Source organism: Alcanivorax hongdengensis A-11-3 (genome assembly GCF_000300995.1).
GTDB lineage: Bacteria > Pseudomonadota > Gammaproteobacteria > Pseudomonadales > Alcanivoracaceae > Alcanivorax > Alcanivorax hongdengensis.
In genome coordinates, this window is sequence record NZ_AMRJ01000017.1 from 1 (window position 1) to 56,040 (window position 56,040).

Here is a 56,040-nt window from a genome sequence, read left to right on the forward strand (position 1 = left end):
AGCGGGAAACGAGATTCGAACTCGCGACCCCGACCTTGGCAAGGTCGTGCTCTACCAACTGAGCTATTCCCGCTTGACTGATTGTCAGCTTGCGCCAACGAATTAGTGGCGTCCCCTAGGGGAGTCGAACCCCTGTTACCGCCGTGAAAGGGCGGTGTCCTGGGCCACTAGACGAAGGGGACCCATGCGATGACGTCTCCGTCAAAGCGGCGCGTAGGATAGGAATCTGACCCCCGGCCGTCAAGCAGAAATTCATAAAAAACCGTCATTGACCTGAAAAAGACACACTGCTCTGATAACCGTCGGGCCGAAAGCCACACACACAACAGGCTCTTACAAAAAAGGGAGAGAGAAATGACCATGAAGCTGTACGGTGCCGCGCTGTCACCGTTTGTCCGCAAAACCCGGGTGGTGCTGGCCCTCAAGGGGCTGGAATATGAATCCGTGCATGTGGACCCCAACAACCCGCCACCGGACTATGAAAAAATCAGCCCCATGAAGCGCATCCCGGCCCTGGAGGTGGATGGCCAGTATCTGGCAGATTCCGCCGCCATCTGCGCCTACCTGGAAAGAATCCAGCCACAACCGGCGCTCTACCCCAGCGACCCCATGGCTTACGCCCGCACCCTCTGGTTCGAGCGCTACATTGACTACGACATTGCCGCCAACTGCACCTTTGGTGTGTTCCGCAACCGCATCATCATGCCGCTGATCGGCAAGACCTGCGACGAGGACAAGGTTCAGCATTACCTGGCCGAAAAGATTCCGCCGCTACTGGCCTATCTGGATCGGGAACTGGAAGGGCGTGAATATCTGGTCGGTGACAGCCTGACCATCGCCGATATCGCCATGGGTAGTCAGATGGTCAACTTCCGCCATGGCGGTGAGTGCGTCGATCCGCAACGCTACCCCAACCTGGCGGCCCACACAGAGCGCATGCATGCGCTGGCGCCCTTTGCGGCCACCATCGAGAAAGAGTCCGCCTTCATCGAGAAAGTCCGCGGCTGACCGGGAACGGGGCCCTGGCGCCCCGTGACTTACAGTGGCAACCCCAGTCGTTTGGCCTCCAGCCGACGCAGAAACTCCAGCATGATCTGCCGATAGAGGTCTTCCCCCAGCCAGGCGTCTTCCACGCCGGCATCCACATTGGGGTTGTCATTGACTTCCATGACCACGATCTGGTCACCGGTCTGTTTCAAATCCACGCCGTAGAGGCCGTTGCCCATCAGACGAGCCGCCTTGAGGGCCATTTTCAGCACCTTGGGCGGAACCTCATGGACCGGCACCGTGCGACTGTTGCCACTGGTGGTCTTGCCACTGCTCTGGTGGTTGTAGATCTGCCAGTGTCCCTTGCTCATGAAATACTGGCAGGCAAACAGCGGCCGGTTGTTGAGCACGCCGATACGCCAGTCGTAATCGGTGTACATGAAGGCCTGGGCCAGCACCACCGCCGACTGTTTCAGATAGCCGCCCAGAGCGGCTTTCAGTTCCTCCCGGGTTTCCACCTTGCTGATGCCCCGGGAAAAGCTGCCGTCGGGAATCTTCAGCACCATGGGCAGAGCCAGCTCTTCGATAAGGTGGTCTACCTGCTCTTCTTCGTCACTGAACACAAAGGCCGTGGACGGCACCGGCACACCGCTGGACTGCATCAGCTCCGCCAGGTAGATCTTGTTGGTGCAACGTAATATCGAGCCCGGATCGTCAATCACCACCATGCCTTCCTGCTCGGCCTTGCGGGCAAACTGGTAGGTGTAGTGATCCAGCGCCGTGGTCTCGCGAATGAACAGACCATCGTATTCGCCCAGGTGGGTATAGGCTTCACGGCCCACGGTTTCCACCTTGATGCCCAGTTGCCGACCGGCGCGGATAAACTGCTTGAGCGCCTTGCGGTTACTGGGAGGCATGGCCTCCTGCTCGTTGACCAGCATGGCCAGTTCGTAACGGTCCCCGCGGCGGCGACGCGGATTGCGCCATACCCGTGCATTGAACTGCTCCAGTGCCCGGGCGAACTCGTCTTCCTGAGCGCCCTTGAGCTGCTTGAGGCTGAGCGGTTTGAGCGCCACGATCTGCCACTGTTCGCGGCGGCGGAACTCCACTTTCAGGACCGGGCACGGCAACTGATCAAAAATCTGCCGCCCCAGCTCTGCCAGACCTTCCTGCTCGGTATGGCCAAAATACAGGGTCAGGGTGAAACGCGAGGCATCACTGCCCTGCTTCTTCATGGCCTTGTCGAGCACCGTTTCCAGGTGCTCGAAGTGCAGCCCGTACAGTGATTTGCGGCTGAGATCGTTGACCGTGCGCACCGATGGCAGCACACGCTGGCCACGGGCTTCCGCCAGCAGCGAGCAGTAATACCCCGGGCTCAGGTACTTGTAGCTTCGACACAGGTTGATCACCTGCACCTGCTTGTCGGTGCAGACACTCTGGGCCGCCTGCAGATAGTCCCTGGCAGACAGCAAATGGCGGGTCGGGTAGTAGGCGGCCCAGTCAGCCGGGTCGTCCACCAGAATAATCACCTGGCTCATTGAACATCCTGTTACGGGCGTCACGAAGGTACGCCATCAGCGGCGAATGTAGGGCCACATCAGGCTGCCCCGCAAGCGTTATTTGGTGCCCTGCCAGCGCACCCGATAAATGGCGTTGGCGCTGTCATCACTGATCAGCAGGCTGCCATCGGCAGACACCATCACATCCGCCGGGCGCCCCCAGTATTTGCCGCCCAGCAGCGATTCGTGCAACCAGCCGGACACAAAGGGCTGGTAGTCCGTGACCTCACCATCTGGGCTCAGCCGGACACGAGTAACCCGGTAACCCGCCCGCTCGCTGCGGTTCCAGGAGCCGTGCTCGGCAATGAAGATATCGCCCCGGTAGGCTGCCGGAAACTGGTTGCCGGTGTAGAACGTCATACCCAGCGGGGCATGGTGGGCAGGAATCAGCAGCGCCGGCTTGCGGTAATCCGCCGGTGACTTGCCCTTGCCAAATTCCGGGTCCGGCGTGTCACCGCCATGAATGTAGGGGTAACCAAAGTGGTCACCCGCCTTGACCAACCGATTGAGTTCGTCCGCCGGGTGGCTGTCACCCAGCCAGTCACGACCATTGTCGGTAAACCACAGTTCGTTATTGCCGGGCCGCAGGGCAAAACCCACGGAATTGCGCACGCCAAGGGCCAGGGTTCGCAGACTGCCGGTTGATAGATCCAGCGCCTGAATGGAGGCATAGGGCAGCGCCGGGTCACAGATATTGCATGGCGCGCCCACCGGCACGATCAGCTCGCCATTGGGCAGAAAGTCCAGGTACTTCCAGCCGTGATGGGTATCGGTGGGGAAATCCGCGTAACGCACCTGCGGGGCCGGCGGCGCCGCCAGGTGATCGAGGATCGCCGGCCAGGCGAGAATACGGCTGACCGCCGCCACGTAGAGAGTGCCGTTCCGGTAAGCCACTCCAGAAGGCAGGGTTAGCGAATCGGCAATTTGCCAGCGCTGGTCCGCCTTGCCATCGCCATCGCTGTCGCGCAGGGCCCATACCTGGCCAGCCTTGCGAGAGCCGACGAAAACGGTGCCATCCGGCGCCTGGGCCATCTGGCGGGCGTTCTCTACATCCGCGGCATAGACCGACACAGAGAAGCCCTCCGGCACCTGCAAACGAGAAACCGGCGGTGCAGCCTGCGCTACCAGCGGCAGGCAGAGAAGACACTCAGGAAGCCGTTTTGCCCATCGACGAATCCGGCTTGTCGGCAGCCGGGTGCCCCGCTTTTTCCAGTGCATCCTTCACCTCCGGCGGCATATAGGTCTCGTCATGCTTGGCCAGCACTTCATCGGCTTCGAAGCGCTGCCGGCTGATCAGGGTACCGTTGGCCACAATGCCCTGCCCCTCCCGGAAAAGGTCCGGCAGGATACCCTGATAATGCACCACAAAACTGCCCTTACCATCCGTCAGTGTGAACTGCACATCCAGACTTTGCGGGTCGCGCTTGACGCTGCCGGGCACCACCAGCCCGCCCACTCGCATTTTGCTGTTCAGCGGCGCCTCGCCACTGACAATCTGCTGCGGGGTATAGAAGAGGTTGATGTTCTGGCGCAGGGCATAAAAAATCAGCCCCACGGCAATAGCCAGCCCCACCAGGATCACCGCGACAATGGCCAGGCGCTGTTTACGTACCGGATTCATGGGTGTTCTCGGTCTGTTGTTGGCGGCGCGCCTGGCGCGCCAGGGTATCTCGCATCACGGTGGACTGGCGGACCGCCTGTACCATGCTGGCCACAATCACCACCGCACTGATGCCGTAGGCGGTCCACACATAGACACCACGACCGCCCATGGCCAGAAAGTCCGCAAAGGAATCAAACACCATCAGCGCCCTCCTGCTGCAACCAGCTGTTTGACCCAGCCACTGCGCCGCTCACGGCTGAGAATCTCGGTGCGAGCCCGCACCATCACATTGACCGCATAGAGCAGCCAGGTTCCCAGCATACTGATCAGCAGCGGGTACTTCATGGCCGGGTTGATGGTGGACTCCCCCACCAGCTTGAGGGTGGAGCCCTGGTGCAGAGTATTCACCCACTCCACGGAATATTTGACGATCACCACATTGATCACCCCGACCATGGCCAGCAAACCGGCGGCCCGGGCCGCCTGGCGGGGGTCACGGATGGCATTCTGCAGGGCGATGACACCGATATACATGAACAGCAGAATCAGCATGGAGGTCATGCGCGCATCCCACTGCCAGTAAGTCCCCCAGGTGGGTTTGCCCCAGAGCGCCCCGGTGACCAGGGAAATGGCCGTCAACGCCGCCCCGAACGGGGCAATCGCCTTGATCATGATTTCTGCCATCTTCATGCGCCAGACCACCGCCACCATGCCGGCGATGCCCATGGCCACATAGCCCATCAGGGCGCCGCTGGAGGCCGGCACGTGAATGTAGATGATGCGATAGCTGTTGCCCTGCTGGTAATCCGGCGGCGCAAAGGCCAGCCCCCAGACAATGCCAACCACAAAAGTGATCAGGGCAATAGGGGTCAGCCACGGCAATACCGCCGAACTGAACCGGTAGAAGTAGCGCGGCGAGCCCAGCTGGTGATACCCGCGTTTTATGGTTTTCCAGAGCATTTAATTACCCGAGCTGATTTTCAGGCCCGCGGCCACTGCCAGTGGCCCCAGGCTTAACGTCAATGCCAACAGCGCACCCAGTACGGCAAGCACACCGTCCACCGGGCCGCCCTGCACGGCGGTCGTCACCGCACCGGCACCGAAAATCAGCACCGGGATATAAAGCGGCAATACCAGCACCGCCAGCAGGATGCCGCCGCGATTCAGGCCCACGGTCAATGCCGCGCCAATGGCGCCCACCACCGTCAGGCTCGGTGTACCCAGCAGAATGCTGAGCATCAGCGGCTCCAGCGCCAGCGTGGGCAGCTGCATCATGTGCCCCAGCAGCGGCGACACCAGCACCAGCGGCAGACCGGTCATCAGCCAGTGGGCCAGCAACTTGGCGCTGACCGGGATGACCGGCAACACCGGAGCGGTAAGCAACTGATCCAGCACACCGCTTTCCTGGTCACGGCGGAACAGGCCGTCCATGGACAACATGACCGCCAGCAAGGCCGCCACCCAGACCACCCCCGGCGCCACCAGAGCCAACTGTTTGGGCTCCGGGGAGATAGCCAGAGGAAACAGGCTGACGACCATGACAAAAAAGAACAGGGGGTTGATGATTTCTGCAGGGTTGCGCCACAGAAGCAGTAACTCGCGCATCAGCGTGGCCCGGAACGCCCTCATGACACCACCTCGGCCTGACCGCCGGCAAGATGCAGACGACGTACCCGCCCGTCCACCCGATGGTGGGAGGTATAGATCACGAGGGTACCCTGCCCGGCCGCCGACTGGAGGCAGGCATCCAGGCTTTCCACGCCATGCTGGTCAATGGCCGTGTAGGGCTCATCGAGCACCCAGACCCGTTTGCGTGACAGCCACAGGCGGGCCAGCGCAATACGCCGCTTTTGCCCGGCGGACAGGTGCGCCGCCGGCACATCCTCGAAGCCGCGCAGGCCCACCGCCTGCAGCGCTGACATAAGATCCCCGGCCTGCCCGTTGAGCGCACAGGCAAAACGCAGGTTCTCTTCTGCGCTCAGCTCCTCACGGATCCCCGGTTGGTGGCCCAGGTAGAGCAGTTCCTCCTGCAGGCGAGGTATGGCCCACTGGCAACGACCTTCATAAAAGCCATGCAGGCCCACCAGAATGCGCAGCAGGGTGGTCTTGCCCGCCCCATTGGCCCCGGTGATCTGCCAGATTTCGCCGGCGCGGGCCTGCATGGTCAGGCCGCTGAACAGCACCCGGTCGTCACGCTCGCAGGCCAGTGACGCCAGGGTCAGCAATGCGGTATTCGCCGTCTCTGTCACAATCCATCCACCCCGGTTCAAGCAGCCCAGACTATAGCACGGTGGTACGCTATTGTTTTGACGTTACCCTTATGCTGAGTGTGCCACCTTGCAAGCCCGTAAAGGAGAGATGCCATGAGACTTGCCCCGCTTTCCCTGGTGCTGGTGCTGCCCTTGCTTCTAAGCGCCTGTGGCGGTCAGGACCAGGCTCCGCTGGAAACCGTCAAGCAGGTGGACCTGGAGCGCTACACCGGCACCTGGTACGAGATTGCGCGCCTGCCCCAGTGGTTCCAGCGGGGTTGCTATGACTCCACCGCCACCTACAGCCTCAACCCGGATGGCAGCATCAACGTGGTCAATCGTTGCCGCAAGGGCGATGACAACAGCGAGGAGGCCCACGGTACTGCCACCGTGGTGGACGGCAGTGGCAACGCCAAATTGAAGGTACGCTTTGATAACTGGTTCTCGAGGCTGTTCCCCACCATTACCGAGGGCAACTACTGGATCCTGGCACTGGACCAGAATTACCAGAGCGTGGTGATCGGCGAACCGGGCCGTGAGTATCTGTGGATACTGGCCCGCCAGCCGCAACTGTCCGAAGACCGTTACCAGGCCCTGGTCAGCATCGCCCGCGACAAGGACTTCCCGGTGGATCAGCTCAAACGCAACCGCAACCTGCGCCCGTCGCCCTGATCATGGAACATCACGTCTATTTTGCCGTTTTCGGGTTTGATCACGACCCCGCCCAGCTGGATCTGATGCTGGGCCAGAGCGCCGATGACTACTGGCGCGTCGGTGACACCTATAGCGACCTGGTGCCGGAAGCCCGGCGCCGGGAAAATCGCTGGATCCTGTCCAGCCAGCTTGACCGTGATGCCAGCCATCGCGATCACTTCGAAAAGCTGCTGCGCAAACTGCAGACGCTGGCCGGGCATCTGCCACAACTGGAACAGCATCACTATCGTTTCGGGATCGGCGTGTCACAATACTTCTTCATGGATGACCCGGCGTTCTACCTGCCCGCCGAGCTGATAGACGGCTTTCGGGCGCTGGGTTTCGAGATCCGCTTTGATCAGCTGGGACTGGACGAGAGGGCCTGATGGCACGGGAAATCGAACGCAAATTCCTGGTCAACGATAGCACCATCATTGACGGCCTGGACGGCCAGCGTCTGACTCAGGGGTATCTGAGCCACGACAAGCACGCCACGGTACGAGTGCGTATTGCCGGCGACCGGGCTTGGCTGACCCTCAAGGGCAAGACCGAAGGGCACAGTCGTCTGGAATTCGAATACCCGGTGCCAGTCAGCGATGCCCGCCAGATGCTGGAGGCATTGTGTCGCCAGGGAGTCATCGACAAGACCCGCTACCGCCTGCCCCAGGGCGAGCTGTGTTGGGAAATCGATGTCTTTCACGGCGATAACGCGGGGTTGGTGGTGGCCGAAATCGAGCTACCCGATGAAGATACCGACTTTGCCCGGCCGACCTGGCTGGGTGAAGAGGTCAGCCACGATCCCCGTTATTTCAACAGCGCCCTCAGCAGCCATCCTTACCGCCACTGGTAAGCGGGACCCGGCCATGCTCGCAGGTCACGGAACCTTCATTCTCTGGCGTCAGGATGACAACGGCGTGCGCGTACCGATGCGCCGCTACCAGAATCATCAGCAGGCCCGACAGGCCTGCGAATATTATCAGCGTCTGGGACACAAGCAGCATTACTGGGTGGAGCATGACAACGCCGACTCTGATCCGTCAGCTGACGGAGCAGGCCCGCCAGCGTGATGAGCAGGCGCTGGGCTGGCTGCAATCCGGAGCGCCGTCACCACAGGCTGTGCATGATATCCGGGTGATCATCAAACAGCAGCGCGCCAGCTGGCAGCTGTTGCGGCCCTGGCTATGCCGCGATGACCATCGGACCATTGATCGCGCCCTTGGCCAGGGGGCCAAGGCCCTGGCCACAGCCCGCGACCAGCATGTCATGGCACAGACCCTGGACAACCTGGCAAGAAAAACCCTCAAACACCGACGACAGGAGCTCAAGCAGGCCCATCGTCACCTGCTGGCGGATTCACCGCCGCCAGAGCCCCCTGGCGTCGACACCACCCGCCAGGCCCTGCATGACGATCTGCAGCAATGGCAGCGCCTGAACCTGGTCGTCAGTGATCACGAATTACTGGCGACCGGACTGGCCCGCACCTACAAGCAATGTCGTAACCGCACCATCAAGGCCCTGGGCAGCCATCAGGCCGAGCCCTGGCACGACCTGCGAAAGTGGGTCAAATACCTGCTCTACCAGCAGCAGGATCTGTCCGCCGGTGGCATCCCGGCCATCACCGACCACACCAGTCTGGAAAAACTGGGTAACAAACTGGGGAAATTGCACGATCTGGAGGTGCTGCGCCAGTTCCTGCAACACCATCCGGACCGGAAAACGGCCAAACCGGCGCTGCAGGCCATTGCCGAGCGAGAGCAACAGCTGCTGAAAAAGTGCCAGCGCAAAAGTCAGGCACTTTTCCATGCCCCCACCCGCAAATGGATTCGTGCCGTGCTATAATCGGCGGCCCAAACCGTGCCCGGGGACGACCCCGAAGCCGGCACCTGCGACCGGGGACGCCCCCGTCTGGAGTCATTCCATGGCGTGGTTCATCGTCATTCTGGCTGGCCTGTTGGAAACCGGCTGGGCCTTGGGTTTGAAGTCAAGCCAAGGCTTTACCCGCCCCGTGATCACCACTGTCACCCTGATTGCCATGATCGCCAGTGTCTGGCTGCTGGCCCGCGCCATGCAGAGCCTGCCGGTGGGCACGGCCTATGCCGTCTGGACCGGTATCGGCACCACCGGCACGGTGATCGCAGGCATGCTGTGGTTCGGGGATGCCCTGTCACCGGGCCGTCTGCTCTGTGTGGGCCTGATTATCGCCGGTATTGTCGGCCTCAAGATCCTGACCTGAGCCGTGGTTGGGCCAATGTAATGCGGGTATGTTAGGAGCTGTTTCCCTTTTCATTCACCGGTTTTGGAAACGACAACCACCATGCAAACAGAAACATCACCGCCCGGCTTCCATGTTCGCCATGCCACCCACCGGGAAACCCTGCTCAAGTTTCTTGGCCTGATCGTTATTCTGGTGGGCTATTTCGCTTACATGAGCTGGCAGTACAACGCCGCCACCGGTTTCGGTCTGGCAGTGCTGAGCTGGAGCTTTTTCGTGCTGTGCACGCCGGTGGCCGATGGCGGCTTTATTCTGGCATTCCCGATAAGACTGCTGTTTGGTATCAGCATGACGCTGACCCAGGTGGTGATCTGGTTTGTGGCGATTGCCATCAACCTGTGGACCTTGTGGTATCACCCGTCGCTCTACGACCTGACGTTTCTCACCAACCTGCTCAAACAGATTCTCACCCAACCCTACCCCTACTGGAGCATCCTGCTAATCAGTGCCCTTGGCACCTTTCTGTCGATCTATTTCGGTGACGAAATGATGGACGTGACCAGCCACAAACACCGGGAAAAGTTTCATCGTCATGGTTTTCTCTACAAGGTGATTGCCGTGGTGGGCCTGGGCGTACTCACCATGCTGGCCTACTACCACCTGCTGGAAAGCCTGCACATCCGGTTACCTACCTGACCGCCCGGATACCGTTCAGCGTCTTGAAGCAAAGCGCCCGTGCGGTATCCAGAAATTCCTGCACATAGGCGGTCTGCTCGTCTTCTACCCGCACTGCGGCGTAGAGCGTGCGCCAGACGCCCTGCTCACCAAGGCGCACCGTCTGCAGCAATTCGTGCTCGGTGTACTCGGTCAGCGCCCAGTTGGGCAATGCCGCCACCCCACGACCGGCGGCCACCAGCTGGGCGGTCATCGGCGTCAGCTCCGCGGTACGAATAGCGCCGGGCTCCACCCCCGCGGGGTTGAGAAAGGCGGTAAACACATCCAGCCGCTCGCGCTCCACCGGGTAAGTGATCAGGGTCAGCTCACTGAGCGTCTGCGGATCAATCCATTTTTGCGCGGCCAGCGGCGACTGCCGCGCCACCGCCAGCACCAGTTCATAACGGAACAGGGGAACATAGCGCACGGCCTCGTTTTCCACCGGGTCCGAGCTGATCACCATGTCCAGATCGCCGCGTACCAGAGCGGGCAGCGGCGCAAAACTGAACGCCGCGGACAGGTCCAGCTCCACTTCCGGCCAGTGCTCCCGGAAGGCATCCAGGGCCGGCATCAGCCACTGAAAACAGGAATGGCACTCAATGGCGATATGCAGGCGCCCGGTCTGGCCGGCGGCCAGCCGCTTGAGCTCGCGCTCGGTCTGCTGCACCCGTGGCAACACCTCCTCCGCCAGCGCCAGCACTCGTAACCCGGCGGTGGTGAACCGCACCGGCCGGGTCCGCCGCACCAGCAGCTCCACCCCCAGCCGATGCTCCAGATCCTTGAGCTGATGGGACAGGGCCGACTGGGTGACATGCAGACGCTCCGCGGCCTCCACCAGAGAACCCGCTTCTTCGATGGCCTTCAGCGTGGCCAGGTGTCGCAGCTCCAACATGAGACAATCTCATAATTTAAATTAGATATTTGATTTTGCCTCAACTCGCAGTGCTCACACAATAGCACCATGGATGCCTGCCGCTCCCGGGCGAGCAGGCCTGTGCCACAAGCGATAACAAGGATCAGCAATGACACGTCTTCACAATCTGGGGTTTCCCCGCATCGGTGCCCGCCGGGAGCTGAAACAGGCCCTGGAAGCCTACTGGGCCGGTGACCTGCAACAAAGCGAACTGGAACACGTGGGCAGAAGCCTGCGCCAGCGCCACTGGGCCCTGCAGGCCGATGCCGGGCTGGACCTGGTGCCAGTGGGTGATTTCGCCTGGTATGACCAGATTCTGGAATTCTCCTGCCTGCTGGGCGTGGTGCCCCACCGCTTTGCTCAGGACGCTGATCAACCGGTCAGCCTGGATACCCTGTTCCGCATGGCACGGGGCCGCGCGCCCACCGGCACCCCGGCAGCTGCCTGTGAAATGACCAAGTGGTTTGATACCAACTACCACTACATCGTGCCGGAGCTGGCCCCGGACCAGCGCTTCCGCCTTGCCCGCGAGAGCCTGTTCGAGCAGGTGGAAGAAGCCAGGGCACAGGGCCATAACCCCAAGCCGGTGATTCCCGGCCCGCTGACTTACCTGTACCTGAGCAAGGGTGAGCATTTTGACGGCGCCGACGACAGCGCCAAACTTGCCCTGCTGGATACCCTGATCCCGGTATACCGTCAGTTGCTGCAACGCCTGGCCGACCAGGGCGTGGAATGGGTACAGGTTGACGAGCCGATTCTGGTACTCGACCTGCCGGATGCCTGGCAGCGTGCCTACCTGCGGGTATTTGACCAGCTGGCCGGGGCCAGCAACACCAAACTACTGCTGGCCACCTACTTCGGCGGGCTGGGCAACAACCTGTTCACGGCCCTGGAACTGCCGGTGGCCGGTATTCATCTGGACCGGGTGCGCGGCGGCGATGACCTGGGCCAGATCGTTGCGCGCCTGGGTGACAAGGTGCTGTCGCTGGGCGTTATCAATGGCCGCAACATCTGGCGCACCAACCTGGACGCGGTGCTGGAGGCGCTGCTGCCGTTGCGTCACGAACTGGGTGAGCGACTGTGGCTGGCGCCATCGTGCTCTCTGCTGCACAGCCCGGTGGACCTGGACCAGGAGGACAGGCTCGATAACGAGCTGAAAAGCTGGTTGAGTTTTGCCAAACAGAAGCTCGACGAACTGGCGTTGCTGGGCGGCGCCCTGCGCGGCGACAGCCACGCCAATGCCGGCCTGCAGGCCCAGCGTGAAGCGCTGCAGGCCCGCGCCCACTCGCCCCGCATCCATAACCCGGACGTGGCGGCGCGCCTGGCCAAATCCGGTGAGCTATGCCGTGATCGCCAGAGCCCCTTTGCCGAGCGCATCGCCCGACAGCAGCAGGCCCTGAAGCTGCCGGCCTTCCCCACCACCACCATCGGTTCCTTTCCGCAGACCCGGGAAATCCGCAGCGCCCGCCGGGACTGGAAAGCCGGCAAACTGAGCGACGCGGATTACACTCGCCAGATGCAGGAGGAAATCGCCCTTTGCATCCGCTACCAGGAAGAGGTGGAACTGGATGTGCTGGTACACGGTGAGGCCGAACGCAACGACATGGTGGAATACTTTGGTGAACTGCTGGACGGCTTTGCCTTCACCCGCTTCGGCTGGGTACAAAGCTACGGTTCGCGCTGTGTAAAACCGCCGATTATCTTCGGCGATGTGCAGCGGCCCCAGCCCATGACGGTAGAATGGGCCCGTTACGCCCAGTCCCTCACCGACAAACCGGTCAAGGGCATGCTCACCGGCCCGGTAACCATTCTGCAGTGGTCCTTTGTGCGCGACGACCAGGCCCGCGCCGAGACCTGCAAGCAGATTGCCCTGGCCCTGCGTGACGAAGTGCAGGACCTGGAGGGCGCCGGCATCAAGGTTATCCAGATCGACGAACCGGCCCTGCGCGAAGGGCTGCCGCTGCGCAAGAGCGACTGGCAGGCATATCTGGACTGGGCTGTGGACTGCTTCCGCCTGAGCACCGTAGGCGTGCAGGACGACACCCAGATTCACACCCACATGTGCTACTCGGAATTCAACGACATCATCCAAGCCATCGCCGCCCTGGATGCGGATGTCATTACCATCGAGACCTCACGCTCCAACATGGAACTGCTGGATGCCTTCCGCGACTTCCAGTATCCCAACGACATCGGCCCGGGCGTCTATGACATTCACTCGCCCAACGAACCGGCGGTGGACTGGATGGTGCAGTTGATGGAAAAAGCCGCCCGGCGTTTGCCCAGGGAACGCCTGTGGGTGAACCCGGACTGCGGCCTGAAAACCCGGCAATGGGAAGAAACCCGTGGCGCCCTGCTGAACATGGTAAAGGCGGCCAGGCAGTTGCGAAACGCCGGCTGATCGCAGGCAGGATATCGTCACAGGCGGGAAAGAGTGGCGATATCCTCAGCCATGCGGGCCACCCGCTCGTCATTACGCATCATCAGATGTACCCGCCCCTGGCTGTCAAAGCCATAGATCGCCAGACCATGGGACACGCTGTAGTTACCGTCCGCATCCGGCTCGCCGTAGCCGTAGGCGGTACGATAGCGTTTGGTAATGGCATCCAGCTGCTCGTGGCTGCCAGTGAGCCCCATGACCTGGTCGGAAAAATAGGCGGTATATTGTTTCAGTAACGCCGGGGTATCGCGTTTCGGATCCACGCTGACAAACAGCACCTGCACCTGCCGGCGCGTTTTTTCCGGTAGTGCTTTCAGGGCCTGACTCAAGGCCATCAGCGTGGTCGGGCAGTAATCCGGGCAGTGCGTATAGCCGAAAAACAGCAACACGGTCTTGCCGGTCATGGCCTTGGCCGTCACCGGCTGCCCGTCTTCTCCGGTCAGGGAGAAGGCCAGGTCCGGCATGATGCCGGTGATGTTCTTGCCATGAAAGGTGACCGACGCCTGCTGACAGGCGCTGATCAACATCACGCAAGCGATCAACAGCAAGCTTTTCATTGTTCTCGGCAAGAATGTGGGCATATCACTATCCCCGTTGGTTGTCGTAGTGCAGATACAGGCGCAGCACCACCAGTGCCCCCAGCACCGTCATCATGGCCGGGGGAATCCAGGTAAACACACCGCCCAACACCTGGTCGGTGGCCGGATCGATGGGCCAGGCGCGCCCGCACACCGAATAAACATCATAGAGCCCCGGCGGGGAAAACGTGATGTAGGCGCCCAGCAGAATCTGTGGGAACAGCGCCCCCAGCAACATCATGAAGCGCACACCAAAACCCGAGGTGCCGGCCTTCTGCGGATCGCGCGGATCGAGAATCACCAGCCAGAAAATCACCCCGTCCACCAGCATCGATGCATTCATCAGTTCGTAGCGCGGCAGACTCAGCATGGCATCAAAATGCACCGCCGGCCAAAGCCAGAAAAAAATCAGCCCCACGAACAGCACCGTGGCCACCACCGGGTCAAACAGGATACGGCGCAGGGGTCGCCAGGCCATGGCCAGCCCCGGCAGGCGCCAGCGGCCGAAGGCCGCCATGAAGACCGGAATGGGATTGGCCAGGGCAATCAGAAAGGCGCCCAGATGATGCAGCACCAGATGCTGAAGGCGATGCATGAAAAACATGAAGCGTGCGTAGTAATCGAACTGGGTATGCATCACCGCATAGCACAGCAGCACACCGAGGAGAAAAGAAGCGATACGCCAGGGAGAAGGCCCCCGCCCTGCCTGCCACAACCGCCAGGCACCAAGCCCGTAAAGAGCGACAAAAAACAGACACGACAGCACCGTCAACGGGGAAAAAATGTAAGGCGTCAACGCGCCCTGTACGCTCTGCCACATGGGGAAGCCTTCACCAGCGAAGACCTAAAACTGGCGCAGTACCCTTGCTGTCGTCAAGAAGAAGGCGAATCCAGCGTGCGGCGCAGCAATCGGTCCGGGCCCAGCTCCACCGGCGACGGCTCACCGGGCAGTTGCCAGTGGCCGGCGTGACGCTCATCGGGTTTGCTGTCACGTACTGGCATGCTGGTCAGATCCGCCAGTGCATCGCGGAACAGGTCGGTACGGTAGCACTGGGCAGCAAAGGTCTGCTTTTCTTCCAGGTCACACTGACGCCAGCGCTGCATTTGCGCCAGCAGGAAGCCAGCATCGGAGCGCCACGGGAAATTGGCCTGAAAGCCGGCGAACACATGGAAATGGTGGGCCGGATAGGGCTGGCCGGTGAGCCCGCCGGGCAGACGCTGGGTAAACGGTGCACGGATCACTTCCGCGGGCACATCCAGCCAGGCCGGGTGCGCCAGCAGCTCCAGGCATTCCGGCATATGCCGGTCGGCGTGGCAGGCGGCGCGATACAGTGCACGCAGCAAGGCCCGGTGGGTCTGTGGATGCTGGGCCACCCAGTCACGGGTCACCGCCAGCACCTTTTCCGGCGCGTTCTCCCAGATCTGGTAGCCGGACAGAATGCAATGGCCCGCCCCGGTCAGCGCCGCCAGGCTGTTCCAGGGCTCCCCCACACAGAAGCCGTCGATATGGCCAAGGCGCAGGTGATCGACCATTTGCGACGGTGGCAGCACCACCAGCTTGACGTCGTGGTCCGGGTCCAGCCCGGCCACGCTCAGCCAGTGGCGCAGTTGGTAGGCATGGCAGGAAAACGGAAACACCACGGCCAACACCAATGGGGCCTCGCCGCTGCCGGCCCGGGCCGCCACCAGCTTGTTCATGGCCAGGGCCATGTCCGCCGGCGTGGGCCCCTCCGCCAGGGCGCACAGTCCCTGGAACAGCATTGGTGACACGGTGACGCCGTTACCGTTGAGCCCCATGGAAAACGCCGTGGCCAGGGGCTTCTTGATACAGCCCAGCCCCAGGGAGGTGGACAGCAACATGGGCGCCAGCATGGGGGCGGCATCCAGCTGCCCGACCAGCAGACGGTCACGCAGGCTGGCCCAGCTCCATTCCGGTTGCAGCTCCACGTCCAGGCCTTCCTCGGCGAAATAGCCGGCCTCCTGGGCCACCGCCAGTGGCAGACTGTCGGTCAATGGCATGTAGCCGATACGCACGGGGGTTCTGTCACTCATGGGATGCCTCCAGAGACGGGCTCTCGCCACTGGCCGGATCGTCAAATCCCATGCGCTGCTTCAGCGCCTCGGACTCACCGAAGCGACGGTTGTTGTGCCCGTGGCAAGGCGCCGTGTCATCCCGGCCGGCAAGACGCCGGGGCTGTTTGAGTGGAGAGATTCGTCGCATGCGCCCTACCCCTGAGCCTTGAGAATTTCCGCGTAATCGAGCACCGCCCGGGCCACCTGAATCAGTGGCTGGCCGGTGTTCATGGCCTGGCGGCGCAGGGTGCTGTAGGCATCCTGCTCATTGAGCCGGCGGCGCTGCATCAGAAGCCCCTTGGCCCGTTCGATGATTTTCCTTTCCGCCAGGGCTTCACGGGTTTGTTCCAGCTCTTCACGCAATGCCTGATATTCCCGAAAGCGGGCGGTGGCCACCCGCATCACGCCTCGCACCCGGGCCAGATCGGTTTCGCCGGCCACATAGGCACTGACACCGGCCCGCAGGGCCGCCACGATCAGGTCTTCGTCATCCTGACTGCAGAACATCACCATGGGGCGCGGCATGTCACGCTGGATCAGCGCCATGCTCTCCAGGGTATCCCGGTCCGGGGCGTCCATATCGACGATTACCACGTCCGGGTTGCTGGCATGCACCTTTTCAGCCAGGCCGGCGGCACTGGTCAACCGACAGAGGATTTCGTGGCCTTCATCGGTCAGTGCCCGCTCCAGCATGGCGGCACGCGGCGGCTGGTCATCCACCAGCATGATTTTCAGTGCCATAGGGTCTGAGGCATCCATCATGGTATTTGCATTGACCGGTGCAACCGCTGTGCCAGCCGGCAATGCATCCAAGTCATTGTTTTTAAAGATTACGTCATCATAAAAAAGCACCGGACGGCACGTTTGTGTTCCATCCTGGTGCACGCCGCGGCCCGCAATTGGCACCGCGGCTGCCCACGACTCAGAGTTTCAGCTCAGCCCAGGCCCACAGCTTGCGGGTATCGCTGCCATAATCATCGGCCTGGTAATCGGCGTACTTGAGCCCCACCACGTAGTGGCTGCCGATGGGTCGGGCGGCCAGCAGGTCGGTTTCCGTGCCGTAGTCACCGCTGCCCTGGTCGGCCTGGAAGTCATGGTAGACCGCCGCCAGCTTGAAGCCGGCCAGCTTGCCGCTGACGCCTAGATAACGGTCCTGCAGGCCGTCCGCCGGGGTGACCAGGAACTGGTCCGCCCAGCCATTGAAGGCATGCTTGGTGGCCAGCGGGGTCTGGAAGGCCACGCTGCCGCCATCGGAACCGAGCAATTCCTGCCCCGCCTTGACGGTGACACCACTCAGGTCGGCACCCAGTTCGGCCAGGTAATAGTCACTATCACCGGCATCCACGCTCTGGCGCGCCCCCTCCAGGGTCAGCAGCACGGTCAGCGACGACAGTGGCGCCTTGCCGGCATAACGCAGGCCATAGGTATCGTTATCGGCACCGCTGCCATCGTCTTCCAGCAGATAGCCATAGGCGGTCAGGCTACCGCCTGGTGCGCTTTTCCAGCGGGCATTGAGCAACGTGCTGGAGACATTGGCATCAAAGGCATCGGTGATACCGTGGACCTGGGTGATGTAGGCACTGGAAACGGCGATGTCATCGTTCTCGTAATCAGCACGGCTGGCATCAAAGGTCTGTTCATTCTGTCGCCAGCCCACGTTGCCGACAAAGCGGGCGTTGTCGTAGATGATCCGTTGACGGCCATACACCACGCTGACCCCGTCGAATGCCCCGCTCCCCCGATAACGCAGGTAGGATTCGTTCAGTTCCGTGCCAGTCGGGTCGGCAACCACCGGATACCCCGCCTGCTCGGGGGCATAGTTATCCACCTTGCCGACGATGTGCACATCCTCCACATCCGCCACCGCATCAAAGCCGTGGAAGTCTCCGGTCTGCCAGCCCAGCCGGGTACGCAGGGTCAATGCATCCGCATCGGTGGCACTGTCGTTGTCGACACTCTCGCTGCGCAGGCGCATATCAAGAATGGGTTTTCCCTTTTTCAGGGCGGTGATCAGGGCATCGTCATCGGCAACGGCCCCATGGCTGATGCCCAGCCCGGCCAGCATAACCCCCAGCGTTAACGCACAATGTTTCATTTCATACCTCGGCAAGTGAAAAAATAAAAAGTGATCAGGCCTGGCGGCGTACCGGCGTGGTATCCCGTCTGGGAAGCGGCGCCACCTTGCGCTGTTTTTCGTAAAGGAATTGCAGAACCCGCTGACGGCAGCGGTTGTAAGTGGGGTGGTCGGCCAGCGCCAGTCGGTCACGGGGACGCGGCAGTTCCACCGGTAGAATCTCGCCGATGGTGGCGGCCGGGCCGTTGGTCATCATGACGATGCGATCGGACAGCAACACCGCCTCATCCACATCGTGGGTAATCATGATCACCGTGGTACCCAGTTGCCGATGGATATCCATCAGCGAATCCTGCAGGTGAGCCCGGGTCAGAGCGTCCAGGGCACCAAAGGGTTCATCCATGAGCAGCACCTGAGGCTGCATGGCCAGCGCCCGGGCAATACCGACCCGCTGTTTCATGCCACCGGAAATTTCCTCCGGCTTTTTGTGCATGGCATGGGCCATGTGCACCAGCTCCAGGTTGTGCGCCACCCAGTCACGCATTTCCTGTTTGCTTTTGCTTTTTCTGAATACCTGTTTGACCGCCAGCTCCACATTTTCAAAGGCCGTCAGCCACGGCAGCAGTGAATGATTCTGAAACACCACCGCCCGTTCCGGCCCCGGTTCGTTCACTTCATGGCGATCGAGAATCACGCCGCCGTCGGTGGCCTGCAACAGGCCCGCAACGATGTTGAGCACGGTGGATTTGCCGCAACCGGAATGGCCGATCAGCGACACGAATTCCCCCGGCGCAATCTTCAGGTTCACCTCACGCAGTGCCTCGAATGTCCCCTTCGGGGTGTCAAAGGCCATGCCTACGTTGGACAGTTCCAGCAAGGTTTTCATGGTCATCTCCTCAGTCGTTAGCGCTGGGCGGACGTCTTGTCCCATACCAGGGCGCGCTGCAGCATCAGCATCAGGCGATCAAGCAAAAAGCCGATCAGGCCGATCACCACCACCGCCACCATGATCCGGCTCAGGGACTGGGAGCTGCCGTTCTGGAACTCGTCCCAGACGAACTTGCCGAGCCCCGGGTTCTGCGCCAGCATCTCGGCGGCGATCAGCACCATCCAGGCAATCCCCAGGCTCAGACGCAGGCCGGTGAACATCATCGGCAGTGCCGACGGCAACACGATCTTGCGCACATGGGCCAGCGCACTCAGACGCAGCACGCGGGAAACGTTGAGCAGATCCTGACTGACCGACGTCACGCCCACGGCGGTGTTGAGCAGGGTCGGCCACAGGCAGCACAAAGTGACCGTGAACATGGAATTGAGAAACGACTTGGCCACCATCGGATCGCTGCTGGTATAGAGAGCACTGACCACCATGGTCACCAGCGGCAACCAGGCCAGCGGGGACACCGGCTTGAACAACTGGATCAGCGGATTCATCGCCGCGTGCACCGTGCTGCTCAGACCAATCACGATGCCCAGCGGAATGGCGATCACCGACGCCAGTAAGAACCCGCTCATCACGGTAATCAGGCTGGTGCCGATCTGGTCAAAAAAGGTCGGTGCACCGGTATAGTCCCGGTGCACCGGCACCCAGTCCGGATCCTGGGCCAGCCGCATGGCAATGTATTTTTCCTGGCGTTCATGAAAAGCCGCCTCACGCTGACGGGCCTGCTGGTGTTCATCCACCAGATTGCCCATCTGCTCCCATACCGCTGCCGGGCCAGGGAATTTCCCCAGCGAGGTATCGATATGACTGGCGGCCAGTTGCCACATCAGCAGGAACACTGCGATACCCATGACCGGCCACAGCACCTGCCTGAGAATGGCCTGCATCTGACTACGGTTGATCTGCCCCTTGATCAGCGCCTGGTAAGGCGCCATCCATTGCGGTGCGGTTAGCGTTGCCATGATCCTTACTCCTTGACGACAGCGGGGTCGCCGTTACTCATTTGAGACCGATGGGAAACTTGGCCAGGTAGGCGTTGGGCTGATGACCGTCGTAGGTAATGTCATCGATAAAGCCGGTTTGCGGCGGTTTGAAACCGTCTTCGTTGTCGAAATCGGGGAAATCACCGGCGCTCATCTTGCCCTCCGCAATCAGCGCTCTGGCGGCCTTTTCATAGATGTCCGGACGATAGACGCTTTTCGCCACATCCATGTACCAGCTATCCGGCTTGTGCTCGCTGATCTGCCCCCAGCGGCGCATTTGAGTGAGATACCAGATGGCATCGGAGTAGAACGGATAGGTGGCGTGGTAGCGGAAGAACACGTTGAAGTCCGGCACCGGTCGCGTGTCACCCTTCTCATACTCGAAGGTGCCGGTCATGGAGTTGGCGATCACATCGTAATCGGCGCCCACGTAATTGGGTCGCGACAGGATCTTCACCGCTTCCGGGCGGTTGGCGTTGTTGTTTTCGTCCAGCCATTTGGCGGCACGAATCAGCGCCTTGACCACATGGATATGGGTGTTGGGGTACTGGTCGGCCCAGGTCTTGCTGACACCAAAGACTTTTTCCGGGTTGTTTTTCCAGATGCCGTAATCGGTGACCACCGGCACGCCGATGCCCTTGAATACGGCCTGCTGATTCCAGGGCTCACCCACGCAATAGCCATAGATGGTGCCGGCTTCCAGGGTCGCCGGCATCTGCGGCGGCGGCGTTACGGACAACAGCACATCGGCCTGTCGCTGGCCACTGGTGTCGCCCTTGTCCGGTGCGTAATAGCCCGGATTGAGTCCACCGGCGGCCAACCAGTAGCGCAACTCGTAGTTGTGAGTAGAAACCGGGAACACCATGCCCATCTTGAATGGCTTGCCGTCCTTGCGGTATTGCTCCACCACTGGCTTGAGTGCATCGGCCTTGATCGGATGGACCGGTTTACCGTCTTTCATCGGCACATGGGCTTTCATGGCCTGCCAGACGTCGTTGGAAACGGTGATGCCGTTACCGTTCAGGTCCATACTGAAGGCCGTGATGATATGCGCCTTGGTGCCATAGCCAATGGTCGCCCCCAGCGGCTGGCCAGCCAGCATGTGAGCACCATCGAGTTCGCCATCGATCACCCGATCCAGCAGGACTTTCCAGTTGGCCTGGGCTTCCAGGGTGACAAACAGACCCTCGTCTTCGAAATAACCTTTTTCGTAGGCAATCGCCAACGGCGCCATGTCGGTGAGTTTGATAAAACCGAATTTCAGATCCGCTTTTTCCGGCCAGCCCACCGTGCCATCGGCCAGGACCGGCAGGCTCAGGGTACTCATCAGCAGGGCCGCCATCAGCCGGCCCAGTCCTTGTTTGATCGCTCTCATGGGTGCTTCCCTCCACATTGCCCGTTTTATGCGGGCATAAAAAAAGCGCTCAGGGCGCCACACCGTCGTTGGTGTGGAACCTTGAGCGCCTTTGCTCTTGCCATGCACGATCGCCTTTGACCGCGCGGAATGTCTGTACGGGCAGACAAAGGCAAGAGCTGTGCCAGTTAGAGAAAAACTTTTATTTCAGTGAGTTAGCAGAAATCACGCGGACTTGTACGCCCGGTTTGCGGAAAAATACCGGTGCAATGGCACCGCAGTGAGGCACCACAGCGGCCTTTTTTTGCACCGTTGTTGCGCGTCAGGGTGTCACCCGAAACCGCAGCACGCCAATGATCTGCTGGGCACCGGTACGAACCTCCACCCGCCAGTGCCCCAGCGCGGCCGCCGGGATATGGCGCTTGTGCGACCAGGTGCGATAGCCGGATTCCCGGCCACCGTGCAGCTCCAGCGCGATGCGGTCCACCAGTTCCCCCTCGTGATACCAGTAATGGTAGACCTTCTGGCCCAGACCCAGCGGCGCCTTGATGGCGGTGTAGGCATACAACCCCTCGCTGACCTCCTCGGCGGTGAAGGCCTGGCCGCTGACCAGCGGCGTCCTCTGCTGACGGTCCAGAGACAGGGCCACGGCCTCGTCCTGTAACGACAGGGTCAGTGGCGGCACCAGCGGCGATAACCATCGTGGCACCAGAGCAATAATCACCGAGACACCGATCAACAAGGCCCAGCGAATGGCACGCCGTGGCCCGCCCAGCCCCCAGAAGCTGGGCAAGGCAAACAGCGCCGTCAACCAGCCCGCTCCCATCAGGGCGCGGTCCGTGGTCCAGTGAAAAATCAGCGGTAATAACACCAGCAAGGCCACGAACAGGGCCCAGGCATGAAAGCCGAAGTACAGACCCCGATGGCGGGCCAGACGAAAGTAGAGCGGGTCAAGGATGCTGATCAGAGCGCCTGCCACCACCAGCGTGGTGAAAAAGAAATACTCGGCCCCCGCCGCCCACTGCAACAACACGAACGGCAAACTGAAAAAGAAGGCCTCCTGGTGCACCGCCTGCAACAATAGCTTGAGTGCCCCCTGGGAAATATTGTCCATGGCCGTGCCATGAAAGCGCCGTCGCCAGAGATTCTCCGTCAGTAACAGTCCCCAGGTTACCACCAGTACCGCGGTCAACGCCGCCGCCAGCCAGGGCTGACGCTGCACCAGAAAATAACTGCTCAACCCCAGCACGAAACTGACCACCGCCCACAAATGGCGGACGCGGTAGAGCAACTGATTCAGGCGTTCAAGATAGTCGGACAAGAGAATGCTTCCCGGGCTGCGGTGCTGGCTTCGATGCCAGTTTAGCGGATGGGTTCCTGGGAGTGATGGCGGCAATAGTAAATTTATTGAACGCGTTGGGAGCCAGGCTGACCGTCTCGGCAGGGGGAGACAGAAACAAAAAAGGCCCCCGTTTGGGAGCCTTTTTTGTTTCTGTATGGCGCACCGGGGAGGATTCGAACCCCCGACCTACTGGTTCGTAGCCAGTTGCTCTATCCAACTGAGCTACCGGTGCGTGTCTCGTTGCTATGTCGCCCCGAGAGGCTGCGCATTATTCCGAAACCCCTGCGGCGAGTCAAGCGCGGATCGCTTAAAAACTGGGCAATCAGTCTTCGGCGGTTTCCATTTGTTTTTGCAGGTAGTTTTCCAGGCCCACTTTATCGATCAGACCCAGTTGGGTTTCCAGCCAGTCGATGTGCTCTTCCTCGGATTCCAGAATGTTCTTGAGCAGATCGCGGGACACGTAATCCTGCACCGATTCGCAATAAGCAATGCCCTCACGCAGGTCCGGAACGGCCATTTTTTCCAGCTTGAGATCGCAGTTGAGCATTTCCTGGGTGTTTTCACCGATCATCAGCTTGCCCAGATCCTGCAAGTTGGGAATGCCTTCCAGAAACAGGATGCGCTCGGTGAGCCAGTCAGCATGCTTCATCTCGTCGATGGACTCGTGGTATTCCTTCTCGTAGAGCGCCTGAAGGCCCCAGTCCTTGTACATCTTGGCGTGGAGGAAGTACTGGTTGATGGCTACCAGCTCATTGCCCAGAGCCCGATTGAGGTGCTCGATAACCTTGGCATCGCCTTTCATGGGGGATCTCCCTATCTCGTGAACGTGGGGTCAGGGCCCATTGTTCAGCATCGGCGAGTGACAGGCAAGGAGAAAAGAGAAAAAGCGCTTGCATTACAAGCGCTTATAGAAATGAGAACGATTTTTATGCCGGCTGGGGCCAGTACACTACGGCCTCGTTGGCGGAAGAGTTCGAGAATGAGGGCGCCTGGGCTTCGCTACGGGCTTCACGAAGCACCTGACGGGCGTGGCGGGCACATTTCGCGCACTGACTGCCAACCCCAAGTTCCCGACGAAGATCACGCAGGCTGTCGCAGCCGTTATCGACCGCTTCCCGTATATGACCGTCAGTGATGCCCTTACAAATACATACGTACATAGATACGCCTTTCCTCAATCTCTGGAAAGGATGCTAACCCTAACGCGAATCATTATCAACAACTTTTCGATATCAACGCCCTGCCCTTGGTGCCGTCGAGCCGGTCACTGGCGCCTCCCGGGCCAATCATGCCCTCCCCTGTTGACGGCAGCGCTGCGGACAACGGCAACAGGGCTGGCAGTAAAAGGGGCTTCGCGGCTTAGAGAGAAGTCAGCCTGGTCCAACGTCAGACGTCCGACCTTTTATGCCTTCCGTTGATCCGCGATAAACCATAAAAAAACCCCGCCGGAGCGGGGTTTTTCAACACCAGAGCCCCTATCAGGACTTGCTGGCTGCTTTCTTGGCAGGCGCTTTGCGAGTTGCTGCCTTTTTCTTGGCCGGGGACTTGCGAGCGGCAGCCTTCTTCTTGGGGGCCGACTTGCGAGTCGCGGCTTTCTTGGCTGGTGCCTTGCGAGTCGCCGCCTTCTTGGCAGTGGTTGTCTTCTTGCGAGTCGCGGTTTTCTTTTTCGCGGTGGTTTTCTTGGCCGCTTTCTTGGCCTTGGCCGCTGCCTTGCGTGCGGCCGCTTTGGCCTTCTGCTCGGCTTTTTTCTGCTCCGCTTTCGCTTTTCTCGCCAGCTTGCGCTCGTGCTCACGCATCTTGGTCTTCAGATTACGCTCAGCCGTGCGCAGTTTCTTCACTTCACGGGTAACCACTTTTTTACCGGCCTGGATTTCGGCACGGATCAGTTTGCTTTCACCGCGAAGGTCCTGAAGCTTGAGACGAAGCGTATTCATTTTTCCGCGTGCGGTATCAACGGCACGTTTGGCCGCGGCGGTACCGGAGGCTTTTGCCTTGTCACGCTTGGCGGCAATGTCGGTACGGAGCTTGGCCAGCTTGCCATTCTCGGTATCGATTCTGACGCGGTGCTTGTCCAGCTTGCCCTGAGTCTGGGCCACTTTCTTTTCAGCCTGGTCAACGGCTTTCTGTTGCAGTTTTACCTTGGCTTCCGCATTGGTAACAGATTTGGGAAGTGCGGGCGCTTTTACCGCAGCCTTTTTTCTGGCCGGGGTTTTACGCGCCGCGGCTTTTTTTGCCGGCGCTTTCTTTGCTCGAGCCATAATCGATCTCCTAAGCTATAGCGTTGTCATTGTTACTACGACATTTCGGAAAATAGCATAAAAAAAAATCAGTTGGTACATTATTTGACCAGCCCTCTTTTTAAACCGGTAAAAAAAGAAAAAAATCCCGCCTCTCGTTACTTTTTTTCTCATTAAAACGGCGTCTTCGGCATAGCAAACAATGTCGGCACCCGATGGGTGCCATTGGTATCTGAAAACCCCTTAAGGTTTTGCAGTTTTCCTTAAGGAAACGTCCAACGGTGACATGACACCCAAGCGCTCATGCCAAACGGCACAGAAGCGCTGAGTGCGTAGAGTCCCGGCGATAAAACCGGCAGGATAAGAAAGGAGGTATTGCCTGGGCCTGTAGAAAAGCCCTGCCAGGCAAACGGTTTTCCCCTCCGCCTGTTAACAGGCTGCTGAAAAAGCCGCCACGCGAACACGTTTTAGCGGCGCCACAGACAGGCATAAAAAAAGGAGGCTTTCGCCTCCTTTTTGGTGAACCGCATTCGACTTAGCCCTTGAGCGCCGTCAATACACGATCACGGATATCATCGACACTGCCGATACCGGCAATGCGAACATAGCGGGGCGCATTGTCACCCTGCTCGGCCTGCTGCTGATAGAAGTCCACCAGCGGGCGGGTCTGGGACTGATACACTTCCAGACGCTTGCGCACGGTTTCTTCCTTGTCATCGTCGCGCTGAACCAGGGCGTCCCCGGTTTCGTCATCCTTGCCATCTTCCTTGGGCGGGTTGTACTTGACGTGGTACACCCGGCCGGAAGCCGGATGGACGCGGCGACCGCTCAGACGCTCAATGATTTCTTCGTCATCCACATCGATCTCCACCACGAAGTCGATGTTTACACCCTGATCCACCAGCGCCTGGGCCTGGGGAATGGTGCGTGGGAAGCCGTCGAACAGGAAGCCATTGGCACAGTCATCCTGAGCGATGCGCTCCTTGACCAGACCCAGAATAATGTCATCGGACACCAGGCCACCGGCATCCATGACTTTCTTTGCTTCCAGGCCCAGGGGCGTGCCTGCCTTTACCGCAGCGCGCAGCATATCACCGGTGGAAATCTGAGGAATATTGAACTGTTCCTTGATGAACTGCGCCTGGGTGCCCTTGCCCGCACCGGGAGCACCAAGCAGGATGACACGCATAGAACTCTCCATCTAACCATCATCTGGGAGACCACGGGGGTCTCTGAGGGGGGCAACTTTACCTTGCCCCCCCGCGTATAACAAGGGAAAGGGGGTGCGACCTAGGTCGAGGCTGGCCCACCTGGCGGTGCTTTCAGTCAATCATTTGAGTTGCAGCGACACCGGCCCTTCGAGGGGCATGGTCAGGGGCACCGGATCGGCACTGATACCGGCCTGATCCACGCTGGCTCCGGGCGCCGGGGTATAGCGCGCGCCGATCACGAGTGCCGCCCCCTCCTCCGGGAACGGTTGCAACCAGTCGCCCGGCGTCAAGGTCACCGTCGCCGGAAAGTCTCGCACTACGGTGCGGTGGGCAGCCAGCGGCTGGCCCTGGCTACCTGCCCTGCGCAGGTACACAAAAAGGGTACCGCCCGCCGGCAGATCCGTCGCCCTTATGGTGGCCGGCAGAGAGGCAAACCGGTCCTGGCGGGCCAGCTGCTGGCGGCTCTTCTCCAGCCCCATACGCAACAGCTTGCCGGTTTCCCCCTGGTCATGGCGCTTGAGCAGTGATGACCAGGCGTGAATGGCCAACGGGTAACGCCCGGCCCGATCCGCGGCCATGGCCAGCATCATCCAGGCCCCATCATGGTTCGGCTGGGACGCCAACACCTGATCAATCTGCGCCTGGGCGTCCTCGGTCAGTCGCCCCTGGTTCTGTTCGATCAGGGCGCGGGCCAGCAACAGATGGATATCCGCCTTGTCGTCGGCCAGCACCAATGCCTTGCGGGCGGCCTCTTCCGCCAGCTGGGGAGCGCCCAGCTGATCATAGATCATGCCCAGCGCATACCAACCCACCGCGCTGGGATGGCGCGCCAGTTCCGATTGCAGCACCCGGGCCAGCTGGCCGGCGGGCACCTTGGCGGCCACCTGATCCGGTGTCTGGCCGGCAATAATCTGCCGGGCCACGTCTTTATAGGCCTGCTGTTGTTCCAGCCAGGGGCCGGTCTCCCGGTTATAGCCCTGCAGGGCATAACCCAGCGCCGCCAGGCACAAAACCAGTGCCGGAATGGCCAGAGCCAGGCCGGGGCGGCCCGACTGGCGCTGCCCTTCCCGGCGCCACAGGCCCCAGAGAATCACGGTCATTACCAGTAGCAGGACCGCCGCCATTATCCATAACATCATGGCTGATCGTCCCCCTCATCCGTGTCGGCCCGGCCGCTGGCGCGCTTGAGCAAAAGAATAATGACCAGGGCGCCGCCGACAAACAGCAACAAGGGGCCCAGCCAGAGAATCAGGGTGCCGCGATTGACCGGTGGCCGGTAGGTGACGAAGTTGCCGTAACGATCCACAAAGTAGCCGACGATCTCGTCATCACTCTTGCCTTCCAGAATCATGCGGTGAACCCGGGCACGCATATCCTTGGCGATATCCGCATCCGACGCGGAAATACTCTGGTTCTGGCATTTCGGGCAACGCAGTTCCTCGGTCAGCCGATGGAACCGGTCTTCCTGCTGGCTGTTATCAAACTGGTAGACATCAATGGCCGACCAGGCCGGCAGGCTGACCAGACACAGCAGCAACACACGCAACAGTCTCCGCGACGATGTCATTGTGCTTTCCCCCACTGCCCGGCCGGCACCAGCGGCAGAAATTCCTCGTTCCAGACCCGCTCATCCACATTGCCCGCGTGGCGCAGCAGAATCTTGCCCTGCGGATTGATCAGAAACGTCTCCGGCGCGCCATAAACGCCCAGATCCAGCCCCAGCTGGCCGCTGTCATCGGAAATCACCTGCACGAAGGGATTGCCACGGTTGGCCAGATAATCCCGGGCCAGGCCGGCCTCATCCTTGTAGTTGATGCCCACTATCGGCACGCCCCGGGCGGCCAGAGTCAACAGGTAGGGATGCTCGATATGGCAGGTTGGGCACCAGGTGGCCCAGACATTGATCAGCTGCCAGCGCCCGTGCAGGGACTGCTCGGTAAAGGTTTCATCGGTCAACAAGGAGGGCAGCGAAAACGCCGGCACGTCCTTGCCCACCAGGGCCGATGGCAGCTTTTGCGGGTCCTTGCCCAGGCCACTGTAAAGCAGGCCCACCAGGGCCAGAAATGCCAGCAGCGGTAGCGCCACCCACAACGATTTAGCGTTCACTGGCGGGGCTCCTCTTGCTATTGCGATAGCGACGGTCAGACAGGGCCAGGGCACCGCCGAAGGCCATGATCAGCGCCCCCAGCCAGATCCAGCGCACACCGGGTTTCACGTAGACCCGAACCGCCCAGGCGTCATCCGCATGCTTGTCCAGCGGCTCGCCCAGCGCCACATAGAGGTCTCGCATCAGGGCCGGATCAATGGCCGCTTCGGTCATGGTCTGACCACCGGCATGGTAGCGCCGTTTTTCCGGCTGCATGACGGCCACCGCCCGGTCATGGTGATAAGCAGTGAAATGACCGCGTGTGGCATCAAAGTTGGGGCCGGTGTACTGATCCAGCTTATCGAAATGGAAGCGGTACGCCCCGATCGTCACCTCATCGCCCGGGGCCATGCGCACATCGCGCTCCACCTGATAAAAACTGACCAGCGTAATGCCGGTGATCAGCACGGCCAGCCCGCAATGCGCCAGCACCATGCCCCAGTAACTGCGCGCCAGCTTGCCAAGGCCAGCCCACAATCCCAGGTCATAGGCCAGCGCCCGGCGCAGCACATCATCCAGATGGGCCAGCACCAGATAACAGGCCAGCATGATCGCCAGCGTGCCCACCCAGGGGGTGGCCCCGGGTAACCGCGACGCCAACGCACCGGTAACCACCGCCGCCGGGGCAACGATCAGCAACCGTCGCAACAACGGCTTGCCCGGCTGGCGCTTCCAGTTACTGAACACGCCAGGCACCAACAACAATACCAGGGCCACGGACAGGGGCACGAAGAAGGCATTGAAGTAAGGGCTGCGGATCGACACTTTCATGCCGATGGCTTCACCGATCAGCGGGAACAGGGTGCCCATCAGCACCACCGACGCCGCCGTCAGCAGTACCAGATTATTGCCCAGCAGGAAGGCCTCCCGCGACAGCGGCTTGAAACCGCGGCTACTGCGCAGGGCGCCACCACGAAGCGCAAACAAGACCAGCGCGCCACCGGCCACCACGCACAGGAACACCAGGATGAACAGCCCCCGCTTGGGGTCATTGGCAAAGGCATGAATGGACGTCAGCACCCCGGAGCGCACCAGAAATGTGCCCAGCAGACTCAGAGAAAAGGCCACGATGGCCAGGAACACCGTCCAGGCCCGGAACATGTTGCGCTTTTCGGTAACCGCCAGGGAATGAATCAGGGCCGTGCCCGCCAGCCAGGGCATCAGTGAAGCATTCTCCACCGGGTCCCAGAACCACCAGCCGCCCCAGCCCAGTTCGTAGTAGGCCCACCAGGACCCCAGCGCAATGCCCACCGTAAGAAAGCACCAGGCCACCGTGGTCCAGGGACGGGCCCAGCGCGCCCAGGCCGGGTCCATATCGCCGGCCATCAACCCGGCCACCGCAAAGGCGAAAGCCACGGAAAACCCCACATACCCCATGTAAAGCATGGGCGGGTGTACCACCAGCCCCGGGTCCTGCAACAGGGGATTCAGGTCCACCCCATCCAGCGGAAACCAGGGCAAGGCACGATCAAAGGGGTTGGAGGTAAAGAGCATAAAACACAGAAAGCCCACGGCGATCATGCCCATCACCGACAGTACCCTCACCACCATGGCATCGGGCACACTGCGACTGAGAAGCCCGACCAGCGCCGCCCAGCCGGACAGCATCCAGCCCCATAGCAACAGGGAGCCTTCATGGCCGCCCCAGATGGCGGCCAGCCGATAATGCAACGGCAATGCCGAGTTACTGTGATTGGCCACATAGGCCACGGAAAAATCGTTGCTGTAAAAGCAGTAACCCAGAGCCACCATGGCCGTACTCATGGCCAGCCATTGGGTCCAGGCCAGCGGACGCGCATACCATTGCCAGGCAGCAATGCCGCGATGCACACCAACCAGAGGGAAGATGGCCAGGCATGATGCCAGGGCCAGTGCCAACCATAATGAGAGTTGCCCGATTTCCGCTGCCACGGAGACTCCTTAAGCGTTTGGCAAGAACAGGACGTTATTGTGGCCGTCAGTATTGGCGGGGCGCTCCTGCCTGCGCGGCGGTTAGCATCACCAGAAGGTCTGACAATTGCAAGTCACGCAGACATCACGTGATCCGGCGTGCAATGGAATTGAGCGATTCGGTCAGTATTGGTCAACAACACTGTCATTTTAGGACATCCGGCCAATACGACATATTTTGAGACGCTTGGCATTCGTGCGGGCATCACGGGCTTTGCTACCATCTGTCAACCAGATGACAACAAGTCACGTTGTTGCAGGCAAGATGTCATAAATCATCCATATACTCGGTGGGTGCCAAAGAGGCCTGCATGGAGTACAACTTTTGAGCGTTACAACTGTGGAACAGAAATCATCCTACTCTCGCGAGGATTTGCTCGCGTGCGCCCACGGCGAACTGTTTGGCCCCGGTAATGCCCGCCTCCCGCTACCCAACATGCTGATGATGGATCGCATCACGCACATCAGCGACCAGGGGGGTCGTTACGGTAAAGGGGAGATCATTGCCGAGCTGGATATTCGCCCGGACCTGTGGTTTTTCGAATGCCACTTCGAAAGTGACCCGGTGATGCCCGGCTGCCTGGGTCTGGATGCCACCTGGCAATTGCTTGGGTTTTTCCTGGGCTGGCACGGCAATCCCGGCCGCGGTCGCGCCCTGGGTGTCGGCCAGGTGAAATTCTCCGGCCAGATTCTGCCCACCGCCAAGAAGGTCACCTACCGCCTGGATGTGAAGCGCGTGATCACCCGCAAGCTGATTCTGGGCATCGCCGATGCCACCGTCAGCGTGGACGGCAAGGACATTTACAACGCCGACGACCTGCGGGTTGGGCTTTTCACTTCAACCGACGGTTTCTAGGAGTCCATCATGCGTCGCGTCGTTATTACCGGCATGGGAATCGTGTCCTGTCTGGGCAATGACCCCGAGTCTGTTACCCGCTCCCTGCGCGAAGGCCGCTCCGGCATCCGCTTCAAGGAGCAGTATCAGGAACTGGGTATGCGCAGCCAGATTGCCGGCTGGCCGGATATCGCGCTGGATGATCTGATTGATCGCAAACCACGCCGTTTCATGGGGGACGCTGCGGCCTACGCCTACGTGGCCATGCAGCAGGCAATCAACGATGCCGGCCTGGAACCCCATGAAGTGAGCAATGAACGCACCGGCCTGATCGCCGGTTCCGGTGGCCACTCCTCCATGAATCAGGTGGAAGCGGCGGATATCGCCCGCAACCGTGGCGTCAAACGGGTGGGCCCCTATATGGTGCCACGGGTGATGGCCTCCACCGTCTCCGCCTGCCTGGCCACCCCCTTCCAGATTAAAGGCATCAACTATTCCATCGCCTCCGCCTGCGCCACCAGTGCGCACTGTATCGGCAATGCGGTGGAGCAGATCCAGCTGGGCAAGCAGGACGTGGTGTTCGCCGGCGGCGGCGAAGAGGAACACTGGACATTAAGCTGCCTGTTCGATGGCATGGGAGCCCTGTCCAGCAAGTACAACGACACACCGGACAAGGCCTCCCGCGCCTATGATGCCACCCGCGACGGCTTCGTGATTGCCGGCGGTGGCGGCATGCTGGTGATTGAAGAGCTGGAGCATGCCAAGGCCCGCGGCGCAAAAAACTACGCGGAAATCATCGGTTATGGTGCCACCAGTGACGGCCACGACATGGTGGCTCCCAATGGTGAAGGCGCAGCACGCTGTATGCGCCAGGCGCTGGCCAATGTGCAAGGGCCGGTGGACTACATCAATGCCCACGGTACCAGCACACCGGTGGGCGACGTGGCAGAGCTGAAAGCCATCCGCGAGGTGTTCGGCGACACCATTCCGGCGGTGGGCTCCACCAAGAGCCTGTCCGGGCACAGCCTGGGGGCTGCCGGTGTCCATGAAGCCATCTACTCGCTACTGATGATGCAGCACGGCTTTACCGCCATCAGCGCCAACATTGAACAACTGGACGAGAAAGCCGAAGGCATGCCAATCCTGTTATCCGGCAAGGATCAGGGGCCGACCACGGTGCTCAGCAACAGTTTCGGCTTTGGCGGCACCAACGCCAGCCTGGTAATGCGCAAATTCGACAGCTGACCCGGCTGGCGCGCATAAAAAAGCCCCGGCGATCCCGGGGCTTTTTTGTATCCGGCAGTCAGCTGATGGATCAGAAGCTGTAAACCATGCCCACGGAGAAGGCATTGCCGGTTTCATCCACGTCCACGGTGGTATCGTCAAAGTTGGTATCAGACAGGGACACCAGCGCATAGGCCCGGGCCTGCTCGGCCAGCTGGTAATCGGCCCCCAGGGTCAGCACTTTCACGTCCGCGTCCAGGTCGCTGCTGTCCAGCCAGCCAAACTGGCCTTTCAGCGCCACCCGCTCAGAGACCCCCACCCTGCCGCTGACCAGGTAGGACATGCTGTCCGCCTTGTCGGCACCGGCCAGGTTGGGGTCCAGTTCTGCCCGTTCGATGATCGCACCCACTTGCACATCATCACTGAGCTTGAGGCCTGCGGAGGCACGAATCAGGTCCGTATCGACCCCCACCGAGGTCACTGGCGTGGAGGGAATATTGACGGTGGCATAACTGCTCTCATACGCCAGTGCGGCGTAAAGACTGTCCTTCTCGAAGGTCGCTGACAGGCCCCAGGTATCGGCCAGGCCGTCCTTGGTGTCAGTGCCAACGGCGGTTTCCTCACCCGGTGCCAGCTGGGCCCGGAAAGTCAGGCCGCTGTAGTCCAGGCTTTCCCAGTTGAGCGTATTACTGTTGCGGCGTTGGCCCAGAAACAGGGTATCCATGTCGGCCAGGGTATCGTTGAACTGGTCGATACGCCCTTCCGCCTGCTTGACCACGCTGTCATAGCGGCCGGCAAAGAACTTGCCCACATTGGTGCCCAGACCCAGGTAGCTGTTACGGGTGCTGAAGGTCTGGCCACTGTCGCCATCCACATCGTAGCCCGCTTCCAGCTGATACAGGATGGTCAGGTCGGTGTTGCGGACTTTCTCGTCACCACGCAGACCCAGGCGGGAATTGTTGCTTTCCACATACCAGGCGTCATCCAGACTGCCCGGATTGAGCTGCTGGTTCATGTCCGGGTAATCACTGTACTTGTCGAGGCTGAGATTGATTTTCCCGTAAAAGGCAGGGGCCGCCATGACGGAAGCCGGCGCCAGGCAGGCCGCCACGGATACGGCAAGCAGAGTTTTTTTCACGTTCTTATCTCCCTGAATCATTATGGTTATCAGTCGCTAAACAGCAAAATCAACTATATGACCGTTTAGTGACACCAACAAGGGCAGAGAACGTAACAAAAAAAGCCCGCCATAAAGGCGGGCGACTGTCACTTGCGTCGAGGAATTGCCTGGCAGGGGGGGGCATGCCCCGCCTGCCTTATTATTGTCTTAGAACTTGTGTTCTACGCCGATACCGATAGTGCGCTTCTCGGTGTCAGCCACGTCTTTTTCCAGCTGGGACAGGTACAGGTAGGCTTTGCTGGCTTTGGCCAGCTTGTAGTCTGCGCCCAGGCTGTACTGAGTCACTTCCTCGTCGGTGGTGTCAGCTTCTGCCATGCCGTACTGCGCTTTCAGCTTGATACGGTCGATCTTGTAGGCAGCGCTTACCACGTAGGAGGTGTCTTCGCCGTCACCTTCGGACTCTTCAGCCATCTGGTAGATAGCGCCCAGCTCCAGGTCGCCCGGGGTCACGGAAGCGACAACGCGGGTGATGTCCAGGGTACCGAAACCGGTCTGGGCGTCAGCTTTGAGGCTGTCCTGGATGTCGGTGTCGTGGGAGATGGCGCCGTAGAACATACCGGACTGGGCCACCAGAGAGATGGAGGTGGAGTCGGCCAGGCCGTTCTCGTTTTCGCCGTCGTTATCGAAGTCGTTCTGGTCTTCGTTGGGGATGAAAGCGGCGTTCAGGGTAACGATGTCAGCCAGTTTCGGGGTGCTGTACTGGATGATGTTCTTGGCACGGTTCTCGCCAGCCATCACGTTCTTGATATCGCCGTCCAGGTCGTTGAACTGGTCAACCTTGCCCTGGGCAACCTTGGTCGGGGTATCGAACATACCGGCTTTCAGAGTACCGAAACCGCCTTCGAAACCACCGAAGATGTTACGCTGGGTGAAGGTCTGACCCTTGTTGTCGCCGTCATCAACGCTGATTTCAAACTCAGCCTGGTAGATGGCTTTCAGGTCACCGACGTCCAGGTCAAAGTCACCTTTCACGCCCAGACGAGAGGCGTTGCTTTGCAGCTGCCACTGATCGTCGTTGTTCGGGGCGGCGGGAGCCGGGTCGTAGTTTTCGTTTTCCAGGGAGATGTTAACTTTACCGTAGACAGTCGGGCCATCGGCCAGGGCCAGGCCAGGAAAAGCAACGGCAGCCCCCACAGCGATCGCAAGCAAATTCTTTTTCATTCCAACACTCCTTCAATCAGGCATTCGTATGTGCAAAGCAACAGCGTGATTGAGCCCCCAGTCACCAAGAGGTCTCGTTTACTGCTTGGTGGCGAAGTATGGGGAGAGTGAATGACGGAAAAGTTTCTCTTATGTGAACTTTTTATTTCACAGGAACCTGACGGGGGGCAAGCAGGTCACCGAAGGGATTTCTTGGCGGCCTGCCAGGCCGCTTCCAGCGCGCCGGAGTCCATTGTTTTCAATGAGTTGGTGCTCTCTTTCTCCATGATCCGAAAGCGCTTTTCGAATTTGGCGCTGGCCCTGCGCAGGGCTTGCTCCGGGTCGATTTTCAGGTGCCGGGACAGGTTGACCAGGGTGAAAAGCACGTCACCAAACTCGTCTTCGATGGCGTCTTTGTGACCGTTTTGCAACGCCTCATCCAGCTCGGCCAGCTCATGGTCGACCTGTTCTCGCACCGGGGCCGTATCCGGCCAGTCAAAGCCCACCCGGGCGGCTTTCTTCTGCAACTTGGCGGCCCGCTGCAAGGCCGGCAGCCCCGCGGGCACCCCGTCCAGGGCACTGTCATGATCGCGCCCCTTGCGGGCGCGTTCCTGCTGCTTGATCTGCTCCCAGTTGGCTTTCACCGTCTGTTCGTCATCCGCGCTGGCCTCGCCAAACACGTGGGGATGACGCCGCACCATCTTGTCATTGAGGGTCTGCACCACATCCTGAAACGCAAACAAGCCCTGCTCGGCCGCCATTTGCGAGTGAAACACCACCTGCAGCAACAAATCCCCCAGCTCTTCCTTCAGCTCCGGATAATCACGCTGGGCAATCGCCTCGGCCACCTCGAAGGCCTCCTCAATGGTATAGGGGGCGATAGAATCAAAGTCCTGCTTGATATCCCAGGGACAACCGGACTGCGGGTCGCGCAGACGAGCCATGATGGACAAGAGGGTTTCGATGTTGGACATGCTTTCCTCTGTTGGTGGCGGCCATGCTGGTAAGCAAAACGAGGGGGTGAATTGATAATGGATAATTGAGAATTGATAACGTCGCGATCGGCGTAATCAGTTTTTATAGATCAGAAGCCGCGTACATGGCCCAATCGCGGCTTCCTGACTGCAAGAATATCCCGTCCCATACTGCGGAGTTATCAATTATCCATTCTCAATTATCAATTGCCTTTAATCATTTCTTGTACCGCCGCACCTCAAGCACACCCTTGAGCTGGTCCATTTTGGCCAGCACCTTACCCAGGTTGCCGAGGCTGGCGATTTCCAGGGTGAGCAGCATGGTGGCGGTGTTGTCGTCCTGGTGGGACTGGGTATGCACGGCGGTGACGTTGACCTTTTCGTTGGCCAGCACCGCGATCACGTCCTTGAGCAGGCCCTGGCGATCCCAGGCACGCAGGAAAATATCCACCGGATAGGTGATGCGATCCGCTTCGCCCCAGCTTACCTCGATAACCCGACTCGGATCCTCGCCCTGCATGGCCAGCAGTTGCGGGCAATCCGCCCGGTGAACGGTGACACCGCGGCCATGGGTAATGAAGCCCATCACCGGGTCACCGGGCACTGGCTGACAACAACCAGCCATGTGGGTCAGCAGGTTGCCCACCCCCTGGATGGTTATATCGCCGCTGGTGGACGCCTTGGGCTTGGCCGGGACGAAGTCCAGCTCCTGCTGGGGACTGTCCGGTTGCAACGCCTGGGCCTGGTTCATCACATGCCCCGGGCGCAGGTCGCCGGCGCCCAGGGCCGCCAACACATCATCCCCGCTCTTCAGGTTCAGGTGAGGCGCCAGGGCATCCAGATCCACCTTGTCCATGGCCAGGCGCGACATCTCGCGCTCCAGGATGGAGCGGCCCTGGCTGATATGCACATCCCGGTCCTGGCGCTTGAACCACTGATGGATTCGGGCCCGCGCCGAGGAGGTGGCCACATAGCCCAGCGACGGCGTCATCCAGTCACGGCTGGGGCCGCCCTCCTTGGCGGTGAGGATACTGACCTGCTCACCGGTGTTGAGGGTGTAGTTGAGCGGCACGATATGGCCGTTGACCTTGGCGCCCCGGCAGCGGTGCCCCACTTCGGTATGAATGTGGTAGGCAAAGTCCACCGGCGTGGCGCCGGCTTCCAGGTCCACCACATGGCCATCCGGGGTGAATACGTAGACCCGGTCGCTGATCAGGCCGTGGCGCAGTTCATCGACCATGGCATCCGGACTGTCCTCGCCCAGCTCCTCATGCCATTCGAGGACCTGCCGCAGCCAGGTAATGCGCTGCTCGTAATCAGTAACGCCTTCACGGCCTTTCTTGCTGCCTTCCTTGTAGCGCCAGTGGGCGCAGACACCCAGTTCCGCCTCTTCGTGCATGTCGAAGGTACGAATCTGGACTTCCAGCATCTTGCGCTCGGGGCCCACCACGGCGGTGTGCAGGCTGCGATAACCATTTTCCTTGGGGCTGGCGATATAATCGTCGAATTCCTTGGGCACATGTTTCCACAGCGAGTGGACAATCCCCAGGGCGGCGTAGCAATCACGCACTTCCGGCACCAGGATGCGCACCGCGCGCACATCATAGACTTCACCGAATTCCAGATGCTTTTTCTGCATCTTCCGCCAGATACTGTAGATATGCTTGGCGCGTCCATGCACTTCAGCGCCGTGGATACCGTTGCGCTCCAGATAACCACGCACCTGTTCGAGCACACTCTCGATATAGTGCTCCCGATCCAGCCGCTTTTCGTCCAGCAGCCTGGCGATTTTCTTGTAGGCACCGGGCTGCAGGTAACGAAATGACAGGTCTTCCAGCTCCCATTTGAGCTGGCCTACGCCCAGGCGATGGGCCAGGGGGGCATAGATGTCGAAGATTTCCTGGGCCACCTTGCGCTGGCGCTCCGGATCGGATTCCTTCACCGCCCGGATGATCACGGTCCGCTCGGCCAGCTTGACCAGCGCCACACGCACATCGTCGACCATGGCCACCAGCATCTTGCGCATGTTGTCCAGCTGGCCATCCTGCTGACCCAGCACCGCCTTGCGTGTGGGGTTGAGGGCGGTGCTGATGGCCGCCATGCGCAGCACCCCCTCGATCAGGTTGGCCACCGCACCGCCGAATTCCTTCTCCACTTCCAGCAGCGATAACTGGCCCTCGCGCACGGCCCGGTAGAGCACCGCCGCCGGCAGGGCATCCGCATCCGCGCCCAGTTCGGTGAGCACTTCCGCCATTTCCATGCCGATATCCAGGCAGCCCTTGCCATAGGGCCAGACCCGCCCGGCCGCCTCACCGGCCAGCTGGCACTGCTCGGCACGCTCACAGGCGCTGGCCAGCAAGGCCTTGTCCTTGACCGGCTGACGCCCATCCAGCTGCTCCAGCCACTCACGCCAGTGCCCGGCGGCACCGGCAGCGGGCTGGCGACGCACGGTTACCATGGTGTCCCGTCCCTCTGTACGCTCTGATTGTGGCTCACCGGTCTCTCCTTACTGCCTGTTCGCGCTCCTCCGACAACGGAAGCGAGAGCAGGTTGCTAACCCTTGTTCTTTTTTCTGCTGAATACCGCAATCGATTCCACGTGGGTGGTATGCGGGAACATGTCCATCACGCCAGCGGCATCCAGACGGTAGCCCGCCGCCACCAGTTCGCCGGCATCACGGGCCAGTGTCGCCGGGTTGCAGGACACATAAACGATCTTTTCCGCACCAAACCGGGGCATCAGCTTCACCATCTCCAGCGCGCCGGTGCGCGGCGGGTCAATCAGAATACGATCATACTGCTGATTGGCCCAGCGCTGCCCGGCCACATCCTGGCTCAGATCCCAGGCATGAAAATCCAGGTTTTCCAGGCCGTTGCGGCGGGCATTCTCGTAACCGCGCTCCACCATGGCCTGGCTGACTTCCACGCCGGTCACCTGTGCCGCCCGCCGTGCCGCCGGCACCGTGAAGTTGCCCAGCCCGCAGAACAGATCCAGCACCGTGTGTTGCGGGCCGATATCCAGCAAATCCAGTGCCAACGGCACCATCTTGCGATTGATAACACTGTTCACCTGGGTGAAATCCGTGGGGTGGAAAGCCAGCTCCACCTGGGCTTCCGGGTGCCGGTAGTAGAGGCGCTCCTCGCCTTCCCCGGGCCACACCCGGTGCACGGTACTCTCGTTACCCGGCTGCAGGTAGCAGTGCCAGCCCAGCGACTGGCAGAAATCGATCAATGCCTGCTGGTCCGCCTCTGGCAACGGGTCCAGGTGACGGATAATCAGCGCCAGTTGATCATCACCGGCAGCCACCTCAATCTGCGGGATCCGCGTGCGGCTTTCCATGCCGTGGATCAAGGCCCGCAACGCTGTCAGGCGATGGCCCACATCCGGCACCAGCACTTCGCAGGTGGTCAGCTGGGCAATGAAGCTGTTGCGCTTTTCGCGAAAGCCCACCAGGGTTTCGTCCTTGGCTTCCACGTATTTGACCCCCAGTCGTGCCTTGCCCCGGTAGCCGGTTACCGGGCCGGTGAGGGGCGCCAGCCACTGCCTGGGTTGCAGGCCGCCAAAATGCTCCAGCTGCTCACGCAGCACCGCTTCCTTGCGGGCAATCTGGGTCTGCGGGTTCATGTGCTGCAGGCTGCAGCCACCGCACAGGTTGCTGTGGATGCAGGGCGGCTCCACCCGGTCCGCCGATGGGGAGACGATTTCCACCGCCCGGCCCTCATCAAACTTGCGGCGCATATAGGTGAACTTGAACATCACCTCTTCGCCGGGCAGGGCGTTATCGATGAAGGTGGTCTTGCCATCACGGCGCGCGATACCGCGGCCGTCATGGCTGAGGGATTCAATGCTGGCGGGTTCCGGAGTCTCCGGGAGCTGCTTGCGACGTCTTGCCATGGGGGTCTCGATAATCCTGGATGCAGGCAGCCGGGCCGGGGCCCGGATGCCGATTCGGGAGCGGATTGTATCGCCTCAGACGCCCGACGTCAGATTTGTGAACGCTTGAAGGTCGCTAAGCGCCCTGCCAGGCCTCCAGAAAGGCCTGGAAATGGGCATGACCGCCCTCTTTCAGCGTGTCGCGCACCAGCGCCAGCTCCTGCTCGTAGCCGGTGGCGTCCAGCTCGCCACGCATCAGCTGAAAGCGCAGGTAAACCAGCCAGGTATTGAGCACGTCGGTTTCACAATAGTCGCGGATGCCCTTGATATCACCATCCTGAAAGGCATCAAACACCTTGGCCCCGCTCATGCCCATCTTGCCGGGGAAGCCCAGCAGGGTGGCGATCTGGTCCAGCGGTGCATTGGCGCGGGCATTGTAGAGCGCCAGCATGTCCATCAGGTCCGTGTGGCGCTGATGATAACGGCTCAGGTAGTTATTGAAGCGAAAGCTGGTGTCCTCGTTGCCGGTTTCCCAGTAACGGCGGGCCACCACGCCATGCTTGAGCGCCCGGTAATGCAGCACCGGCAGGTCAAAACCGCCGCCATTCCAGCTCACCAGGGTCGGGGTGAAACGTTCGATACCGTCATAGAAACGTTCGATCAGCTCTTTCTCGCTGCTGTCTTCGTCCCCCAGAGACCAGACCTTGAGGCCCTGGGCGGAGCGCAGCACCACGGAAATCGCCACCACCCGGTGCAGGTGCAAACGCAGAAATTCCGTGCCGTTCTCCTGGCGGCGCAGGTTAAACAGGGCACTGGCGGTATCCTTGTCGCTCAGCCCGTCCAGATCATAAAGGCGACGGCCGCCTTCCAGATCGGGAATTGTCTCGATATCAAAGACCAGAACATTCATTGGCTTCTCTCTTCCCTGTCAGGTGTTACGCGCGGAACACGCCGGTGGACAGATAGCGGTCGCCACGGTCACAGATAATGGCCACGATCACGGCATTTTCCAGCTCCCGGGACAGGCGCAGGGCGCCGGCCACGGCGCCGCCGGAGGACACCCCGCAGCTGATGCCCTCTTCCCGGGCCAGCCGGCGCATGGTGTCTTCCGCTTCGGCCTGGGCCATGTCGATGACCCGGTCGACGCGGGTATCGTCGTAGATGCTGGGCAGGTATTCCCTGGGCCAGCGACGAATGCCGGGAATCTGCGAGCCCTCGGTGGGCTGCAACCCGACGATCTGGATATCCGGGTTCTGTTCCTTGAGGTACATGCTGCAACCCATGATGGTGCCGGTGGTCCCCATGGAGCTGACAAAGTGCGTAATACGGCCTGCGGTATCGCGCCAGATTTCCGGGCCGGTGGAGTGATAATGGGCCAGGGGGTTGTCCGGGTTGGCAAACTGATCCAGCACCCGACCCTCACCGCGGGCCTGCATGGCCTGGGCCAGATCCCGAGCCCCTTCCATGCCCTCTTCCTGGCTCACGGAAATCAGCTCGGCGCCATAGGCGGCCATGGCATCGCGACGCTCCTGGCTCTGGTTGGCGGGCATGATCAGGCGCATCCTGTAGCCTTTCATGGCGGCCGCCATGGCCAGCGCAATGCCGGTGTTGCCACTGGTGGCTTCGATCAGAGTATCGCCGGGGCGAATGTCGCCGCGCTTTTCCGCCTGGCTGATCATGTTCAGGGCCGGGCGATCCTTGACCGATCCGGCCGGATTGTTGCCTTCCAGCTTCACCAGAATGGTGTTGGAGGTGTCGCCCGGCAGACGCTGCAGGCGAACCAGCGGGGTATTCCCCACGGTGTTTTCAATGGTGTTGTAGGTCATGACAGGCATTGTACCGTAAAGCCGGCGCCGATAACGCCCGGCGCGCCGCGCCACAGGCTGTCAGAACCGGGGGCAGCCCCGGTTAGCGGAGCATCCCAACCATGGCCCCGACAGCGCAAACGTGGGCATAATGGCCAAAAACAGTAATGAATTTGGGGAACCATGACCAGCACCCGTCTGCGCACCCGGCTGATGATAATGACCGCCCTGCCCGCCGTCCTGGCAGCACTGGTCATTGGCGGCTATGCCACTGTCAGCCGCATCAGTGATGTGCGCGCCATGACCGCCGAGCGTCAGCAACTGATCACCGACAGCTATGCGGCGCGCATCAACAGCCATGACGCCAGTGCCAGCGATGCCCAGTTGCAGGCTTTGCTGCAGGCGCTTCTGGAAGAAACCGATGTCCGTGCTGCCTCCATCAGCGAGACGGCCGGCCACCCGGGGCTGCATGCCGGCCCGCGGCTGCGTCCGGTGAACGGCAACAGCCACCTTAACGACGTGCGACGCCTGACCACCGACACCAGCTGGCAGCTTATTCGTCCACTGGACAATGGCCGTACCCTGACGGTGGAGTTTTCCCGGCAGAGCCAGTACGTGGCGATCCTGGAAACCCTGATTACCCTGATTCTGGTCATGCTCGGCCTGATCCTGGCCGCCATGCTGCCCACCACCCGTTTCGCCGGCCGGCTCACCCAGCCGATCAATGACATGATCGGCGCGGTTAATCGCATCCGCGATGGCAACCTGGACATCCGCATTGAAACCCGCGCCAGCGGCGAACTGGCGGAGCTGGAAGCCGCCCTGAGGCAAATGGTCACGTCCCTGGACAATGCCCAGGCCGAGCTGCAGGAGAACGTGGACCAGGCCACCCAGGATCTGCGTGAAACACTGGAAACCATCGAAATTCAGAACATCGAGCTGGACATGGCCCGCAAGGAGGCCCTCAAGGCCAGTCAGATCAAATCCGAATTCCTGGCCAACATGAGCCACGAAATCCGCACACCGCTGAACGCCATCATCGGCTTCACGCGGTTGCTGGAAAAGTCGCCGCTCAACGCCCGTCAGCAGGACTATCTCAACACCATCCAGAATAGTGGCAATTCCTTGCTGTCGATCATCAATGACGTACTCGACTTCTCCAAGATCGAAGCGGGCAAACTGTCGCTGGAACACATCCCCTTCAACCTGCATGACCTGATCGAGGAAGTGCAGACCCTGCTGGCACCGCTTTCCCAGGACCGGGACCTGCAACAGGCGGCCATCATCTATTCGGATGTACCGGTGGACCTGCTGGGTGACCCGCTTCGCGTTCGCCAGGTGCTGACCAATCTGGTCAGCAACGCCCTCAAGTTCACCGAACGGGGCTCGGTGGTGGTACGGGCCATGGTGGAAGAAGAACGCGGCGCCGAAGCCATCCTCAAGGTCACGGTTACCGACACCGGCAGCGGCCTGAGCAACGAAGCGCAGAAAAACCTGTTCAGCGCCTTCACCCAGGCGGACCAGAGCACACGCCGGGAAACCGGCGGCACCGGCCTGGGCCTGGCCATCAGCAAGCGCCTGGTGGAAAGCATGGGCGGTGAAATCGGCATCGACAGCAGCCAGGGCGAAGGCGCCACTTTCTGGTTCACCCTGCGGGTGGAGCGTGATCCCAAACCGCGCCCGCAACCGGACATTGAGGGCCTGATCGGCCGCCGGGTCATGCTGGTGGAAAGCGATGAATATGCAAGGCTGGGTATCTACCACATGCTCAGCAACTGGCAAATGGCGGTCAAGGAATACACCGGCCTTGAGCCACTGATACAGGCACTTGCCGAACAGGACTCCCCCCCTGACTATCTGGTAATCGGTCTGTCCAACCGGGAAGCCGCCGATGTCGCCATCCGTGAGAAGCTTTCCGCGCTGGCAGAGCATCACATTCCCATGCTGATTCTCTGCAACAACGCGGAATCCACCTGTGCCGCCCTGGGGGTGCAGGAGCACTGCCTGGTGCAAAGCAAACCCGCCACCCGGCGGCGACTGTTCAATGGTCTGCTGACCGTATCCGGTCAGACACAAAGCTCGCCAACGGCTGAACAGGCCGTCCCCCTGTCACGACCGGTGGAAGTGCTGCTGGTGGACGACCACCCCGGCAATCTGCGTCTGGCCCAGGTTTTTCTGGAGGATATCGGTGCCCGGGTAGAGGCCTGTGACAGCGGTGCCGGCGCCCTGGAGGCCTTCAAGCGGCGGACCTTCGATCTGGTGTTCATGGATATTCAGATGCCGGGCATGGATGGCCGGGAAACCACCGCGCGCCTGCGAGAACTGGAACCTGCAGGCCGCCACACCCCGATTATTGCCCTGACCGCCCACGCCCTGGAAAGTGAACGCCGGGAACTGCTAAGCAGCGGTCTGGATGATTATCTGAGCAAACCGATCACCGAAAATCAGCTGCGTCACACGCTGGACAAGTGGGTCTTGCAACACACAGACACCCCGGCACCAGAGGCTCCCGCGCCCAGTGTCGGCGACCGGGTGGTGGACGAGGCCCTGGCCCGCCAGCGCGCCGGCGGCCGCCAGGCACTGGCAGACGAAATGCTGCGCATGCTGCTGGCCAGCCTGGCGGACGATCGCCCGGCCATTTCCACGGCCTTCGACCAGGGCGACCAGGAGCAATTGCTGGAGCGCGTTCACAAGCTTCATGGTGCCACTCGCTACTGCGGCACACCACGACTGGAACAGGCCGCCCGAGCCCTGGAAGAGGCACTGAAAACCGGTGCCGACAGCCCGTCGCAGGCGGCACTGGTTACCGCCCTGTGTGATGAAATCTGTGCCCTGGAGCAATGGCAGGCTGGCAAGGCGCTGCCCGGCGACCACGGTGCGCAGGCGGATGCCTCCTGATTTATCCGGCAGCCGCGGTCAGCGGCTCTGTTCAATCAGTTGGCGCATATGACGCACGGCTTCATCAAGCCCGCTGATCACCGCCCGGGCAATGATGCCGTGACCGATGTTCAGCTCGTTGATGCCGTCGATGGCGGCAATCGCCTGGGTGTTGTGATAGTGCAGGCCATGACCGGCGTTGACCACCAGACCCAGCTGATTGCCCTGCTCCACCGCCTGGCGGATACGGGCCAGCTCACGTGCCTGTTGCTCGGCGTCGGTGGCATCGGCGTAGTGGCCGGTGTGGATCTCAATGGCCGGCGCGCCACAGTCACTGGCGGCCTGAATCTGAGCCGCATCCGCGTCGATGAACAGCGACACTTCAATGCCCGCCTCACCCAGGGTCTTGCAGCAACGGGCAATCCAGTCCTGGTTGCCCATCACATCCAGTCCACCTTCGGTGGTCAGCTCTTCGCGTTTTTCCGGTACCAGGCAGCAATGCGCCGGGCGAATCCGGCAGGCAATGGCAACCATTTCCTCGGTGGCGGCCATTTCCAGATTCATGCGGGTCTGTAGTGTCTGGGCCAGCAATTCCACATCCCGGTCATTGATGTGGCGGCGATCTTCGCGCAGATGCACGGTAATGCCATCGGCACCGGCCTGTTCGGCAACCAGTGCAGCCTGCACCGGCTCCGGATACCGGGTGCCGCGGGCCTGGCGCAAGGTCGCCACGTGGTCAATATTTACACCCAGTAATACACGTCCCATGGTTCTGTCCTGTCAGTTGCGATTTTCACGGAAAAGCTCCCGGCTCTTCAGGGGCCGGGAGCCCAGGTGAGGGGCCAGTAAATGCCGGCACAGTTGCAGCGCCGCCCGACGGGCCGGCGCATTCCACTCACCATGATGCACGGCCAGCAGATCCGCCCCCAGATAACCGTCGGCGGCCGGCAACAGCCCCTGCTCCGGGTCCAGACGGTAGCAGGCCTGCGCCGCCAACGGCTGGCCAAGGGCATCCCGGTCCAGGGCAATACCATAGCCCATTTGCTCCAGCAGCCCGAGCTCGAAGCGCCGCAGGATCACATCCAGCGGCAGTGGCTCGGAGAGGGTTGCCAGGGTGGTTTCGTAGAGAGGCCATAGCGCCGGCTGCGGATCATCCCGGTGCAGAACGCGGGTCAGCACCTCGTTGACATAAAATCCACAGTACAGCGCCTTGCCGGCAAGGCGGGGACGCCCTTCCCGGGGCTCGCTCTGGGTCACCGTATAAAGCTCGCCGCTGCGTCGCAATCCTGCCCACAGGGGCACGAACGGTGCCATCAGGGGGTCACGACGCCCGCCACGCACCACAGCGCCGATGCGGCCGTGGTCGGGAGTAAACAGCTCCACCGTCAGGCTGGTGTTGCGAAAAGGCCGCCGGTGCAGCAGCCAGGCAGGGGTCAGGGAAGCGTCAGCGCGGCTCGTCATAACCCAGCGAGCGCAGGGCGCGGGCGTCGTCGGACCAGCCTTCCTTGATTTTCACCCACAGATTGAGCATCACCTTGCGCTCAATCAGGTGTTCAATGTCTTCCCGGGCCTGGGTGCCGATCTGCTTGATCCGAGCGCCCTTGTCACCGATCAGAATCTTCTTCTGGCCACGCCGTTCCACCAGGATCGCGGCAGAAATTTCCGTCAGTCGCGGGCCATCTTCCCACAGTTCCACTTCCACACTGACCTGGTGGGGCACTTCCTGGCCCAGCTGCCGCACCACTTTCTCGCGGATGATCTCCGCGGCCATGAAACGCAGGCTGCGATCAGTGAGCTGGTCCTCGTCATACCAGAAGTCTCCTTCCGGCAGGCGCTCCACCAGTGCCTGCTCCAGCTCCTCCAGATTCTTCTCGCGCAACGCGGAAACCGGCACCACCGCATCGAAGGGGTAACGCTCGCTGAGCGCCTGGATATGCGGCAATAGCTGGCTTTTGTCGTCCAGATTATCGACTTTGTTGATGATCAGCAGTACCGGCGCCTCTGGCTTTTGCGGCAACAGTGACAGCACATGTTCATCCGCCGGCGTCCACTTGAGGGCATCCACCATCATGCAGATCACATCCACGCCGCTGAGCGCCGAAATGGCCGCCTCGTTCATGGCCCGGTTCAGGGCCCGCTCCTGGCCGGTATGGATACCCGGAGTATCGGCAAACACCATCTGGTAATGATCACGGCTAAGAATGCCGTGGATGCGGTGACGGGTGGTCTGCGGCTTGCGCGAGGTAATGCTCACCTTCTGGCCGATCAGGTGGTTCATCAGGGTGGACTTGCCCACATTGGGTCGCCCGACGATGGCCACCAGCCCGCAACGGGAGGTCTTGGGGGATTCAGTCATACTGTTGCTCCAGCCAGTCCAGTGCCTGCTCGGCGGCACGCTGCTCCGCCTTGCGCCGGCTGGCACCCTGGGCGCTGAATGTCTGTTGTACCTGCTGCATGGCGCAGGAGACCTCGAAGGTTTGCTTGGGCGCCTGGCCCTGAACCGACTCCACCTGATACTCCGGCAATTCAAACTTGCGCGCCTGCAGCCACTCCTGCAAACGCGTCTTGGCATCTTTCTGGGCGGTCTGCGGGGTAATCACCGCCAGGCGGTCACGGAACAGCCGTAATACGGCCTCGCGACAGGGGGCTTCACCGCCATCCAGCAGCATGGCCCCGATCACCGCTTCGAGGGCATCCGCCAGAATTGACTCGCGACGGAAGCCGCCACTCTTGAGCTCACCGCCCCCCAGCACCAGATACTCACCGAGCCCCAGATCACGAGCCACCAGCGCCAGGGTCTGGCCACGCACCAGGGAAGCACGCATACGCGTCAGCTGCCCTTCGGTAGCCTCCGGAAACTGGTTGAACAGCGTGGTGGAAATAATCTGCCCGAGCTGGGCGTCACCCAGAAACTCCAGCCGCTCGTTGTTGAAACGGCGGTTGGCGCTGCGATGGGTCAGCGCCAGCTCCAGCAGGCCGCTGTCGGCAAAGGTATAGCCGATAGCAGCCATCAGTCGATCAAGCGATCCGTTCACTGGCGAATGTCTTTCTTGAACTCGTGTTTGAAGTCCATCACGACACTGACGTTATAGAACAGGGGCTCGCGTACTTCATAATCGGTCGCAATGGTCAGCATACTGCCCTCACGACTGATAACCAGATCATCGGACTTGATTGCATCCACCTGGTTGATGGTAAAGCGCTTGTCAATCGAAGTGCGTATTTCCGACGGCGACATCATCGCCGTACGGCTGTCATTGAGAACAGAATTGATAGCCGTACTGATGGTGCTGTACTCCATGTAAGCCGGCACCATTCTGAAAGCCGCGGTGCCCAAAACTACAACTACCAAAATAACCACCGCCCAGCCAATCAAGGAAAGACCGCGCTGCCGTGAGGGCATTGTCGTCATTTTATTTCGCCTCCACCTGATCAATAGACCCGTTACGGGAAAAATGCGGCAGTGATGTCAGGCCATCCCAGTGCATCCAGATCAGGAAGGCCCGGCCCACCACCAGCTTCTCCGGTACCATACCCCAGAACCGGCTGTCATTACTGTTATCACGATTGTCGCCCATCACAAAGTAATGGCCGTCCGGCACAATCCACTCCCCCTGGGTCCGCGATGGAATCACCTTCTGCCCGGTGTAGGGGTTGATGCGGCCCTGCTGCCAGATCAGGTGCGTGGCGTGGCCCAGCTGCTCCACATACTCGCGGTGCCAGATACCATTGCCTTCCTTCTCGTTGACCAGATCCCGGGCCACCAGCTTGCCATTGATGGTGAGCTGATTGTCACGAACCACCACCCGATCACCGGGCAAACCCACCACCCGCTTGATGAAATTGATACTGCGATCCTTGGGGTACTTGAACACCATGACGTCACCGCGCTTGGGCTCGCCGGTCTCGATGATTTTGGTATTGGTGATCGGCAATCGCAGACCGTAGGAAAACTTGCTGACCAGAATAAAATCATGGACCTGAAGGGTCGGCAACATGGAACCGGAAGGGATAGTGAACGGCTCGACAATAAAAGAGCGGATCACCAGCACCACGAAAAACACCGAAATCAGGGAATTGGAGGTTTCCACCACACTGCCCACCGGCCCTTTTTTTGCCTTGAGCCTGAACAGCTTGTCCGCCACCCAGATCACCAGGGTGACGGCCAGTAGCAGGGTCAACCAGAAACCAATATCAATATCCAAAGGGTATCTCCGTCAATCATCCACCTTGAGTACGGCCAGGAACGCTTCCTGGGGGATTTCCACATTCCCCACCTGCTTCATGCGTTTCTTGCCCTCTTTTTGTTTTTGCAGCAGTTTTTTCTTGCGCGATACGTCGCCACCATAGCACTTGGCGGTCACGTTCTTGCGCAGGGCCTTGACCGTCTGGCGGGCGATAATCTTGCTGCCGATCGCCGCCTGGATGGCCACATCGAACATCTGCCGGGGCACCAGTTCCTTCATCTTTTCGCACAGCGCACGGCCGCGGTAAGCGGACTGGTCCAGATGGCAGATCATTGCCAGAGCATCCACCTTGTCACCATTGATCAGCACATCCACCCGTACCAGCTTGGTGGCTTCGAAGCGTTCGAAGGCATAATCCATGGAGGCAAAGCCCCGACTCACGGACTTGATGCGGTCAAAGAAATCCAGCACCACTTCCGCCATGGGAATGTCGTAGGTCAACGCCACCTGCTTGCCCAGGTACTGCATGTTGATCTGGTTGCCACGACGTTCCACACACAGGGTAATCACATTGCCGACAAACTCCTGGGGTACCAGGATATTGACGCGGGCAATGGGTTCGCGGAATTCCTCGATCTTGTTGCCTTCCGGCAGCTTCGAGGGGTTATCCACGTAAATCACTTCGCCGGAAACCAGCTCCAGCTCGTAGACCACCGTAGGCGCGGTAGTGATCAGGTCCAGGTCGTATTCCCGCTCCAGGCGCTCCTGGATGATCTCCATGTGCAGCATGCCCAGAAAGCCCACCCGGAAACCGAAACCAAGCGCATCGGAGGTCTCCGGCTCATAAAACAGTGAGGCATCGTTGAGGGTCAGTTTGGCCAGGGCATCACGGAAGTCTTCATAATCATCGGCACTGACCGGGAACATGCCGGCATAGACCTGCGGTTTGACCTTCTTGAAGCCCGGCAGCGCCTTGACATCGGGGGTCTTGGCCAGGGTCAGGGTATCACCCACAGGCGCACCGTGAATGTCCTTGATGCTGCCACTCACCCAGCCCACTTCGCCGGCTTCCAGCAGCTTGGTCTCGGTCCGCTTGGGGGTGAAGATACCCAGTTGATCCACCACATGGGTCTGCCCGGTGGATTTCACCAGAATCTTGTCACCCTTCTTCAGCACGCCCTGCTTGACCCGCACCAGCGACACCACCCCCAGGTAGTTGTCGAACCAGGAATCGATGATCAGCGCCTGCAGGTCTGCGTCCCGGTCCCCTTCCGGGGCCGGAATTCTTTCCACCAGCTGCTCGAGCAGCTCATCCACACCGACCCCGGTCTTGGCGGAAACCCGGCAGGCATCCACCGCATCCAGGCCAATGATTTCCTCGATTTCGTCGATCACCACCTCCGGCTCCGCCTGGGGCAGGTCGATCTTGTTGAGAACCGGCAATACCTCCAGATCCTGCTCGATGGCGGTGTAGCAGTTGGCCACAGACTGGGCTTCCACCCCCTGGGCCGCATCCACCACCAGCAGAGCCCCTTCACAGGCCGACAGGGAACGGGAGACCTCGTAGGAGAAGTCCACGTGTCCCGGCGTATCAATGAAATTCAGCTGGTAGGTCTCACCATTGCGGGCCTTGTAGTACAGCGTCACGCTCTGAGCCTTGATGGTGATGCCCCGTTCACGCTCCAGCTCCATGGAATCAAGCACCTGCTGCTTGAGCTCACGGTCACTCAGCCCGCCACAGACCTGAATAAAGCGGTCCGCCAGGGTGGATTTACCGTGGTCGATATGGGCAATGATGGAGAAATTGCGAATATGGGTAATGTCGGTCACAGATAGCCGCCAAAGAAGCAAACGATGGGCCGCGATTCTAGCGGATATCGGGGGTCGGTTGCACGGCACACCTTGCGGTGTGCCGTGACTGCCGGGACTACTTGAGCTTCAGGGCCAGGAAACGGGCATTGCCGTCACGGCTGACCAGCACCGCCACGGTGCCCTTGTCGGGCAAATTGGAGACCACCTTGGCAAACCCGTCCGCATCCTTGAGCGGCTGGTTATTCAGGGATACCAGCACATCGCCCTCCTGAATGCCGATGTCCTGGGCCGGGCCGTCGTCCACCCCGGTCACCACCACACCGTTATCCAGGTTCTGGTTGGCCAATTCCGAGGCACTGGCGGCACGCACGGTCAGGCCCAGGGCCTGACCGCTGGCGGCCTTGTCACCGCCCATCATGGCCAGACGCGGGTCATCCGGCAGCAGACCGATGGTCACATCCAGGGTCTTGTGCTTGCCGTTGCGTACCACTTCCATCTTCACACTGCTGTCCGGTTTGGTGCGACCCACCAGCTTGGGCAGATCCGAGGAGCGCTGAATCTCCTCGCCGTCATAGGCCACGATCACGTCACCGGGCTGAACGCCGGCCTTCTTGGCCGGGGAATCCGGCGACACCTGGGACACCAGCGCCCCCATGGGCTTGTCCAGTCCGAAGGAATCCGCCAGGTCATGATCCACATCCTGGATCAGCACTCCCAGCCAGCCGTGGGACACCTTGCCGTTTTCCTTGAGCTGCTTGACCACATCCATGGCCATATCCATGGGAATGGCAAAGCTCAGCCCCATGTAACCCCCGGAGCGGCTGACAATCTGGGAGTTGATACCGACCACCTGGCCTTTCATGTTGAACAGCGGCCCGCCGCTGTTACCCGGGTTGATGGCCACATCGGTCTGGATAAAAGGCACATAGTTGTCGGTGGGCAGATTACGGCCCTTGGCACTGACAATGCCGGCGGTAACGCTGCTGTCAAAGCCGAACGGCGCGCCGATGGCCAGCACCCATTCTCCCACCTTCAGTTTTTCGGACGAGCCGATATCCACCACCGGCAGGTCATCGGCATCCACCTTCAGCAGGGCCAGGTCACTCTGTTTGTCAGCGCCGACCACCTTGGCTTTCAGCTCGCGACGGTCCTGCAGGCGCACCATGATTTCATCGGCGCCATCCACCACATGGTTATTGGTGAGCACATAACCGTCCTTGGAAATGATGAAGCCGGAGCCCAGCGAGCGCATCTCCCGGTCCTGGGGCTGGGAGGGCTGCCCCTGGTCGCCGAACTGGTCAAAGAAACGGCGGAAGAACTCCGGCAACTGCTGACGCAGTTGTTCCTGCTGCTTCTGCTGCTCGCTGGCATCGATGTGGCTGACGGTACTGATATTGACCACCGCCGGGCCTTCCTTCTCCACCAGCTTGGTGAAATCCGGCAGGCCGGTGACCAGCGGCGGCTGATCGGCGGCTTTCTGTTCATGTGGCTGGCTGCAGGCAGCCAGAAAAACGGAACACACAACCATCAACATGGCCGCGAAATGACGGGGCGTCGCCATGAAATCCTCCTTTGTCAGGGTGCCGAACGGATAGTGACGTTCTGGCAATTGTTATGATGCAACACCGCCAGCACCCGGGGCTGAAAAGAAGAGGAATACGCGGGGCGGCGGGAAAGAAACCGGTTGATGCCAAAACCGGTCAGCAGGCCGGCGATTCCGCCCACCGCTGACGCATCAAACCGGGTAACCGGCACACTGCTGCCCAGCAATGCACCGATAAAGAGTAGTAACAGGGGTAATCCGTAAACCAGCAGCGCACCATGCATGAGCGCCTTTTCCGGCAGGCCCAGGCGCACACCGTCGCCGACCTGGTAAGTATGTCGTGCCGGCACCGGCACACGCAGGCGAGCACGCTGACCGCTCTGTTGTTCGTTGATCAGCCGGTGGCCACAGCCGGCACGGGCCTGGCAGGCCCCGCAGGTGGACGCGCGCAGGGTTTCCACCCAGACTGCCTCGGCCTCCACGGCCACCACCACGCCTTGCTCTTCAATCATGGCTAATGCCGATTGTCATGCACACGGATGTTGCCGATCACGCGCTCCGCGGTTGCCTGGGGAATCTCCCCCACCAGCGTCACCAGATAGGCGCCGCTGGGCGCGGTCAGACGGCGGCTCACCGCCACGGTCGGCCCGACCCGGCTCACCCCTTCCTCGACGCTGCCGTCGGACACGGCTTCCACGAATACGGTAAAGGTGGCCAGACCGTCACTGTAGCCCTGGGCGGCCACCGGCGCACGGTTCTTTTCACTGCGGCGCCAGTCTTCCTGCATGGCCTCGAACCCGCCTGGCAGCCACTGGGCCTCCAGGGCCAGGTGCGCGTCCGGGGTATTACCCGGCACTTCCTGCAGGGCATTTTCATGGCTTGAGGGCGGCGCGGCGAAATCGGACTGGCTCAGCCTGGGCGCCAGCGCCAGGGTGACAAACTCAACCCGCTCCAGCGCCACGCCGCTGCCATCCACGGTTTCGGACTTGAGTAACAGGTGGCTGTCGTCATCCAGCCACAGGCGATAGCCATAGCGGTGGGTGTCCAGCGGTGCCACCCGCAGCACGGTAGCTATCCGGCCGGCGACACGGCTGTCGCCGTCCACCAGCACGTTGTATTGCTCGGGCACATCCCGGGCCAAGCGCTCGCCCAGGTTGAACGGGCCGCCCTGGTCGTGGGCCAGGCGGGTCAGTGAACCATCCGGGTGCAGACAAAGCACCTCGTCGCCGCGACGCAGCACCTCGACCAGACGGCCATCAAGATGGGTAAGACGTTGGTATTCCTTACCGTCGATCACCGCATGGCGGATATCCATGGTGCTCACTTCCGCACCGAACTGGTACAGGAAGCGCCCCTGGTAATCGAGGGATCGGCTGGCATGGGCCATTTGCTGAAGCAAATCGCTGGCGGAAGGCGCCTCGGCCTTGACCGCCAGCGGCAAAAACAGGGTCAGGGATAGGGCCAGCGCTCGCAGCATCCGTTATTCGGCCCCGCGGCGGGCATCCAGGCTCACCAGGCGCGCGAAGGGCATCATCCCCTGGCCGCTGTGGCGGGCGGAAAACTCGCTGTGACGCAGCAACATGGCATTGACCCGTGGCTGATCCACCCGCACGGTGGCCGGCGTGGCCACGGCGGCGTTGCCGTTGAAGCTCTGGGACACCAGCGAGGCTTCACCGAAGGGGCGGCTCAGGCGGTTGTCGGCGCTGGCCATGACCGCGGCCGGCTTGCCTTCAGCCAGGGATCCGTTACCGCTATCCCAGGCCTGCCAGCCGATCACCGTGGCAGCCGCCACGGAAGCGGCCACGGCCACTCGCGCCATGCCACCCACCCAAGCGGGTCGACGGGCCGGCTGGCTCTCTTCGGCCAGGGCCGCAGACAGCCCGGCGTTGAAACCGGCGGGCACGGCCATGCTCGGCTGGCCGCGCATCAGGTCACTGGCCAGCTGCCAGCGCGAAACGGCATCCAGACCGTCCTCGTCCATATCACGCATGACCCGGCGGCTTTCCAGCTCGCTGGTTTCGCCGTCAAGGAACGCGGATAACGCTTCAAAGTCCCTGTTTTTCATAAACACTCACCCTTTATCGCCACGCTGCGAGCCCAGCAAGGGGCGCACCGCACTATCGATTGCCTCACGGGCCCGGAAAATCCGGGACCGTACCGTGCCCACCGGGCACTCCATCACCGCAGCAATATCCTCGTAGCTCAGGCCTTCAAATTCCCGCAAGGTGACGGCTGTCTTCAATTCCTGGGGCAGTGCTTCAATCGCACCATGAATCACTGCCTCCAGTTCCTCTGACAACACCATGGACTCCGGGGTTCCAATTTCATGCAGCATTTCTGCCCCGGAATATTGCTCGGCTTCGGCAGCGTCCAGATCCGAGCCTGGCGGGCGCCGACCGGCGGCCACCAGATGGTTCTTGGCGGTGTTTACGGCGATCCGGTAAAGCCAGGTGTAAAAGGCACTGTCGCCACGGAAACGCGGCAGCGCACGCCAGGCCTTGATAAAGGCTTCCTGGGCCACATCCTGGACTTCATCCTGGTCACGCACATAGCGGCTGATCAGCGCAAAAATCCGCTGCTGATACTTACGAACCAACACCTCGAAAGCTCGCTGATCGCCGTTTTTGGCCTTTTTGACCAACTGTTCGTCTGACACCGATCCCCCGGATCCTTGCGCACTGGGTGCCGTTTCGCAATAACAGCAACGAAACGGCCATGTTTAAACGCGCCATTGTAGCAGCTGTTGCCCACGCGGCTATACTAACGCCCCTCAACGCTGCCATTTTCACATTGATTCAACATTTACGCGCGCCAGAGCCTCTGGACAAAAACCCGGGGGTACGGTTTGATGGCCGACCTTTTACGCCAACCGGACCGGCCCGCCTGGCAGGCCGCGATTCGGCAGAGGCTACCGGCATTATCCGGCGAGCTCCCAGGCCCCGCACCGCGCATAATCGTATTACCCGGTTACTGACCGGGAAGTGATTCAGAGGTTCCCTATGGCCACCTACCGACACGATGTTCTCATCATTGGCTCCGGCGCCGCCGGCCTGACCGTGGCACTGCGCCTGCCGGAGACCACCCGCGTGGCCATGCTCTCCAAGGGCAAGCTGACCAGCGCCAGCACCTACTATGCCCAGGGCGGCGTGGCCGCGGTACTGGACCAGGAAGACTCCCTGGAAAGCCACGTGCAGGATACCCACGTGGCCGGCGGCGGCCTGTGTCACGACGATGCGGTGCGCTACACGGTGGAAAACGGCCCGGATGCCATCCGCTGGCTGATTGATCTGGGGGTGGATTTCACCCGCTTTGACGGCGGTGACGACGGCGCCCTGCCCTACCACCTGACCCGTGAAGGCGGCCACAGCCACCGGCGCATCATTCATGCCGCCGATGCCACCGGCAAGGCTATCTCCACCACCATGATCGAGGCGGTCAAGAAGCGCGACAACGTCACCCTGTTCGAGCATCGGGTGGCCGTGGACCTGATTCTGCAGGAGCATGACGCCGCCAACGGGCAACAGGGTAAAGAGAAACGCTGCTGCGGCGCCTACGTGCACAACATCCAGACCGGCGAAACCGACGTGATCCTGGCCCGCTCGGTGGTACTGGCCACCGGCGGCGCCTCCAAGGTCTACCTGTACACCTCCAATCCGGACGTGGCCACCGGCGACGGTATCGCCATGGCCTGGCGGGCGGGTTGCCGGGTGGCCAACATGGAATTCATGCAGTTCCACCCCACCTGCCTCTACCACCCCAAGGCCAAGAGCTTTCTGATCACCGAAGCCATCCGCGGCGAGGGCGGGCGCCTGCTGCTACCCAATGGCGAGCGCTTCATGCAGCGCTTTGACGAGCGCGGCGAACTGGCGCCGCGGGATGTGGTGGCCCGGGCCATCGACCACGAGATGAAGCGGCTGGGGGCGGACTGCCTGTACCTGGACATCAGCCACAAGCCGGCGGATTTCATCATCGAGCACTTCCCCACGGTCTACGCCAAGTGCCTGCAACTGGGCCTGGATATCACCCGTGACCCGATTCCCGTGGTGCCCGCCGCCCACTACACCTGTGGCGGCGTGATGATCAATCAGCAGGGCCAGACCGATGTGCCCGGCCTCTACGCCATCGGCGAGACCAGCTTCACCGGCCTGCATGGCGCCAACCGCATGGCCAGCAACTCGCTGCTGGAATGCTTTGTCTACGGCAAGGCCGCGGCGGACCATATCAGCACCCAGCTGGATACCCTGCCCCAGCCCCGCGACACCTGCGAATGGGATGACTCCCAGGTGACTGACTCCGACGAGGACGTGGTCATCAGCCACAACTGGGACG

58 protein-coding genes and 3 tRNA genes (1 of these 61 only partly in view) are annotated in these 56,040 nt (G+C 60.9%); 13 read left to right on the forward strand and 48 right to left on the reverse strand.

Annotated features, from left to right (window positions below; translation table 11 throughout):
- Both A11A3_RS11060 and A11A3_RS11065 read right to left on the reverse strand, forming a co-directional pair.
- A tRNA-Gly gene (locus tag A11A3_RS11060) sits at positions 1-73 on the reverse strand.
- Positions 74-106: 33 nt separating this feature from the next.
- A tRNA-Glu gene (locus A11A3_RS11065) sits at positions 107-182 on the reverse strand.
- 172 nt (positions 183-354) lie between these two features.
- Here A11A3_RS11065 and A11A3_RS11070 point away from each other — a divergent pair.
- Entirely contained in the window at positions 355-1,008 is a 654-nt protein-coding gene (locus tag A11A3_RS11070) for a glutathione S-transferase family protein (RefSeq protein ID WP_008929386.1), read from the forward strand.
- Positions 1,009-1,037: 29 nt separating this feature from the next.
- Here A11A3_RS11070 and A11A3_RS11075 read toward each other — a convergent pair whose 3' ends face one another.
- The 7 genes from A11A3_RS11075 to ccmA form a co-directional block, all read right to left on the reverse strand.
- Positions 1,038-2,525, reverse strand: a complete 1,488-nt coding sequence (locus A11A3_RS11075; RefSeq protein ID WP_008929387.1) for a RimK family ATP-grasp domain-containing protein — start codon at positions 2,523-2,525, stop codon at positions 1,038-1,040.
- A gap of 78 nt (positions 2,526-2,603) precedes the next feature.
- Complete coding sequence (locus tag A11A3_RS11080; RefSeq protein WP_442316531.1) at positions 2,604-3,635, reverse strand: PQQ-dependent sugar dehydrogenase; 1,032 nt, start codon at positions 3,633-3,635, stop codon at positions 2,604-2,606.
- 58 nt (positions 3,636-3,693) lie between these two features.
- Positions 3,694-4,167: a cytochrome c maturation protein CcmE gene (gene ccmE / locus A11A3_RS11085; RefSeq protein WP_008929389.1), complete on the reverse strand. Its 474-nt coding sequence runs from the start codon at positions 4,165-4,167 to the stop codon at positions 3,694-3,696.
- Positions 4,151-4,351: a heme exporter protein CcmD gene (gene ccmD / locus A11A3_RS11090; protein ID WP_008929390.1), complete on the reverse strand. Its 201-nt coding sequence runs from the start codon at positions 4,349-4,351 to the stop codon at positions 4,151-4,153. The genes ccmE and ccmD overlap by 17 nt, the downstream gene beginning before the upstream one ends.
- Positions 4,351-5,109, reverse strand: coding sequence for a heme ABC transporter permease (locus A11A3_RS11095; protein WP_008929391.1), 759 nt, complete (start codon positions 5,107-5,109; stop codon positions 4,351-4,353). The genes ccmD and A11A3_RS11095 overlap by 1 nt, the downstream gene beginning before the upstream one ends.
- Positions 5,110-5,778 (reverse strand): heme exporter protein CcmB, encoded by a 669-nt coding sequence (ccmB, locus tag A11A3_RS11100; RefSeq protein WP_008929392.1) that lies wholly within the window; start codon positions 5,776-5,778, stop codon positions 5,110-5,112.
- Positions 5,775-6,398: a cytochrome c biogenesis heme-transporting ATPase CcmA gene (gene ccmA / locus A11A3_RS11105; RefSeq protein WP_202802683.1), complete on the reverse strand. Its 624-nt coding sequence runs from the start codon at positions 6,396-6,398 to the stop codon at positions 5,775-5,777. Before ccmA ends, ccmB begins: the two co-directional genes overlap by 4 nt.
- A gap of 114 nt (positions 6,399-6,512) precedes the next feature.
- On the opposite strand from ccmA, the gene A11A3_RS11110 reads away from it, so the two are divergent.
- The 7 genes from A11A3_RS11110 to A11A3_RS11135 all read left to right on the forward strand — a co-directional run bounded on the left by A11A3_RS11110 (position 6,513) and on the right by A11A3_RS11135 (position 9,999).
- Positions 6,513-7,070 (forward strand): lipocalin family protein, encoded by a 558-nt coding sequence (locus A11A3_RS11110; protein WP_008929394.1) that lies wholly within the window; start codon positions 6,513-6,515, stop codon positions 7,068-7,070.
- A gap of 2 nt (positions 7,071-7,072) precedes the next feature.
- Complete coding sequence (locus A11A3_RS11115; RefSeq protein ID WP_008929395.1) at positions 7,073-7,477, forward strand: DUF4279 domain-containing protein; 405 nt, start codon at positions 7,073-7,075, stop codon at positions 7,475-7,477.
- Entirely contained in the window at positions 7,477-7,941 is a 465-nt protein-coding gene (locus A11A3_RS11120; protein ID WP_008929396.1) for a CYTH domain-containing protein, read from the forward strand. Before A11A3_RS11115 ends, A11A3_RS11120 begins: the two co-directional genes overlap by 1 nt.
- Positions 7,942-7,954: 13 nt before the next feature.
- The gene (locus tag A11A3_RS17745; protein ID WP_157375612.1) at positions 7,955-8,158 is read left to right on the forward strand and encodes a hypothetical protein; all 204 of its coding nucleotides are present in this window, start codon (positions 7,955-7,957) and stop codon (positions 8,156-8,158) included.
- The gene (locus A11A3_RS17895; protein WP_008929397.1) at positions 8,106-8,930 is read left to right on the forward strand and encodes a CHAD domain-containing protein; all 825 of its coding nucleotides are present in this window, start codon (positions 8,106-8,108) and stop codon (positions 8,928-8,930) included. Before A11A3_RS17745 ends, A11A3_RS17895 begins: the two co-directional genes overlap by 53 nt.
- Before the next feature lie 79 nt (positions 8,931-9,009).
- Entirely contained in the window at positions 9,010-9,324 is a 315-nt protein-coding gene (locus tag A11A3_RS11130) for a DMT family transporter (protein WP_008929398.1), read from the forward strand.
- Between the two features lie 81 nt (positions 9,325-9,405).
- Positions 9,406-9,999 (forward strand): hypothetical protein, encoded by a 594-nt coding sequence (locus tag A11A3_RS11135; RefSeq protein WP_008929399.1) that lies wholly within the window; start codon positions 9,406-9,408, stop codon positions 9,997-9,999.
- Here A11A3_RS11135 and A11A3_RS11140 read toward each other — a convergent pair.
- Positions 9,992-10,909: a LysR family transcriptional regulator gene (locus A11A3_RS11140; protein WP_008929400.1), complete on the reverse strand. Its 918-nt coding sequence runs from the start codon at positions 10,907-10,909 to the stop codon at positions 9,992-9,994. The genes A11A3_RS11135 and A11A3_RS11140 overlap by 8 nt on opposite strands.
- A gap of 130 nt (positions 10,910-11,039) precedes the next feature.
- On the opposite strand from A11A3_RS11140, the gene metE reads away from it, so the two are divergent.
- A complete protein-coding gene (metE, locus tag A11A3_RS11145; protein ID WP_008929401.1) occupies positions 11,040-13,331 on the forward strand; it encodes a 5-methyltetrahydropteroyltriglutamate--homocysteine S-methyltransferase in 2,292 nt (763 codons plus the stop codon).
- Positions 13,332-13,348: 17 nt separating this feature from the next.
- On the opposite strand, the gene A11A3_RS11150 is transcribed toward metE, so the two are convergent.
- The 19 genes from A11A3_RS11150 to A11A3_RS11230 all read right to left on the reverse strand — a co-directional run bounded on the left by A11A3_RS11150 (position 13,349) and on the right by A11A3_RS11230 (position 30,222).
- On the reverse strand, positions 13,349-13,951 hold the full coding sequence (locus tag A11A3_RS11150; RefSeq protein WP_040297078.1) for an SCO family protein: 603 nt from the start codon (positions 13,949-13,951) through the stop codon (positions 13,349-13,351).
- Positions 13,952-13,955: 4 nt separating this feature from the next.
- Positions 13,956-14,768: a cytochrome c oxidase assembly protein gene (locus tag A11A3_RS11155; protein ID WP_040297079.1), complete on the reverse strand. Its 813-nt coding sequence runs from the start codon at positions 14,766-14,768 to the stop codon at positions 13,956-13,958.
- A gap of 53 nt (positions 14,769-14,821) precedes the next feature.
- Positions 14,822-16,000 (reverse strand): CmpA/NrtA family ABC transporter substrate-binding protein, encoded by a 1,179-nt coding sequence (locus A11A3_RS11160; protein ID WP_008929404.1) that lies wholly within the window; start codon positions 15,998-16,000, stop codon positions 14,822-14,824.
- Positions 15,993-16,169: a hypothetical protein gene (locus tag A11A3_RS17750; protein WP_157375614.1), complete on the reverse strand. Its 177-nt coding sequence runs from the start codon at positions 16,167-16,169 to the stop codon at positions 15,993-15,995. The genes A11A3_RS11160 and A11A3_RS17750 overlap by 8 nt, the downstream gene beginning before the upstream one ends.
- A gap of 5 nt (positions 16,170-16,174) precedes the next feature.
- A complete protein-coding gene (locus tag A11A3_RS11165; RefSeq protein WP_237738858.1) occupies positions 16,175-16,762 on the reverse strand; it encodes an ANTAR domain-containing response regulator in 588 nt (195 codons plus the stop codon).
- Between the two features lie 181 nt (positions 16,763-16,943).
- The gene (locus A11A3_RS11170; RefSeq protein WP_040297080.1) at positions 16,944-18,116 is read right to left on the reverse strand and encodes an alginate export family protein; all 1,173 of its coding nucleotides are present in this window, start codon (positions 18,114-18,116) and stop codon (positions 16,944-16,946) included.
- Positions 18,117-18,150: 34 nt separating this feature from the next.
- Positions 18,151-18,981 carry an ABC transporter ATP-binding protein gene (locus tag A11A3_RS11175; RefSeq protein WP_008929407.1) on the reverse strand — a complete coding sequence of 277 codons (831 nt, stop codon included), beginning with the start codon at positions 18,979-18,981 and terminating at the stop codon, positions 18,151-18,153.
- Positions 18,982-18,998: 17 nt separating this feature from the next.
- The gene (locus A11A3_RS11180; protein ID WP_008929408.1) at positions 18,999-20,000 is read right to left on the reverse strand and encodes an ABC transporter permease; all 1,002 of its coding nucleotides are present in this window, start codon (positions 19,998-20,000) and stop codon (positions 18,999-19,001) included.
- A 37-nt stretch (positions 20,001-20,037) separates the two neighbouring features.
- Positions 20,038-21,348 (reverse strand): CmpA/NrtA family ABC transporter substrate-binding protein, encoded by a 1,311-nt coding sequence (locus A11A3_RS11185; protein ID WP_237738860.1) that lies wholly within the window; start codon positions 21,346-21,348, stop codon positions 20,038-20,040.
- Between the two features lie 349 nt (positions 21,349-21,697).
- Complete coding sequence (locus A11A3_RS11190) at positions 21,698-22,696, reverse strand: DUF5924 family protein (protein WP_008929410.1); 999 nt, start codon at positions 22,694-22,696, stop codon at positions 21,698-21,700.
- Positions 22,697-22,872: 176 nt separating this feature from the next.
- Positions 22,873-22,949: transfer RNA gene (locus A11A3_RS11195), tRNA-Arg, on the reverse strand.
- 90 nt (positions 22,950-23,039) lie between these two features.
- A complete protein-coding gene (gene bfr, locus A11A3_RS11200) occupies positions 23,040-23,519 on the reverse strand; it encodes a bacterioferritin (RefSeq protein ID WP_008929411.1) in 480 nt (159 codons plus the stop codon).
- Between the two features lie 124 nt (positions 23,520-23,643).
- Entirely contained in the window at positions 23,644-23,877 is a 234-nt protein-coding gene (locus A11A3_RS17465; protein ID WP_008929412.1) for a bacterioferritin-associated ferredoxin, read from the reverse strand.
- Between the two features lie 318 nt (positions 23,878-24,195).
- Positions 24,196-24,975, reverse strand: coding sequence for a hypothetical protein (locus tag A11A3_RS11205; protein ID WP_008929413.1), 780 nt, complete (start codon positions 24,973-24,975; stop codon positions 24,196-24,198).
- 514 nt (positions 24,976-25,489) lie between these two features.
- Positions 25,490-26,143, reverse strand: coding sequence for an adenylate kinase (gene adk, locus A11A3_RS11210; protein WP_008929414.1), 654 nt, complete (start codon positions 26,141-26,143; stop codon positions 25,490-25,492).
- Between the two features lie 141 nt (positions 26,144-26,284).
- Positions 26,285-27,304: a TPR domain-containing protein gene (locus A11A3_RS11215; RefSeq protein WP_040297081.1), complete on the reverse strand. Its 1,020-nt coding sequence runs from the start codon at positions 27,302-27,304 to the stop codon at positions 26,285-26,287.
- Positions 27,301-27,732 carry a cytochrome c-type biogenesis protein gene (locus tag A11A3_RS11220; protein ID WP_040297083.1) on the reverse strand — a complete coding sequence of 144 codons (432 nt, stop codon included), beginning with the start codon at positions 27,730-27,732 and terminating at the stop codon, positions 27,301-27,303. Before A11A3_RS11220 ends, A11A3_RS11215 begins: the two co-directional genes overlap by 4 nt.
- Positions 27,729-28,271 (reverse strand): DsbE family thiol:disulfide interchange protein, encoded by a 543-nt coding sequence (locus A11A3_RS11225; RefSeq protein ID WP_008929417.1) that lies wholly within the window; start codon positions 28,269-28,271, stop codon positions 27,729-27,731. Before A11A3_RS11225 ends, A11A3_RS11220 begins: the two co-directional genes overlap by 4 nt.
- Positions 28,261-30,222 (reverse strand): heme lyase CcmF/NrfE family subunit, encoded by a 1,962-nt coding sequence (locus A11A3_RS11230; RefSeq protein ID WP_008929418.1) that lies wholly within the window; start codon positions 30,220-30,222, stop codon positions 28,261-28,263. The genes A11A3_RS11225 and A11A3_RS11230 overlap by 11 nt, the downstream gene beginning before the upstream one ends.
- Before the next feature lie 364 nt (positions 30,223-30,586).
- Between A11A3_RS11230 and fabA the strand changes: the two genes are divergently transcribed.
- The gene (fabA, locus tag A11A3_RS11235; RefSeq protein WP_370695895.1) at positions 30,587-31,117 is read left to right on the forward strand and encodes a 3-hydroxyacyl-[acyl-carrier-protein] dehydratase FabA; all 531 of its coding nucleotides are present in this window, start codon (positions 30,587-30,589) and stop codon (positions 31,115-31,117) included.
- 9 nt (positions 31,118-31,126) lie between these two features.
- Positions 31,127-32,341, forward strand: a complete 1,215-nt coding sequence (gene fabB / locus A11A3_RS11240; RefSeq protein ID WP_008929420.1) for a beta-ketoacyl-ACP synthase I — start codon at positions 31,127-31,129, stop codon at positions 32,339-32,341.
- 70 nt (positions 32,342-32,411) lie between these two features.
- Here fabB and A11A3_RS11245 read toward each other — a convergent pair whose 3' ends face one another.
- From A11A3_RS11245 to cysM, 7 genes are all read right to left on the reverse strand, one after another.
- On the reverse strand, positions 32,412-33,458 hold the full coding sequence (locus A11A3_RS11245) for a porin (protein ID WP_193353576.1): 1,047 nt from the start codon (positions 33,456-33,458) through the stop codon (positions 32,412-32,414).
- A gap of 189 nt (positions 33,459-33,647) precedes the next feature.
- Positions 33,648-34,661 (reverse strand): porin, encoded by a 1,014-nt coding sequence (locus A11A3_RS11250; RefSeq protein ID WP_008929422.1) that lies wholly within the window; start codon positions 34,659-34,661, stop codon positions 33,648-33,650.
- Between the two features lie 176 nt (positions 34,662-34,837).
- The gene (gene mazG / locus A11A3_RS11255) at positions 34,838-35,614 is read right to left on the reverse strand and encodes a nucleoside triphosphate pyrophosphohydrolase (protein WP_008929423.1); all 777 of its coding nucleotides are present in this window, start codon (positions 35,612-35,614) and stop codon (positions 34,838-34,840) included.
- Positions 35,615-35,831: 217 nt separating this feature from the next.
- Positions 35,832-38,072 (reverse strand): GTP diphosphokinase, encoded by a 2,241-nt coding sequence (relA, locus tag A11A3_RS11260; protein WP_008929424.1) that lies wholly within the window; start codon positions 38,070-38,072, stop codon positions 35,832-35,834.
- A gap of 95 nt (positions 38,073-38,167) precedes the next feature.
- A complete protein-coding gene (gene rlmD, locus A11A3_RS11265) occupies positions 38,168-39,508 on the reverse strand; it encodes a 23S rRNA (uracil(1939)-C(5))-methyltransferase RlmD (RefSeq protein ID WP_008929425.1) in 1,341 nt (446 codons plus the stop codon).
- A gap of 115 nt (positions 39,509-39,623) precedes the next feature.
- The gene (locus tag A11A3_RS11270) at positions 39,624-40,397 is read right to left on the reverse strand and encodes a 3'-5' exonuclease (RefSeq protein WP_008929426.1); all 774 of its coding nucleotides are present in this window, start codon (positions 40,395-40,397) and stop codon (positions 39,624-39,626) included.
- A gap of 25 nt (positions 40,398-40,422) precedes the next feature.
- A complete protein-coding gene (cysM, locus tag A11A3_RS11275) occupies positions 40,423-41,313 on the reverse strand; it encodes a cysteine synthase CysM (RefSeq protein WP_008929427.1) in 891 nt (296 codons plus the stop codon).
- A gap of 162 nt (positions 41,314-41,475) precedes the next feature.
- Here cysM and A11A3_RS11280 point away from each other — a divergent pair, with 162 nt between their 5' ends.
- Positions 41,476-44,190 carry a response regulator gene (locus A11A3_RS11280; protein WP_008929428.1) on the forward strand — a complete coding sequence of 905 codons (2,715 nt, stop codon included), beginning with the start codon at positions 41,476-41,478 and terminating at the stop codon, positions 44,188-44,190.
- 18 nt (positions 44,191-44,208) lie between these two features.
- On the opposite strand, the gene pdxJ is transcribed toward A11A3_RS11280, so the two are convergent.
- The 12 genes from pdxJ to rpoE all read right to left on the reverse strand — a co-directional run bounded on the left by pdxJ (position 44,209) and on the right by rpoE (position 54,367).
- Positions 44,209-44,937 (reverse strand): pyridoxine 5'-phosphate synthase, encoded by a 729-nt coding sequence (gene pdxJ / locus A11A3_RS11285; RefSeq protein ID WP_008929429.1) that lies wholly within the window; start codon positions 44,935-44,937, stop codon positions 44,209-44,211.
- Between the two features lie 12 nt (positions 44,938-44,949).
- Positions 44,950-45,630 carry a DNA repair protein RecO gene (gene recO / locus A11A3_RS11290; RefSeq protein ID WP_008929430.1) on the reverse strand — a complete coding sequence of 227 codons (681 nt, stop codon included), beginning with the start codon at positions 45,628-45,630 and terminating at the stop codon, positions 44,950-44,952.
- Entirely contained in the window at positions 45,614-46,525 is a 912-nt protein-coding gene (gene era, locus A11A3_RS11295) for a GTPase Era (RefSeq protein ID WP_008929431.1), read from the reverse strand. Before era ends, recO begins: the two co-directional genes overlap by 17 nt.
- The gene (rnc, locus tag A11A3_RS11300) at positions 46,518-47,204 is read right to left on the reverse strand and encodes a ribonuclease III (protein ID WP_040297084.1); all 687 of its coding nucleotides are present in this window, start codon (positions 47,202-47,204) and stop codon (positions 46,518-46,520) included. Before rnc ends, era begins: the two co-directional genes overlap by 8 nt.
- On the reverse strand, positions 47,201-47,581 hold the full coding sequence (locus A11A3_RS11305) for a DUF4845 domain-containing protein (RefSeq protein WP_040297086.1): 381 nt from the start codon (positions 47,579-47,581) through the stop codon (positions 47,201-47,203). The genes rnc and A11A3_RS11305 overlap by 4 nt, the downstream gene beginning before the upstream one ends.
- 1 nt (position 47,582) lies before the next feature.
- Positions 47,583-48,374 carry a signal peptidase I gene (gene lepB / locus A11A3_RS11310; protein WP_008929434.1) on the reverse strand — a complete coding sequence of 264 codons (792 nt, stop codon included), beginning with the start codon at positions 48,372-48,374 and terminating at the stop codon, positions 47,583-47,585.
- A 12-nt stretch (positions 48,375-48,386) separates the two neighbouring features.
- On the reverse strand, positions 48,387-50,186 hold the full coding sequence (gene lepA / locus A11A3_RS11315; RefSeq protein WP_008929435.1) for a translation elongation factor 4: 1,800 nt from the start codon (positions 50,184-50,186) through the stop codon (positions 48,387-48,389).
- 97 nt (positions 50,187-50,283) lie between these two features.
- Entirely contained in the window at positions 50,284-51,729 is a 1,446-nt protein-coding gene (locus A11A3_RS11320; RefSeq protein WP_008929436.1) for a DegQ family serine endoprotease, read from the reverse strand.
- Between the two features lie 14 nt (positions 51,730-51,743).
- Positions 51,744-52,223, reverse strand: coding sequence for a SoxR reducing system RseC family protein (locus tag A11A3_RS11325; protein WP_008929437.1), 480 nt, complete (start codon positions 52,221-52,223; stop codon positions 51,744-51,746).
- A 2-nt stretch (positions 52,224-52,225) separates the two neighbouring features.
- Positions 52,226-53,188 carry a MucB/RseB C-terminal domain-containing protein gene (locus A11A3_RS11330; RefSeq protein ID WP_008929438.1) on the reverse strand — a complete coding sequence of 321 codons (963 nt, stop codon included), beginning with the start codon at positions 53,186-53,188 and terminating at the stop codon, positions 52,226-52,228.
- 3 nt (positions 53,189-53,191) lie between these two features.
- Positions 53,192-53,776, reverse strand: a complete 585-nt coding sequence (locus A11A3_RS11335) for a sigma-E factor negative regulatory protein (protein WP_008929439.1) — start codon at positions 53,774-53,776, stop codon at positions 53,192-53,194.
- A gap of 6 nt (positions 53,777-53,782) precedes the next feature.
- Entirely contained in the window at positions 53,783-54,367 is a 585-nt protein-coding gene (gene rpoE, locus A11A3_RS11340) for an RNA polymerase sigma factor RpoE (RefSeq protein WP_008929440.1), read from the reverse strand.
- Between the two features lie 343 nt (positions 54,368-54,710).
- Here rpoE and nadB point away from each other — a divergent pair, with 343 nt between their 5' ends.
- Positions 54,711-56,040, forward strand: partial view of an L-aspartate oxidase gene (gene nadB, locus A11A3_RS11345; RefSeq protein ID WP_008929441.1) — the 5' portion only. The gene runs 302 nt beyond the window's last position; only the first 1,330 of its 1,632 coding nucleotides appear in the window; the start codon lies at positions 54,711-54,713; its stop codon lies off the right edge, out of view.

What these genes read in the sequence shown, in the direction of transcription:
- A11A3_RS11070 (WP_008929386.1), top strand. Translation starts at nt 355, where the DNA reads ATGACCATGAAGCTGTACGGTGCCGCGCTGTCACCGTTTGTCCGCAAA.
- A11A3_RS11075 (WP_008929387.1), bottom strand. Translation starts at nt 2,525, where the DNA reads ATGAGCCAGGTGATTATTCTGGTGGACGACCCGGCTGACTGGGCCGCC.
- ccmE (WP_008929389.1), bottom strand. Translation starts at nt 4,167, where the DNA reads ATGAATCCGGTACGTAAACAGCGCCTGGCCATTGTCGCGGTGATCCTG.
- ccmD (WP_008929390.1), bottom strand. Translation starts at nt 4,351, where the DNA reads ATGGTGTTTGATTCCTTTGCGGACTTTCTGGCCATGGGCGGTCGTGGT.
- A11A3_RS11095 (WP_008929391.1), bottom strand. Translation starts at nt 5,109, where the DNA reads ATGCTCTGGAAAACCATAAAACGCGGGTATCACCAGCTGGGCTCGCCG.
- ccmB (WP_008929392.1), bottom strand. Translation starts at nt 5,778, where the DNA reads ATGAGGGCGTTCCGGGCCACGCTGATGCGCGAGTTACTGCTTCTGTGG.
- A11A3_RS11110 (WP_008929394.1), top strand. Translation starts at nt 6,513, where the DNA reads ATGAGACTTGCCCCGCTTTCCCTGGTGCTGGTGCTGCCCTTGCTTCTA.
- A11A3_RS11115 (WP_008929395.1), top strand. Translation starts at nt 7,073, where the DNA reads ATGGAACATCACGTCTATTTTGCCGTTTTCGGGTTTGATCACGACCCC.
- A11A3_RS11120 (WP_008929396.1), top strand. Translation starts at nt 7,477, where the DNA reads ATGGCACGGGAAATCGAACGCAAATTCCTGGTCAACGATAGCACCATC.
- A11A3_RS17745 (WP_157375612.1), top strand. Translation starts at nt 7,955, where the DNA reads ATGCTCGCAGGTCACGGAACCTTCATTCTCTGGCGTCAGGATGACAAC.
- A11A3_RS17895 (WP_008929397.1), top strand. Translation starts at nt 8,106, where the DNA reads ATGACAACGCCGACTCTGATCCGTCAGCTGACGGAGCAGGCCCGCCAG.
- A11A3_RS11130 (WP_008929398.1), top strand. Translation starts at nt 9,010, where the DNA reads ATGGCGTGGTTCATCGTCATTCTGGCTGGCCTGTTGGAAACCGGCTGG.
- A11A3_RS11135 (WP_008929399.1), top strand. Translation starts at nt 9,406, where the DNA reads ATGCAAACAGAAACATCACCGCCCGGCTTCCATGTTCGCCATGCCACC.
- A11A3_RS11140 (WP_008929400.1), bottom strand. Translation starts at nt 10,909, where the DNA reads ATGTTGGAGCTGCGACACCTGGCCACGCTGAAGGCCATCGAAGAAGCG.
- metE (WP_008929401.1), top strand. Translation starts at nt 11,040, where the DNA reads ATGACACGTCTTCACAATCTGGGGTTTCCCCGCATCGGTGCCCGCCGG.
- A11A3_RS11150 (WP_040297078.1), bottom strand. Translation starts at nt 13,951, where the DNA reads ATGCCCACATTCTTGCCGAGAACAATGAAAAGCTTGCTGTTGATCGCT.
- A11A3_RS11155 (WP_040297079.1), bottom strand. Translation starts at nt 14,768, where the DNA reads ATGTGGCAGAGCGTACAGGGCGCGTTGACGCCTTACATTTTTTCCCCG.
- A11A3_RS11160 (WP_008929404.1), bottom strand. Translation starts at nt 16,000, where the DNA reads ATGAGTGACAGAACCCCCGTGCGTATCGGCTACATGCCATTGACCGAC.
- A11A3_RS17750 (WP_157375614.1), bottom strand. Translation starts at nt 16,169, where the DNA reads ATGCGACGAATCTCTCCACTCAAACAGCCCCGGCGTCTTGCCGGCCGG.
- A11A3_RS11165 (WP_237738858.1), bottom strand. Translation starts at nt 16,762, where the DNA reads ATGGCACTGAAAATCATGCTGGTGGATGACCAGCCGCCGCGTGCCGCC.
- A11A3_RS11170 (WP_040297080.1), bottom strand. Translation starts at nt 18,116, where the DNA reads ATGAAACATTGTGCGTTAACGCTGGGGGTTATGCTGGCCGGGCTGGGC.
- A11A3_RS11175 (WP_008929407.1), bottom strand. Translation starts at nt 18,981, where the DNA reads ATGAAAACCTTGCTGGAACTGTCCAACGTAGGCATGGCCTTTGACACC.
- A11A3_RS11180 (WP_008929408.1), bottom strand. Translation starts at nt 20,000, where the DNA reads ATGGCAACGCTAACCGCACCGCAATGGATGGCGCCTTACCAGGCGCTG.
- A11A3_RS11185 (WP_237738860.1), bottom strand. Translation starts at nt 21,348, where the DNA reads ATGAGTACCCTGAGCCTGCCGGTCCTGGCCGATGGCACGGTGGGCTGG.
- bfr (WP_008929411.1), bottom strand. Translation starts at nt 23,519, where the DNA reads ATGAAAGGCGATGCCAAGGTTATCGAGCACCTCAATCGGGCTCTGGGC.
- A11A3_RS17465 (WP_008929412.1), bottom strand. Translation starts at nt 23,877, where the DNA reads ATGTACGTATGTATTTGTAAGGGCATCACTGACGGTCATATACGGGAA.
- A11A3_RS11205 (WP_008929413.1), bottom strand. Translation starts at nt 24,975, where the DNA reads ATGGCTCGAGCAAAGAAAGCGCCGGCAAAAAAAGCCGCGGCGCGTAAA.
- adk (WP_008929414.1), bottom strand. Translation starts at nt 26,143, where the DNA reads ATGCGTGTCATCCTGCTTGGTGCTCCCGGTGCGGGCAAGGGCACCCAG.
- A11A3_RS11215 (WP_040297081.1), bottom strand. Translation starts at nt 27,304, where the DNA reads ATGATGTTATGGATAATGGCGGCGGTCCTGCTACTGGTAATGACCGTG.
- A11A3_RS11220 (WP_040297083.1), bottom strand. Translation starts at nt 27,732, where the DNA reads ATGACATCGTCGCGGAGACTGTTGCGTGTGTTGCTGCTGTGTCTGGTC.
- fabB (WP_008929420.1), top strand. Translation starts at nt 31,127, where the DNA reads ATGCGTCGCGTCGTTATTACCGGCATGGGAATCGTGTCCTGTCTGGGC.
- A11A3_RS11250 (WP_008929422.1), bottom strand. Translation starts at nt 34,661, where the DNA reads ATGAAAAAGAATTTGCTTGCGATCGCTGTGGGGGCTGCCGTTGCTTTT.
- mazG (WP_008929423.1), bottom strand. Translation starts at nt 35,614, where the DNA reads ATGTCCAACATCGAAACCCTCTTGTCCATCATGGCTCGTCTGCGCGAC.
- relA (WP_008929424.1), bottom strand. Translation starts at nt 38,072, where the DNA reads ATGGTAACCGTGCGTCGCCAGCCCGCTGCCGGTGCCGCCGGGCACTGG.
- rlmD (WP_008929425.1), bottom strand. Translation starts at nt 39,508, where the DNA reads ATGGCAAGACGTCGCAAGCAGCTCCCGGAGACTCCGGAACCCGCCAGC.
- A11A3_RS11270 (WP_008929426.1), bottom strand. Translation starts at nt 40,397, where the DNA reads ATGAATGTTCTGGTCTTTGATATCGAGACAATTCCCGATCTGGAAGGC.
- cysM (WP_008929427.1), bottom strand. Translation starts at nt 41,313, where the DNA reads ATGACCTACAACACCATTGAAAACACCGTGGGGAATACCCCGCTGGTT.
- A11A3_RS11280 (WP_008929428.1), top strand. Translation starts at nt 41,476, where the DNA reads ATGACCAGCACCCGTCTGCGCACCCGGCTGATGATAATGACCGCCCTG.
- pdxJ (WP_008929429.1), bottom strand. Translation starts at nt 44,937, where the DNA reads ATGGGACGTGTATTACTGGGTGTAAATATTGACCACGTGGCGACCTTG.
- recO (WP_008929430.1), bottom strand. Translation starts at nt 45,630, where the DNA reads ATGACGAGCCGCGCTGACGCTTCCCTGACCCCTGCCTGGCTGCTGCAC.
- era (WP_008929431.1), bottom strand. Translation starts at nt 46,525, where the DNA reads ATGACTGAATCCCCCAAGACCTCCCGTTGCGGGCTGGTGGCCATCGTC.
- A11A3_RS11305 (WP_040297086.1), bottom strand. Translation starts at nt 47,581, where the DNA reads ATGACGACAATGCCCTCACGGCAGCGCGGTCTTTCCTTGATTGGCTGG.
- A11A3_RS11320 (WP_008929436.1), bottom strand. Translation starts at nt 51,729, where the DNA reads ATGGCGACGCCCCGTCATTTCGCGGCCATGTTGATGGTTGTGTGTTCC.
- A11A3_RS11325 (WP_008929437.1), bottom strand. Translation starts at nt 52,223, where the DNA reads ATGATTGAAGAGCAAGGCGTGGTGGTGGCCGTGGAGGCCGAGGCAGTC.
- A11A3_RS11330 (WP_008929438.1), bottom strand. Translation starts at nt 53,188, where the DNA reads ATGCTGCGAGCGCTGGCCCTATCCCTGACCCTGTTTTTGCCGCTGGCG.
- A11A3_RS11335 (WP_008929439.1), bottom strand. Translation starts at nt 53,776, where the DNA reads ATGAAAAACAGGGACTTTGAAGCGTTATCCGCGTTCCTTGACGGCGAA.